This window comes from uncultured Nostoc sp., from assembly GCF_964245575.1.
Classification (GTDB): Bacteria; Cyanobacteriota; Cyanobacteriia; order Cyanobacteriales; family Nostocaceae; genus Nostoc.
On record NZ_CAXTNP010000019.1, the window covers coordinates 1 to 48,371 of the forward strand.

At 42.6% G+C, this 48,371-nt stretch carries 39 protein-coding genes and 3 pseudogenes; 23 read left to right on the forward strand and 19 right to left on the reverse strand.

Features of this window, described 5'->3' with window-relative positions; genetic code table 11:
• The first annotated feature begins 295 nt into the window (after positions 1-295).
• Positions 296-670: a hypothetical protein gene (locus ACFFAP_RS05050; protein ID WP_375510198.1), complete on the forward strand. Its 375-nt coding sequence runs from the start codon at positions 296-298 to the stop codon at positions 668-670.
• A gap of 383 nt (positions 671-1,053) precedes the next feature.
• Positions 1,054-2,184, forward strand: a complete 1,131-nt coding sequence (gene wecB, locus ACFFAP_RS05055; RefSeq protein ID WP_375510199.1) for a non-hydrolyzing UDP-N-acetylglucosamine 2-epimerase — start codon at positions 1,054-1,056, stop codon at positions 2,182-2,184.
• Between the two features lie 144 nt (positions 2,185-2,328).
• Here wecB and ACFFAP_RS05060 read toward each other — a convergent pair whose 3' ends face one another.
• The 8 genes and pseudogenes from ACFFAP_RS05060 to nrdJ (ACFFAP_RS05095) all read right to left on the reverse strand — a co-directional run.
• Positions 2,329-2,997 carry a peptidoglycan-binding protein gene (locus ACFFAP_RS05060; protein ID WP_375510200.1) on the reverse strand — a complete coding sequence of 223 codons (669 nt, stop codon included), beginning with the start codon at positions 2,995-2,997 and terminating at the stop codon, positions 2,329-2,331.
• A gap of 675 nt (positions 2,998-3,672) precedes the next feature.
• Complete coding sequence (locus ACFFAP_RS05065) at positions 3,673-4,083, reverse strand: response regulator (RefSeq protein ID WP_375510201.1); 411 nt, start codon at positions 4,081-4,083, stop codon at positions 3,673-3,675.
• Positions 4,084-4,245: 162 nt separating this feature from the next.
• A complete protein-coding gene (locus ACFFAP_RS05070) occupies positions 4,246-4,926 on the reverse strand; it encodes a Crp/Fnr family transcriptional regulator (RefSeq protein ID WP_375510202.1) in 681 nt (226 codons plus the stop codon).
• 134 nt (positions 4,927-5,060) lie between these two features.
• Positions 5,061-5,807 carry a Crp/Fnr family transcriptional regulator gene (locus tag ACFFAP_RS05075; protein WP_375510203.1) on the reverse strand — a complete coding sequence of 249 codons (747 nt, stop codon included), beginning with the start codon at positions 5,805-5,807 and terminating at the stop codon, positions 5,061-5,063.
• Positions 5,808-6,018: 211 nt separating this feature from the next.
• Positions 6,019-6,756, reverse strand: coding sequence for a Crp/Fnr family transcriptional regulator (locus ACFFAP_RS05080; RefSeq protein WP_375510204.1), 738 nt, complete (start codon positions 6,754-6,756; stop codon positions 6,019-6,021).
• A 540-nt stretch (positions 6,757-7,296) separates the two neighbouring features.
• Positions 7,297-8,307 carry an NAD(P)-dependent alcohol dehydrogenase gene (locus tag ACFFAP_RS05085; RefSeq protein ID WP_375510205.1) on the reverse strand — a complete coding sequence of 337 codons (1,011 nt, stop codon included), beginning with the start codon at positions 8,305-8,307 and terminating at the stop codon, positions 7,297-7,299.
• 576 nt (positions 8,308-8,883) lie between these two features.
• A pseudogene (gene nrdJ, locus ACFFAP_RS05090) lies at positions 8,884-9,957 on the reverse strand (ribonucleoside-triphosphate reductase, adenosylcobalamin-dependent); the annotation flags it as partial.
• A 285-nt stretch (positions 9,958-10,242) separates the two neighbouring features.
• Positions 10,243-11,472: pseudogene (gene nrdJ / locus ACFFAP_RS05095) on the reverse strand (ribonucleoside-triphosphate reductase, adenosylcobalamin-dependent); the annotation flags it as partial.
• A gap of 466 nt (positions 11,473-11,938) precedes the next feature.
• Here nrdJ (ACFFAP_RS05095) and ACFFAP_RS05100 point away from each other — a divergent pair.
• Positions 11,939-13,525, forward strand: a complete 1,587-nt coding sequence (locus tag ACFFAP_RS05100) for a GMC family oxidoreductase (protein ID WP_375510206.1) — start codon at positions 11,939-11,941, stop codon at positions 13,523-13,525.
• 349 nt (positions 13,526-13,874) lie between these two features.
• Here ACFFAP_RS05100 and ACFFAP_RS05105 read toward each other — a convergent pair whose 3' ends face one another.
• Positions 13,875-14,321, reverse strand: a complete 447-nt coding sequence (locus ACFFAP_RS05105) for a DUF4433 domain-containing protein (protein ID WP_375510207.1) — start codon at positions 14,319-14,321, stop codon at positions 13,875-13,877.
• A gap of 87 nt (positions 14,322-14,408) precedes the next feature.
• Positions 14,409-15,779 (reverse strand): AtzE family amidohydrolase, encoded by a 1,371-nt coding sequence (locus tag ACFFAP_RS05110; protein ID WP_375510208.1) that lies wholly within the window; start codon positions 15,777-15,779, stop codon positions 14,409-14,411.
• Between the two features lie 344 nt (positions 15,780-16,123).
• On the opposite strand from ACFFAP_RS05110, the gene ACFFAP_RS05115 reads away from it, so the two are divergent.
• A complete protein-coding gene (locus tag ACFFAP_RS05115) occupies positions 16,124-17,995 on the forward strand; it encodes an SUMF1/EgtB/PvdO family nonheme iron enzyme (protein ID WP_375510234.1) in 1,872 nt (623 codons plus the stop codon).
• A 51-nt stretch (positions 17,996-18,046) separates the two neighbouring features.
• Here the strand turns inward: ACFFAP_RS05115 and ACFFAP_RS05120 are convergent, their stop codons facing one another.
• Positions 18,047-18,235, reverse strand: a complete 189-nt coding sequence (locus ACFFAP_RS05120) for a DUF4089 domain-containing protein (RefSeq protein WP_375510209.1) — start codon at positions 18,233-18,235, stop codon at positions 18,047-18,049.
• A gap of 60 nt (positions 18,236-18,295) precedes the next feature.
• Complete coding sequence (locus ACFFAP_RS05125; RefSeq protein WP_375510210.1) at positions 18,296-18,643, reverse strand: DUF952 domain-containing protein; 348 nt, start codon at positions 18,641-18,643, stop codon at positions 18,296-18,298.
• A gap of 16 nt (positions 18,644-18,659) precedes the next feature.
• Here ACFFAP_RS05125 and ACFFAP_RS05130 point away from each other — a divergent pair, with 16 nt between their 5' ends.
• The 3 genes from ACFFAP_RS05130 to ACFFAP_RS05140 all read left to right on the forward strand — a co-directional run bounded on the left by ACFFAP_RS05130 (position 18,660) and on the right by ACFFAP_RS05140 (position 22,320).
• Complete coding sequence (locus ACFFAP_RS05130; protein ID WP_375510211.1) at positions 18,660-18,950, forward strand: glutaredoxin family protein; 291 nt, start codon at positions 18,660-18,662, stop codon at positions 18,948-18,950.
• A 151-nt stretch (positions 18,951-19,101) separates the two neighbouring features.
• Positions 19,102-20,601 carry a UDP-N-acetylmuramoyl-L-alanyl-D-glutamate--2,6-diaminopimelate ligase gene (locus ACFFAP_RS05135; protein ID WP_375510235.1) on the forward strand — a complete coding sequence of 500 codons (1,500 nt, stop codon included), beginning with the start codon at positions 19,102-19,104 and terminating at the stop codon, positions 20,599-20,601.
• A gap of 219 nt (positions 20,602-20,820) precedes the next feature.
• The gene (locus tag ACFFAP_RS05140) at positions 20,821-22,320 is read left to right on the forward strand and encodes a DICT sensory domain-containing protein (protein ID WP_375510212.1); all 1,500 of its coding nucleotides are present in this window, start codon (positions 20,821-20,823) and stop codon (positions 22,318-22,320) included.
• 702 nt (positions 22,321-23,022) lie between these two features.
• Here ACFFAP_RS05140 and ACFFAP_RS05145 read toward each other — a convergent pair.
• Both ACFFAP_RS05145 and ACFFAP_RS05150 read right to left on the reverse strand, forming a co-directional pair.
• Entirely contained in the window at positions 23,023-24,483 is a 1,461-nt protein-coding gene (locus ACFFAP_RS05145; protein WP_375510213.1) for a sensor histidine kinase, read from the reverse strand.
• A gap of 772 nt (positions 24,484-25,255) precedes the next feature.
• On the reverse strand, positions 25,256-25,525 hold the full coding sequence (locus ACFFAP_RS05150) for a sensor histidine kinase (RefSeq protein WP_375510214.1): 270 nt from the start codon (positions 25,523-25,525) through the stop codon (positions 25,256-25,258).
• Between the two features lie 94 nt (positions 25,526-25,619).
• Here ACFFAP_RS05150 and ACFFAP_RS05155 point away from each other — a divergent pair, with 94 nt between their 5' ends.
• The 4 genes from ACFFAP_RS05155 to ACFFAP_RS05170 all read left to right on the forward strand — a co-directional run bounded on the left by ACFFAP_RS05155 (position 25,620) and on the right by ACFFAP_RS05170 (position 30,278).
• A complete protein-coding gene (locus ACFFAP_RS05155) occupies positions 25,620-26,438 on the forward strand; it encodes an SDR family oxidoreductase (RefSeq protein WP_375510215.1) in 819 nt (272 codons plus the stop codon).
• A 498-nt stretch (positions 26,439-26,936) separates the two neighbouring features.
• Entirely contained in the window at positions 26,937-28,838 is a 1,902-nt protein-coding gene (dnaK, locus tag ACFFAP_RS05160; protein WP_375510216.1) for a molecular chaperone DnaK, read from the forward strand.
• Between the two features lie 317 nt (positions 28,839-29,155).
• Complete coding sequence (locus ACFFAP_RS05165) at positions 29,156-29,791, forward strand: acetoacetate decarboxylase family protein (protein WP_375510217.1); 636 nt, start codon at positions 29,156-29,158, stop codon at positions 29,789-29,791.
• Positions 29,792-29,843: 52 nt separating this feature from the next.
• Positions 29,844-30,278 carry a hypothetical protein gene (locus tag ACFFAP_RS05170; RefSeq protein ID WP_375510218.1) on the forward strand — a complete coding sequence of 145 codons (435 nt, stop codon included), beginning with the start codon at positions 29,844-29,846 and terminating at the stop codon, positions 30,276-30,278.
• 309 nt (positions 30,279-30,587) lie between these two features.
• Here the strand turns inward: ACFFAP_RS05170 and ACFFAP_RS05175 are convergent, their stop codons facing one another.
• The gene (locus tag ACFFAP_RS05175) at positions 30,588-30,962 is read right to left on the reverse strand and encodes a WD40 repeat domain-containing protein (protein ID WP_375510219.1); all 375 of its coding nucleotides are present in this window, start codon (positions 30,960-30,962) and stop codon (positions 30,588-30,590) included.
• Positions 30,963-30,996: 34 nt separating this feature from the next.
• On the reverse strand, positions 30,997-32,877 hold the full coding sequence (locus ACFFAP_RS05180) for an ABC transporter ATP-binding protein (protein WP_375510220.1): 1,881 nt from the start codon (positions 32,875-32,877) through the stop codon (positions 30,997-30,999).
• A 75-nt stretch (positions 32,878-32,952) separates the two neighbouring features.
• Here ACFFAP_RS05180 and ACFFAP_RS05185 point away from each other — a divergent pair, with 75 nt between their 5' ends.
• The 9 genes from ACFFAP_RS05185 to ACFFAP_RS05225 all read left to right on the forward strand — a co-directional run bounded on the left by ACFFAP_RS05185 (position 32,953) and on the right by ACFFAP_RS05225 (position 42,727).
• On the forward strand, positions 32,953-33,504 hold the full coding sequence (locus ACFFAP_RS05185) for a GNAT family N-acetyltransferase (RefSeq protein ID WP_375510221.1): 552 nt from the start codon (positions 32,953-32,955) through the stop codon (positions 33,502-33,504).
• A 308-nt stretch (positions 33,505-33,812) separates the two neighbouring features.
• Entirely contained in the window at positions 33,813-34,835 is a 1,023-nt protein-coding gene (locus tag ACFFAP_RS05190; protein ID WP_375510222.1) for a tetratricopeptide repeat protein, read from the forward strand.
• A gap of 173 nt (positions 34,836-35,008) precedes the next feature.
• Complete coding sequence (locus ACFFAP_RS05195; RefSeq protein ID WP_375510223.1) at positions 35,009-35,227, forward strand: hypothetical protein; 219 nt, start codon at positions 35,009-35,011, stop codon at positions 35,225-35,227.
• 217 nt (positions 35,228-35,444) lie between these two features.
• Positions 35,445-36,635, forward strand: coding sequence for a pyridoxal phosphate-dependent aminotransferase (locus ACFFAP_RS05200; RefSeq protein WP_375510224.1), 1,191 nt, complete (start codon positions 35,445-35,447; stop codon positions 36,633-36,635).
• A gap of 107 nt (positions 36,636-36,742) precedes the next feature.
• Positions 36,743-37,180, forward strand: a complete 438-nt coding sequence (locus ACFFAP_RS05205) for a secondary thiamine-phosphate synthase enzyme YjbQ (RefSeq protein ID WP_375510236.1) — start codon at positions 36,743-36,745, stop codon at positions 37,178-37,180.
• A 183-nt stretch (positions 37,181-37,363) separates the two neighbouring features.
• Entirely contained in the window at positions 37,364-38,416 is a 1,053-nt protein-coding gene (locus tag ACFFAP_RS05210) for a Rieske 2Fe-2S domain-containing protein (RefSeq protein ID WP_375510225.1), read from the forward strand.
• 497 nt (positions 38,417-38,913) lie between these two features.
• Positions 38,914-39,624, forward strand: a complete 711-nt coding sequence (locus ACFFAP_RS05215; RefSeq protein ID WP_375510226.1) for a 2Fe-2S iron-sulfur cluster-binding protein — start codon at positions 38,914-38,916, stop codon at positions 39,622-39,624.
• Positions 39,621-40,616, forward strand: coding sequence for an FAD binding domain-containing protein (locus tag ACFFAP_RS05220; protein ID WP_375510227.1), 996 nt, complete (start codon positions 39,621-39,623; stop codon positions 40,614-40,616). The genes ACFFAP_RS05215 and ACFFAP_RS05220 overlap by 4 nt, the downstream gene beginning before the upstream one ends.
• A complete protein-coding gene (locus tag ACFFAP_RS05225) occupies positions 40,613-42,727 on the forward strand; it encodes a xanthine dehydrogenase family protein molybdopterin-binding subunit (protein WP_375510228.1) in 2,115 nt (704 codons plus the stop codon). Before ACFFAP_RS05220 ends, ACFFAP_RS05225 begins: the two co-directional genes overlap by 4 nt.
• 35 nt (positions 42,728-42,762) lie before the next feature.
• Here ACFFAP_RS05225 and ACFFAP_RS05230 read toward each other — a convergent pair whose 3' ends face one another.
• Complete coding sequence (locus ACFFAP_RS05230) at positions 42,763-43,440, reverse strand: SDR family oxidoreductase (RefSeq protein WP_375510229.1); 678 nt, start codon at positions 43,438-43,440, stop codon at positions 42,763-42,765.
• Positions 43,441-43,650: 210 nt separating this feature from the next.
• Here ACFFAP_RS05230 and ACFFAP_RS05235 point away from each other — a divergent pair, with 210 nt between their 5' ends.
• Entirely contained in the window at positions 43,651-44,046 is a 396-nt protein-coding gene (locus ACFFAP_RS05235) for a hypothetical protein (protein ID WP_375510230.1), read from the forward strand.
• Between the two features lie 99 nt (positions 44,047-44,145).
• Here ACFFAP_RS05235 and ACFFAP_RS05240 read toward each other — a convergent pair.
• Positions 44,146-44,256 (reverse strand): annotated as a pseudogene (locus ACFFAP_RS05240) (SDR family NAD(P)-dependent oxidoreductase); the annotation flags it as partial.
• Positions 44,257-44,422: 166 nt separating this feature from the next.
• Here ACFFAP_RS05240 and ACFFAP_RS05245 point away from each other — a divergent pair.
• Entirely contained in the window at positions 44,423-45,952 is a 1,530-nt protein-coding gene (locus tag ACFFAP_RS05245; RefSeq protein WP_375510231.1) for an FAD-dependent oxidoreductase, read from the forward strand.
• A gap of 416 nt (positions 45,953-46,368) precedes the next feature.
• A complete protein-coding gene (locus tag ACFFAP_RS05250) occupies positions 46,369-48,132 on the forward strand; it encodes a WD40 repeat domain-containing protein (RefSeq protein WP_375510232.1) in 1,764 nt (587 codons plus the stop codon).
• Positions 48,133-48,163: 31 nt separating this feature from the next.
• Here ACFFAP_RS05250 and ACFFAP_RS05255 read toward each other — a convergent pair.
• The coding region (locus ACFFAP_RS05255) for a hypothetical protein (protein WP_375510233.1) at positions 48,164-48,371 on the reverse strand (208 nt) is incomplete at its 5' end.

Below are 48,371 nucleotides of genomic sequence, written 5' to 3' on the forward strand. Positions count from 1 at the left end.
AAGAAATGTTAAGTAAAATAGGAGTGATATGCTGGGGATCAAGGTTAAAAGCTCATACCTTTTAGTTTATATATCTGAAGGCAGATGCATAAAACAAGTTGTTTGACATAGATATAGTTGACTTTTAATTCATAATTACAAAAAATTAACTGTAAACTTTAGTAAACAAATGCTCATTTTCCTAATTAGTTTTTATATACTGAATTTCACGTAGAGAAACAAAATCAGTTTACTCGCCAAAAGCGAGATATGACTGAAAATTAAAATTCGTTGTGTATTTTTGGGAGGAAAAGTCATGGTTTCTGCTCAAAGCTCTAATCAAGGAAAGACCTACTCCTTGTTGATGATTAAAAGCTTTTTAATATGGACTTTTACATTAGCAGTATGTTTGTTGGTTGTCGGTTTTCCACTAGTTGTCTTGATGGCTACGGTCGGATGTCTGTTATCGATCATCTTACAATCTGTAATGCCTGTTAGTGCTGTTTTGCTTGTAGCAGGCGCTTTAATCATGTTTAATGTCATGGCAGTTGTCTTGGCTGCGGGTGTACTAACTCTTAAAGGAGTTCATCCAAGTGAAATTAAATGGTTAAGCTGGCTGCATGGAGAGGCAGACGAAATGCAGACTACTGTTTACGCTGCTTGCCCTTTAACTTGTGAGATTAAAATCTAGTCATTACAGGTGAATACGACAAACAGTGCGTCTGCCCGGTTAAGCCGGGTTTTTTCATGCTGTTTGTGATTTTACTTGTGAGATCAAAGTATAGTCATTACAGATAAATTTGATAAACAGTGCATCTACCCGATTCAGCCGGGTTTTTTCATGCTTATTGTGTGATTTATCCTTTTAAGTAAATCGGCACAATAAAAGTAAACTGTGTGAAGAAAAGTAAAGAAGGCTCAAACCCTTTTTTCCCCTGCTTTATCCCAACGATAATTATTTACGCCGACTTAGTTATATTTATAGTTTGTGTGATGATTGGATCGCTAACTATTGACTATTGACCATAGACCATTGATTATAACCATTGGCAAATGACAGATGACTAATGACTAATGACTAATCAAAAACGTGTTTGCATTATTTTGGGTACTCGTCCAGAAGCGATTAAACTAGCTCCTGTGATTCAGGTTTTCCAAAAGTCTTCAAGTTTTGAGTCACAAGTAATTCTAACTGGACAGCATCGAGAGATGGTTGAGCAAGTTATGCAGCTGTTCAACATTAAGGCAGATTATGACTTGGAAATTATGCAGGTTCAGCAATCTCTAAATGATATTACCTGCCGTAGTTTACAAGGGTTAGAAGCATTATTTAACGAGAAAAAACCAGATTTAATAGTGGTGCAGGGAGACACTACTACAGCTTTTGCCGCAGCTTTGGCAGCTTTTTATCAAAAAATCCCTATCGGTCATGTAGAAGCAGGTTTAAGAACTGATGATATCTTAAATCCTTACCCAGAAGAAGCTAATCGACGGTTGATTTCTCAAATTACTCAGTTGCACTTTGCACCGACTCCTTGGGCTGTGGAAAATTTGCACCGTTCTGGTGTTTTGGGTGAAATTCACATGACGGGTAACACGGTAATTGATGCGCTGTTGAATGTAGCTGCAACCCAAGCAGTTTGTAATGTACCAGGCTTAGACTGGGATTCATACCGCGTTCTGTTAGCAACAGTTCATCGTCGGGAGAATTGGGGAGAACCTCTGTTAGCGATCGCTCAAGGCTTTCTACAAATCTTAGACAAGTTTCCTGATACAGCAATGCTCTTACCATTACACCGCAATCCCACAGTGCGAGTTCCGTTACAAGAACTTTTAGGGAATCATCCCCGAATTTTCTTGACAGATCCTCTAGATTATGGTGAATTGGTGGGTGCAATTGGGCGATCGCATCTTTTGCTCACTGACTCTGGTGGTTTGCAAGAAGAAGCCCCCAGCTTGGGAAAACCAGTATTGGTTTTAAGAGATACCACCGAAAGACCAGAGGCTGTTGCAGCCGGTACAGCCAAACTTGTAGGCACTACAAGTGAGAACATTTTTGCAAATGCTGCTGAGTTACTTAGCGATCCAGATGCTTATGAAGCAATGGCAAATGCAATTAATCCCTTTGGGGATGGTCATGCAGCAGAGCGCATTTTGCAGATTGTACAAAATTACCTGGGTCTTTCATCAGAAACATCAACTTAGAAAGTTAGATTAAACAAAATGCAAAATTCCTGTTTTTTAGGGTGCATAAAATCGGCTTTTCTCCCGGTTTTGCATTTTTTTCAGTAGGGGCGTACAGATGTACACCTCTACCTGGAAAGGAGATTTTCAAAAAGTTGCTTATGGCTAAATACCCAAAGCTAATCTAGTTTCTGGCCCCACCGTACCATCTACAAGTAAACCTTTACTTGCCTGAAAGCTTCGGACTCGGCTAACAGTTTCTTGACCGTAAATTCCATCAACTCTGAGATTACCTAAAGCTGTTTGAACGTCTCTTACAAGCAGACCTCTAGAACCACGGGTAAGAATGACTGAACCGCCAACACCACCAGGTCTAATCACAGGAGCATAGTTAGGTCTATCACCAACCCATCGAGCAAAAACGTATCTACCTGTAGAAAGCCTAGCAAAACCATTTTCATACCTTTCAATGGCTGGAAGTGTTGCTCCATTTGGTACACAATCCACATAGGAGTAGTTGGTGCTTGGGCCTGTACGGATACGCAAACAACTGCCGTTAGTTCTGACAAATGCAGCCGAACTAATTTGAATTTGGGCAGCAGCAATAAGTAATACACCAACACCAGCTAAAGCTAACCAAGCTGAAGATTTAATAAGTTTTTTCCAATTGAATTTAGCTTTGGTGATTCCAGATGTCTCTTCTTTAGTAATAACTATATCAGAAGATGTAAGAGGTTTTTTGCTATCTAATTGAGATTTAGACGGATTATATTTGGTGTTTCGAGATGCCTCTTCTTGAGCAATAAACATCTGAGAATAAGCAAGATATTCCATAATGCACGCCTTTATATGAAAAAATGAGTAGTCACAGAGAACTATTTCAGTTTTCTCTGTATTTACTCTTAGTATATTTTATATCCTTGTATTTTCAAAAGTTTTTGCTGGTAGTGCAATTAAGAAAGAATAAAATTAACGTGAGTTCGACAAACCTCTTCCCGCCTTGAACTAAAGTTCAAAGCTGTCCCTCTCGCACGTCGGAGAGGAAAGATTTTGCGTAGTAAAATCTCTTAGAGGTGTTTTTGATTGAGCTAATTAAGCGGACACTATATAAGCTGTCGAATTCACGTTGAAATCAATTAAAAGATTCCTAAGAAAATGCGATGTCTACGACGGGCTACGCTAACGCGCTGATTTATAAGAAAAATCACTAGTAGTCTGTCAAGCTAGTAATGAAAAGTTTGTAGTAAGCACAAAGCGTGCTTAGAAAACAAGGACTAAAGTCCTTACTACGAAATTGTTTACCCCACAGGTCGGCGGAAATAAACCTACCATTTCATTACAGCTAGAAAGCCCAAAACTCAAGCATGGGTGACTTTTGACTTTTTTTGACTTCCGCCTTGCGGTACTAGGCGTTGGCATAATCCGTAGTAGACATCGCATTTTTAAAATAAATAAAATTTAGTTAAAACTTTCTTACTTACTAGCTCCTCTTTTATGCATCCAAATATTTCAAGCGTATTGTTCGAGTCTAGCTAAACTAGCAACCGTAGAAGCTAATTCGTCTAAATCTATCGGCTTGCATCGGAATATATCATAACCTGCTAATAAGGCACGATTACGGTCTTCGTCTAAAGCAGATGCTGTCATAGCAATAGCTGGAATCTTTCTCCCTCGCTTTGCTTCTAAATTTCTGACCTTCGTGAGCAGTGAGTAGCCGTTCTCATCTGGTAAATAAATGTCACTAATCAGGATGTCTGGTTTAAAAAATGACATTATTTCTAAAGCATCACCTGCCGAAGCAGCTGTAATAATCTCTGCTCCGTCTATTTCAAATAGAAAGGTAAGTAAGGTTCTCGTATCAGGATCGTCATCCACAACGAGCAATCGCAGACCTTTAAAAGACATCGACTGATTAGACATTATTCTCACCATCGTGTAGTTGGAACACTTTGATTAGCAAATGCAATGCATCCAATCGCATGTATTTGTAAATGCGATTTGATCCATACTTTACTAAATCTTAATGAAACTAACTGCCAAGTGTCTGTCCGGTTTCAGACATAGTTAACTTATAATTATTCACTAGCGATCGCACCTTGGCTGATTGTCCAGCAACCGAGCAAATTCGTTTTGGATCACCCGATAACACTCGCAGGAAGTTGCTGACAAATCCTCTCGGTTGAGGATGCTAATATGACCACGCTGGTAGCGAATCATTCCGGTTTTGCTCAGGTTATTAGCCGCCACTGTCACACCGGAGCGCCGTACACCTAGCATCTGGGCGATAAATTCTTGTGTGAGTGGAAAATCCTCTGATTGCAAGCGGTCAGAGACTGTCAGTAGCCAACGAGCCAGCCGCTGCTCTACGGTATGAAAACGGTTGCAGGCACATCCTTGCGCCAATTCAGTGTATGCAGCTTGTACATAGCGCAGCAGCAGGTTTTGAATAGCTCCACCCTGATTGAACTCGGTTTTAAGTACATCTGCATCCATCTGCATAGCAGTACCTGAAACCTGCACAAACGCTTTTGTGGTTGTTGTTTTGCTTCCTAAAATTATTGGGATACCGATCATGCCTTCATTGCTCACTATCCCGACTTCCATCATCGAGCCATCTTTCATATTAGCGACTAAAGAAACTACTCCATGTTGGGGAAAATAGACGTGTGCGATCGGTTCTTTTGGTTCGTAAATGACTTGCCGAGTCGAAAGCGAAACCAACTTCAGGTGTGGAACAAGACGCTGATAATCATTAGTTGACAAAGCCGCGAGTAACTTATTGACTTGCGGCTTAAAAGTGTTTTCCCTCACTGAACATTAAAAAAGATAGATAAATTTGCTCAAAATACTTTAAATCAAATTACTTTTGCGAGTCTGTTCGGTTTCGCACACATAACTCAAAAAAAATTTTTGGCTCGCTTACTGGGCTTCATGCCCAGTAAGCGAGCAAATTCATTTTGTATGACTCGATAACACTCGCAGGAAGTTGCTTCCAAATCTTCTCTGTTCAGGATGGTAATATGACCACGTTTGTAACTGATCATTCCGGCTTGGCTGAGAGTGCTAGCCGCAACTGTAACGCCAGAACGACGTACACCTAGCATCTGGGAGATAAATTCTTGCGTGAGCAAAAAATCTTCTGATTCCACACGATCAGAGACTGTCAGTAACCAGCGAGCCAGCCGTTCGTCCAGTGTATGCAGACGGTTGCAGGCAGCTGCTTGCGCCAGTTCCGAGTATATAGCTTGTACGTAGCACAGCAACAGGTTTTGAATAGCTCCGCCCCGATTGAACTCGGCTCTAAGTACATCTGCATTCATCTGCATAGCAGCGCCCGAAACCTGCACAAATGATGTTGTGGTTGTGATCCTGTTTCCTAAAATTACCGGGATACCAACCATGCCTTCACTGCTCACTATCCCAACTTCCGCCGTTGAGCCATCTTCCATAATGGTAACTATAGAAACCATTGACTTCTCAGGAAAATATACTTGTGCGATCGGTTCGCCTGCTTCGTAAAGGATTTGGTGAAGTTCGAGCGAAACTAGTTTTAGATGGGGGACAAGACGCTGATACTCACTAGCTGGCAAAGCTGCAAGCAGCTTATTTGATGGCTGCTGAAAAATATTTTTATCTAATGACATTAGAAGCCACTCTCTTTAAACTAGGTGACCTTAGAAAAGCCAACTCAGGGCACAAGGAAAGGATTTAAGGATCAAATCCTAATGACAAAAGGTGTATTCGCTAAAGAAACACGGGGACAATCTAAAAAAGCTTAGCGGACAATCTAAAAAAGCTTAAATGAACACACTTGTTTAAGTCTGTGCGCTTTCGCACATAGAAGCTTAAAAACAATTATTTTCGCCGTTTATTGGGCTTATTGCCCAATAAACGAACAAATTCATCTTTTAGAATCTGATAACATTCACAGGAGGTTTTTTCTAAAGCCTCTCGATTCCGGATCTGAATCTGACCACGGTGGTAGGCGATCATTCCAGCTTGCCTCAGGGTGCTAACTGCTTCGCTGACACCAGCGCTATGTACACCTAGTATCTGTGAGATAAATTCTTGGGTAAGCGGAAATTCGTTTGATTCTAGACGGTCAGAAACTGTCAGCAGCCAACGAGCCAGCCGCTCCTCTAGCTGATGAAGACGGTTGCAGGCAGATTCTTGTACTATTTGAGTGTATACACCTTGCATATAGCACAGCAGCAAGCTTTGAAGCACTGCACCCCGATTGAACTCGCTTCTGAGTATAGCTGCATCGATTTGCATGGCAGTGTCTGGAATCTGCACAACAGCATTTGTGATTGTGGTGGTGTCTCCTAAAATTACGGGCATACCCACCATACCTTCATTACTCACTAAACCAACTTCCACTGTCGAGCCATCTTTCATAGTGGTAACTATAGAAACCACTGCTTTATTAGGAAAATAGACCTGTGTAATCGGTTCGCCTGTTTGGTAAAGGACTTGCCGATTTGATAGTGGAACCAGCTTCAGGTGGGGAACAAGACGCTGATAATCACTGGCTGGCAGAGCTGCAAGCAACTTATTTGCTGGTTGCTCAAGGGCATTTTTGTCTAATGACATTGGGATTTTCCTGAATGTAGCCGTCTCTAGAAAAGGCAACTCCAGGCATAAGGAGAAAAATCAATAATTTGAATCCTATATGTCAAAAGGTGTATTTCCTACAAATTTTTAATAAAAGATTAGTTTTTTATTATTATATATAATTTAACATAATTAAATTAATGATTTATAGTAGCAAATAAATTCTAAATTTTAATGTAAATCAAAAAAATTGGTATAGTCGGCTAAAGCATCTATCTAAAAATTGAGAGCAAAATAATACAAATTGCATAGCAAAATAGGAAGTAGATACCACAATAAAAACCTATTTTTGCGCTGTTAAATCCTGGCTTTAGCAAAGTTAATAGTAAGTAGGAAATCAGTAATGTCGGCTCAAAGATAAATAATCCTAACAATTGGAATTGCTTAATTTCACTATAATTAGAGTTGCGATCGCATATAGCGGTTCTCAGTTGAGTAAGTACAGAACCACAACCCCCTCCCCGCTCTTCGAGAGCTTCCTCTAATGTATCTCATTTTATTAGGAAAAGCTATAATTAACTAATTACGAATTACGACTTTACCGAAGTGAGCCGCACTTTTGAGATAATGGTAAGCTTCTCGTGCTTCAGTGAATGGGAAAACTCGATCAATAATCGGTTTGATTTGATGCTGTTGCATCGCCTGATTCATCGCCTCAAACATTTCCCGACTGCCAACATAAATTCCCTGAACTGTTAAACTCTTAAAAAGTATTGGCATGGGGTCAATCTCACTTCCTCTACCTGATAATACGCCAATCAAGCTAATACGTCCCCCAATGCGGACTGCTTGTAGTGATTTTGGCAGAGTACCTGCACCGCCTACCTCAACTACATGATCTACACCCGTGCGATTAGTCAATTGGTAAACTTGCTTTTCCCAATTTGGTGTTGTTTTATAGTTGATTGTTTCGTCAGCACCAAGCTGTTTAGCTCGTGTCAATTTCTCATCACTGCTAGAAGTAATAATCGCTCTAGCACCATGTATTTTGGCGAACTGGAGAGCAAAAATCGAAACTCCTCCTGTACCGAGTAATAAAATACTATCACCTGCGCGAATATTACCTTTTGTCACCAGTCCATGCCAAGCTGTAACGGCTGCACAGGGTAAGGTTGCGCCTTCAATGTAGGATAGTTGGTCAGGTAATATTACTAAACCATCTTGGTGTAATACAACATACTCAGCTAGCATTCCATTGATACCGCCTCCTAAATCGGATTTCATTTTCTCTTTGGTTAAAGAGCCATAAATCCAGTCTTGAAAGAAAATACCAGCGACGCGATCGCCTATTTTAACCCGTGTCACACCTTCCCCTACCGCCACGACTTCCCCCGCACCGTCAGACAGGGGAATTAAGGGATATTTTTGTCCAGAACCATAAGCTCCTTCAATGACAAGCAGATCGCGGTAATTTAGAGATGTTGCTTTGACTTGAATGAGAACTTGTCTTGCAGTTGGTTTTGGTTCAGGGCGATCAACTAATGCGAGGGCATCAATTCCGGCGTTGCTTTGAATTTCGTAAGCTTTCATTGGCAGACTCCTTTTGCCAAAGATTATAGTGTAGAGAAATTTTGTGCTGCTTTTCTATACGAAAATAATTACTGGTAGCAATTCTGTATGAAGATGCGCTAAACCATATTTAAGTAGAAGAAGGAAGTAAGAAAAACGAACCGCATAGACGCAAAGCGGCTTCCCGCAGGGTAGGACGCATAGACACGTTCGCGGAGCGTCTCGAAGAGAAGTGGCTTCCCGTTCGCGTAGCGTCTCCGAAGGAGAAGGGTAGGACGCAAAGAAAGAAAGAAGTTAAAAGGGTTTGGTGCAGCCTCACAAAGAACTGACTTTTTACGGAATCTGGAAAACCTCTCTCTAAATCTCTCTCCTAAGAGGAGAGAGACTTTGAATTTTCCCCCTTCCCGCGTCGGGAAGGGGGTTAGGGGGTTAGGTGTTTCGTGGCTTTTCCACATAACGTGAAAAGTCAGCACAAAGAAATGCTATAAGGAGGGGAAAATAGATAATTAAAAAGCAGTAGTTTAATCTGAAGTTAAACCACTGCTGTTTATTGTAATAGATAAATAGTGACTACTCTAAATTGATAGTCATTTTACCTTATGAGCTTGGTTGCTGATCAGGAAACATACACTTATCAGAGTCACAACCACTAGGGCCAGCCTCTGCCATTTCGCCTAAATCGTAGCGGCTTAAGACTGCACAAAAATCATCTGTTTTGCGCCGTGCTTTCACCTCTTGATTCAAGCGGTCGTAGGTTGGTTTATCTATCGGTTCAAATGGCAAACGTGGGAATGATTGCAAATCGTCAAAACGAGCTAAAAGGGCTGCTGAAATATATCCCTCATCATTCTGGATAGTTTCGTAGATGCGCTGTCCTAAAGGTTCGATTTCATCAGAGCGAAGTTCTAAAGTTGCTGATGTGTTGTGAGTCACATACCAACGTTGAACCTGGAGGACAAAATCAAATTGGGCTAAGACTGAAAACTTAGAAACATCAATTTCATCAGCCCCTGGTAAATCAGCCCAAGATACAGAAACAGGAATTTCTACTAACCATTCACTCACCCGTGAATCAAAGGGATCGTTGAGTAAATTGCCCTGTTCATCTTTGTCTGATTGAGAGGGAATGACGTTATAACCATAGTCAATACAAGCTAAGGCTACTGGGTCATTTTTGCCGAAGGTGATGCGGCGAATAAATCTTTGCGCTTTCGGGGGATGCCATCCTGAACTAGCATTAGTTAATAAAGCTTTAGTGCCACTTGGTTGGACTGTAGTACAACGATTTGGACGTTTGAAATTGTGGCGATCGCAGTAATCCCAAACCACCCGATGTACAATATCTTTCCAAAAGCTTAGATATTTTTCTTCCTCACGCTTGAAAGCTAACCCTTGTGGAGTTGCAGGTCTTCCTTCTGACCACCAGCGCAGCCAATCAACACCAAACGCATGAACAAAGAAATCAAATAAACCTGTAAAAGAAACTCCTACAATCGGGTCTAATTCACGGCTGTATTGATAGCGTGGTTCCAGGAATTTGTGATTTAAAAGTGCTGCTACAGATAGCGCCCCAGCTGTGAAAGCTTCTTCTTGTTCTTTGTAGTTATATGGATCGATTTGATTAAGGTGAACCTCTGACAAATTACAGTGGAAATTACTGCCGATGATTTCCTTTCTTTGTTACCCTAGAGGCTTTTTATCCCCTAGTTCTACTGCTTGATTATTCGCAGTAGCTCCGCGTACCTTTTGCAGATGTGAATTCAGATAATAAAAGTGTTTTTCACATCCGCCCCCGCACTCTTGGAGAGATTATATTCTAGACAAAATTTTTGATGTAATCTAGTTTCACTCTCTACGCTGTACGGTGTCAAAGGCTTTTTAGTTCCTTTGATTACCACGGGATTAGCATCTCAGCTTTCCCCGTTTTTGCGAGGTTTTTAACGTGAGGCAAAATCACTTACCACACGGATTTAGCCCATAGCGAGCTAAACGATGTTCTAGCTCATTAGCATCCAGATTGGAATGGTGTTCTTCTAACCACTGTTTTGCTGTTCCTTGTTCATAAGCTTCTAAGAACTCAACTTTCAGAGCCTGTGTTGGTAGCAAATCAATATTCGATCGCGCTACGGCTTCACCAGCCCATTGAATCGCTCCCTCGCCACTATAATACTGTTTGCGGACAGCATTAAGACATTCTTCTAAGGTTGGCTTGCGGTGAAAAACTCTGGTATGGTTTGCCATCCTGAGTGCATCGCGCTCTGGATCGATTCGCCAGTTGCCATTTTCATCTTGCTGCCATAAATTATCTTTGGCGCTGGCTCCTTGTTGATCGCCAGAATCAAACTGACGCATTCCCGCGCTTCTTCGGATATTACCTGCAACAATTGTTACAGCACCTTGATCTATTAACAGACAGCATTCAACTGAATTTAATTGCCGTCCTACAGCTTTACTCAGGATAGAAGCACAACACTGATAAAGTCCGGGCAATTTTACAGGATTAGCAACTCCTCCAAAGCCGTTGAGAGTTTCTCCTGATGAGCGGACATCGCTGATATCAACTAATACTTCAACTTCTGCTGAAAATTGTTCATCAGTGGAAAGTTCTAATAGGGCTTGATATGATTCAACCCAACCTTCACGACTATCTCCAACGTGAATAGTGACGCTATTGCCTTCTATATGTGTTTCAGTATATTCACGTCGCTGTTGGACAGGAGTGCTGCCAATTTCGCCTTGTACAGTGACATTCAGTTGATTACGGATGGGGGGCAACTGGTTAATAAATTGTGGTTCTAGGACTGCTCCAGTGCCACAGCCCATCATTGCCAAATCCATCATTAAGCCAAAGGCACTCCAGTCTTCGAGATTGGTAGAGGTGCAATTATAAGCCCCAGAAAAATTCTTTGGTTTGGTTATCCAGTCTGTACCACCAACCCATAGCCAGCGCCCACTGGGCATAGCTTTCAAGTTGCGCTGCATCTTATTGAGTATGACAGCTTCTTCTTGAGTTAGCTTGCCCAACTCGACTAAGCCGAGTAGAGTGCGATCGCACACCTCATCCCATGTTTCCCTTAGTCCTGCCTTTGTGCGGCGGCTATAGGTTCTAAAAAATACGGGATTAGCAGCCGGTGCAGTTTCGGGAAACTTTGCACTCTGGCGTTTTCTTTCGAGTTCTCGAACCATATATCAAGTGTGTTGCGTGCGGACAGATTATGACTATACGCCAAGTAGTTTGAGTATTAAAGATTGTCAAATTGTCCACTTTACGCTAGCTATAGGTCGTACTATTTGCAACATAAATTTATGATGTATAATGTCCCTCGCCCTTGAGTATGATCTCGATATTGAGTTTTAATTAGTACATATATTTTTATAAGTAAAATCTCTTTATACCGATTCTTATTTAATTACTTAGCGGAGGCATAAAGTTTGCTTGAAATTATGCAGGTAGAGACTGAGGAACATAAATCTCATATAAACGAACTGTTTTGGGAATATTTTAAAGGCAAGAAAACGAAGCTAAACTTGTTTGATTCAGCATAAATCTTTCTGTTGGTCGTAATGCAACAGTCAGATTCGTAAACTTTAAGCTTTAACTAGTCTTCAAGTTACAGTTTTTAAAGTAGTTGAATTTAGAAGCGAGGATGTCATGACTCAATATGACTATATTGTGATTGGTGCGGGTTCGGCAGGCTGCGTTGTAGCCAACCGGATGACACAAGATAGTGAAACAACGGTGTTATTACTCGAAGCTGGCAATCCAGATACTAAACCTGAGATTCAAATCCCGTTGTCATCCCCCAACCTACCTCGCTCGGAACTGGACTGGAAATATTTCTCTGAACCAGAACCATACCTGAATAACCGCAAAATCTTTTGTCCCCGTGGCAAAGTCTTGGGTGGCAGCAGTTCGATTAATTCTATGATTTATATCCGGGGGAATCATCACGATTATGACCACTGGCAGTCATTGGGAAATCCTGGTTGGAGTTACCAAGATGTATTGCCCTATTTCAAGAAATCTGAGAACCAGCAACGCGGTGCCGACGCATACCACGGGGTTGATGGTGAGTTGAGCGTCACCGATATTCAACCCCCGACTGTGGCATCCCAACGATTTGTAGAAGCAGCCGTGGCAATCGGATATAACCACAATCCTGATTTCAATGGAATACAGCAATCAGGTGCGGGAATTTATCAGTTGACGGTCAAGGATGGTAAACGTCACAGTGCTGCTGCTGCATTCCTGATGCCAATTCTCAAGCGTCCTAATTTAACAATAACAACAGGAGCGTTAGTGACTCGGTTATTGTTTGAGGGAACCCGCACCGTTGGGGTGGAATATATGCACGAGGGAACGCTGCACCAAGCCAGGGTTAACAAAGAAGTGATTTTAAGTGCTGGTACATTCGATTCGCCCAAGCTGCTGATGCTTTCCGGCATTGGTGATGCAGAACAACTGCAAGCAATGGGGATTCCTGTCGTCGTTGATTTGCCAGGTGTCGGTCAAAACCTCCAAGACCACTCTCTCGTTCCTGTGGCACACCAGATAATTACCAGTCCTGTGGCACATGAGGTAATTGCTGGGTTAGACCCGGTAATTAGCAGTAATGGTAACGCTGAAGCCGGATTATTTTTGCATACCGAAGGTAATCTGGATGCCACGCCAGATTTACAGTTTTTCTTCGGTCCCATTTTGTGGATATCTCCTGGCGAAACCCTCTCTGGTTTGGGATTCACTGTTACAGTCAGTTTGACTCATCCTCAAAACATTGGCAGTGTCAGTTTGCCCTCGCCTGACCCCAAAGACCCACCGATTATTCGGATCAACTTTCTACAAAGTCAATCCGATGTGCAAAAGCTAGTTGCTGGGATTAAAATAATGCGTAAATTATTTCATACAAGTGCCTTTGATCAGTTTCGAGGTGAGGAAATCAGTCCCGGTGCTGAGGTGATTAGCGATGAAGCTCTCGTTGCTTACATCCGGGAATTTTGCGTTACGGGGTATCATCCTGTCGGCACTTGCAAAATGGGAACTGACCCAATGGCGGTTGTTGATCCCGAACTCCGGGTACGCGGTGTTACGGGGTTGCGGGTTGTTGATGCATCGATCATGCCAACTCTGGTCGGGGGCAATACGAACGCGCCCACGATTATGATCGGCGAGAAAGGAGCCGATTTAATTAAAGCCGCAGGTGGCGTTTCATCGCAAGTAGCTTCAGCAATGGCAAACTAACTCGCTGGGGCGATCGCCTGGAGATAACATGAGACTGTATTAACTACAGCTTCAACATTCATAACCACAACTGAAGCTGTATTAACTACAGCTTCAACATTTATAACCACAGCTTAAGCTGTATTAACTCCCGCTTGAACTTTACTTATAAAAAGTTGAGTATTTATAAATAATGCTTAAGCTGTATTAACTACAGCTTCAAGTTTACTTATAACATCATGAGCATTTGTAACCACAGCTTAAGTTGCATTAACTACAGCTTGAACTTTACTTATAAAACGTTGAGGGTTCCTAATGTATTGTCTTAAAACTGGTAAGCCGATACAGCGAAGTAGGGGGTATAGGACTCCTATTTGATTTTTGAACAAGACTCGGTACAATTCAAAGAGCCTTTTATTTCAACGATAATTTCTTTCTCTTTCCAGCTACTTGCTGGTAGAATTTGTGATAAGTGGCTAGCCGCATTTCCAGTTGTTATAAAAGCGTCTTTCCGATTGAGTATACTTGGTTGTATTGACAAAACAACAATCCCATTATCTTTATTTTCATTTATCACTCTGTATAACATCGGGTTTCTTGGCTGAAAATAAAAATTAGCATATTCCCATAAACTTTTGCCATCTGGTGTGTTTTTGTTACTACGGTTAGCAACTATTTGTTGGTCATATACAGGTGTACGTTGGGTATTCTCTTGTTCAACAATTGCATGAGATAAAACTCCTTTTTTTAGGATAGATGGTACATTATTAATATGTGTAATATAATACAAAGTATCGATTGTCTTTTTGCGTTTCATTATTATTTCATCAAATATTCTTGGTAGTATTAGTGTACTAATTAGATTCAAAAAGAACAATATTTATGTATTATATAAGACATTTATCTAAACTACACCCTTTACCTCTAACGCAGCCGCAACCCGTAAAATTAACGCTTCATTATATGGTGCTGCTATCAATTGCACACCTAAAGGTAAGGCATTTTGGCGCAAAATTGGTACTGATAAAACTGGTAAACCAATAAAAGATAATGGTTGAGTAAATAGCCCTAAATGAGGACGGACAAGAATTTCTTCACCATCTAAAATCATCGTTTGTTGACCGATTAGCGGTGCGGAAATTGGTGTAGTTGGCGCAAGAATTACATCAACATTTTGAAAGACTTCCTGAACGCGATCGCGATACCATTTTCTAAACCGTTGGGCTTGGAGATACCAGTTACTTGGAATTAACGCCCCGGCTAAAAAGCGATCGCGTGTCGCTGGATCAAAATCTTGAGGACGACATCGCAATTTTTCCAAATGCAGATTTGCGCCTTCACTAGCTGTAATCACAAAAGCTGCTGCACGGGCGCGGTGTGCTTCTGGTATTGTTACGTATTCAGTGACTTTTATTGCATCAGCTACCTTTTGGACTGCTGCTAAAGCTTCCGCTTCTGCACCTTTGGTGAAATAATCAGCAGCGATCGCAATTCTGATATCAGAAATATCTTGTTTGAGTTGTGATAAAACCAATTCAGGCGGGCGCTTTGTGCAAATTGGATCGCGATCGTCTTCTCCCTGAAGCACATCAAACACCGTAGCGATATCCTGTACCGAACGCGCAAAAGGGCCAATGTGGTCAAAACTGCTAGAAAATAAAGCTACTCCAGCCCGAGATAACCTTCCATAAGTCGGCTTAAAACCAAAAACGCCACACAACGCCGCCGGAACGCGAATTGAACCATTAGTATCAGAACCCAGCGTCAACGGTACTAACCCAGCAGCAACCGCCGCCGCCGAACCACCCGATGAACCACCAGCAGATCGTTGTAAATCATGGGGGTTGTGGGTAGCACCGTAATGGGAATTTTCCGTCACAAACCCATAGGCGTACTCATCCATATTCAAAGCGCCAACCAGCACAGCACCAGCTTGTTTCAGCTTCGCTACTGCGGTTGCATCTTGGCTAGCTGGTGGGTTTTCTGCATTGATTTTCGATCCCGCCAGAGTCGTTCGCCCTGCGATATCGAAGAGATTTTTCACCGCAAAAGGGACACCAGCAAGCATTCCAGGATTATTACCTTGGGCAATTTCCCTGTCAATGCGGGCTGCATCCGTTAAAGCTATCTCAGCAGTCACAGCCGTAAAACAGTTGAGTTGATTATCCCGCGCTGCTATTCGTGCTAACGCAGCCTTGGTAACTTCCACAGCGCTTACTTTAGCTTCGCGTACAGCAGCAGCTATTGTTATAGCATCGGCTGAATCAAAATTCATGCTGGAATATTAAGAGATGTGCATTTAGTTGATTACATCTAAAGAAGGGTATTATACAGAAAAATTGGTATAATACGTCAAGTTGATATGTTCAGATGCAGTTAGTGGGACTTAGACAAAAAACACCTATAAAAGAGCCTCAAATCTATATATAGAAAAACTTTGACATCGTTTTGCTTAGTTTATTGATATATCTGGGTTTGGGGCATTTTTGAGTATTTGGCGCATTTCCCTTACCCTGTATGGATTTGAGGCTTGTTTGTTCCTCAAAAATGTTTAAGTCCCATTAGTAACAATTATGCTCAAATTCATCAGATTTCTAGGAGTCTAAGATTGTTGTGGGCATGCTGGTTGGACGCTACGAAATTATTCGGGAATTGGGTGGCGGCGGCTTTGCGATTACCTTTCTCGCAAAGGATTATCTACAACCCAGTCAGCCGTTATGTGTTGTCAAGCAATTGCGTCCTCAACATACTGAACCTCGGATTGTGGAGTCCTTTGAAACAGAAGCGACTGTTCTGGAAAAGTTGGGTAAATATTCCCAAATTCCTCAATTATTAGCGCATTTTAGAGAAAATAAGAACCTTTATATTGTTCAAGAATTTATCGAAGGACATGACCTAAAGCAAGAAATCATTCCAGGTAAGCAGTTAAGTGAAGCTTATGTCACTAACCTATTACAAGATGTTTTGGAAGTTTTGTCCTTTGTACATAATCAGCAGGTAATTCACCGCGACATCAAGCCGGAGAATTTGATGCGACGGGATCAGGATGGGAAGATTTTTCTGATTGACTTTGGGGCAGTCAAGGAACTTGGCGCTCTGATAGTAAATGTAGAAGGTAAAGTCACTTCTAGTGTGATCATAGGTACTCCTGGCTATATGCCTAATGAGCAAAAGAATGCTAAACCCATATTTGCTAGTGATATATATGCCTTGGGAGTGACGATGATTCAAGCATTGACGGGTGTTTCGGCAGTGGACTTTGAAGAAGATGCCAAAACAGGTGAAATTCTCTGGCGTCATCAAGCACAGGTAAGCAAGCGTTTAGCTAATGTGTTAACTAAGATGGTGCGTCGTCATTACACTTTACGCTACGCCAACGCAACCGAAGTGCTACAAGACCTTTCACAAAAACTGCCTCCACCGCCAACACGACCACAACAACCAGTTAACTGGTCGCGGCGCAGAGTTATTCAAACCGTGGGGTTAATGGGAGCTAGTTTTAGCTTTGCAATTGTGGTTGAGAAACTCTTGCTCAACAACTCTGCCCAGAAAAAAGCTTTGCCATCAACCTCATCTATTCCCGCAAATAATATTCCAGTACCGTCCCCGAAGGAGACTCCAGCATTACCGAAGATAAGTGTAAATCCTAAGGAATTTGCTTTAAAAACCTTCCAGTTTGAAGTCATGAAGGTAGATCAGCAAGGAAACAGCACTACAATCAGTCCTGGTCAGGCAAATTTTTTTATAGAAGACCTTGGTAACGGTAACACACTGGAGATGGTAGAAATTCCTGGCGGTCAGTTTCTCATGGGTTCACCACTAACAGAAAAAGAGCGAAACCCAAATGAGGGCCCGCAGCATCCTATGACCGTTAAACCTTTTTTCATGGGTAAATTTACGGTCACTCAAGAACAGTATCAAGCAGTTATGGACATCAACCCTTCTTACTTCCAAGGGGCTAAACGACCTGTCGAACAAGTAAGTTGGAATGATGCAGTCAATTTTTGTCAAAAGCTGTCGCTCATGACTAGCAAGAGTTATCGTTTACCCACCGAGGCAGAGTGGGAGTATGCAGCTCGTGCTGGAACGACTACCCCGTTCTATTTTGGTGAGACGATTACGACTAAGATAGCTAACTATAATGGCGAGTATACTTATGGGTCTGCTCCCCAAGGTGAAAATCGTCAGGAAACTGTGGATGTTGGTAGTTTACCTGCGAATGCTTTTGGTTTGTATGAGATGCATGGCAATGTTTGGGAATGGTGCCAAGACAAATACCACAATAATTACCGTGGAATGCCTGCTGATGGAAGTGCTTGGGTAAGTGGAAATAATAATCCTTACCTACTGCGGGGTGGTTCATGGTTCAGTCAGTCAAGCGTTTGCCGTTCATCTGCCCGTTTAGACGGAAGTAATTCGGATGTAGCGGTTTACGACTTCGGTTTTCGCGTGGTTTGCACACTAGAAAAGGTTTTGATTGCACCCAATTAGCAAAGGAACCTCAAACCCTTTACAGACTGGCATTTCAACTAAAGTTAGCTATTATGGTTCAAATATAGGTGCAGCTTCAATTTCTTCAGCCAAAGGAAACTCATTAACAAGATTAGCGATCGCACTAATTCTCTCAAAATTTGCCACCACACCATCTCGATACTCATTTCTTAGCTGCAAATCCAACAACAGCGCCATTTGATCAACATACTCACCCACATCAAACCCTTCTGTTCTCATTTCCTCTGTGCCCTCTGCGCCTCTGCGGTAGCCTGCGGCAAGCCGAAGCGTCTACGTTAATTATAAATCTGTAACCTCTGGCGGCAACACAAAAAACCCATCTTCTCCAGCCTCCAAATCAACCACCTGAAACACAGCATCAATATTTAACTCACCATAAATATGAGGAAATAAATTATCTACCTCCGCAGCTTCATAACGAATTTCAGCTTTAACTCGATCAGAATCAATGCAAAGAATTACCAAACCCTTTTGATTGACAAAAAAACGATTCGCAACCCAGATAACCTGTGCTGCTGTCGAACAGTGGATAAATCCTTCCGAGTCTAACGTATCACCCCGATAGGTTCCGAGGATTTTTGCTTGTTCCCATTGTTCGCTTTTGGTGATGTGTAGAATAGTGTTCATGATAATTATTTAACAAATGCGATTAATTTTATACAGTAAACCCGGCTGTCATTTATGTGAAGGCTTGCAAGAAAAGCTAGAACAAATCCAAAATCTTAGTTTCGAGTTGGAAATTAGGGATATTACGACTCGTGAAGATTGGTTCGCTGCGTATGAGTATGAGGTGCCGGTACTTTATTTATCGAACCACCAAGTCGCCAAGGAGGCAAAGGAAAAAGAGGGGAGTGAGAGACCATTGCCGCGTCCTTCTCCTCGTGCTAGTGTGCAGCAGTTGGAGCAAATGTTGCGTAAGTATTTAGCCAATTAGAAAAAAATAATGCACAATAAGCGCAAGATAAGCATGTTACCTAAAAAGAAAAGGATACAGAGCAACTAAATTTATTGATGGGCTTGTTAATTTTGAATTTTGAATTTTGAATTTTGAATTCGGAGCGAAGCGACGTGACGAGGTTCACAAGATGAAATTGCGGGAATTACTAACGGCGGTAGATAGTGTTGAACAATTGCCTAGCCATCCGATAGAGGATGTGGAAGTTAAGGGTTTGAAGACGAATTCCCATGCTTGTAGTGTGGGAGATTTGTTTATTGGGATGCCAGGAGGGCGGGTTGATGGTGGGGAATTTTGGCAAAGTGCGATCGCATCGGGGGCTGTAGCTGCGATCGTCTCTCCTGAAGCAGCACAGAAAAATCCTCCCACAAATCAAGCTGTGGTGATCAGTGCAAGTAACATAACTCAAGCTTGTGCCCAAATAGCCAGTGCTTTTTACGGTTATCCGGGGCAAAAACTCAAGCTGGTGGGTGTAACTGGTACAAATGGCAAAACGACAACTACTCATCTAATTGAATTTCTGCTGATCAAAGCTAATCTATCTACAGCTTTGATGGGAACTCTCTACACTCGTTGGGCAGGTTTTGAGCAAACTGCTGCCTACACTACGCCCTTTGCTGTGGAACTGCAACAGCAGCTAGCAGAGGCTGTAAATGCTGGTAGTGAGTTCGGGGTGATGGAAGTAAGTTCCCACGCTTTAGCCCAAGGTAGAGTGTTGGGTTGTGAATTTGAGGTGGCGGTGTTCAGTAATCTTACTCAAGACCATCTCGATTATCACAGCGACATGGAAGATTACTTTGCTGCCAAAGCGTTGTTGTTTAGCCCTGATTATCTCAAAGGACGGGCAATAATTAATGCTGATGATTCTTACGGGAAGCGGTTAATTGCCTCGTTAGATTCTGAGCGCGTTTGGAGTTACAGTGTCAACGACAACAGCGCTGATTTATGGATGAGTGATTTAAGTTACCAGCCCTTTGGTGTCAGTGGTAGATTACATACACCAAAGGGAGATGTAGCTTTTCGATCGCCTCTAGTCGGACAATATAATTTAGAAAATCTTCTCGCAGCCGTAGGAGCAGTTTTACATTTAGGGCTAGATTTGCAGTTAGTAGCGGATGTGATACCTGAGTTTCCCGGAGTTCCCGGACGGATGGAACGGGTAGAGATTAGTCCTGACCAAGATATTAGCGTGATTGTGGATTATGCCCACACACCCGATAGTTTAGAAAATCTGTTGAAAGCTGCACGCCCGTTTATACCTGGTAAAGTGATTTGCGTGTTTGGTTGTGGCGGCGATCGCGATCGCACTAAGCGCCCAAAAATGGGTAAAATTGCGGCTGAATTAGCTGATGTGGCAGTAGTGACATCAGATAATCCCCGGACTGAAGACCCAGAACGGATTTTGCAAGATATTTTAGCGGGAATTCCTGATCCAGTACAGCCAACTGTAATTTGCGATCGGGCTACTGCAATTCGTACCGCTATTTTAGAAGCACAACCCGGTGATGGAGTGTTGCTTGCTGGTAAAGGTCACGAAGACTACCAAATTCTCGGCACTGAAAAAATCCATTTTGATGACCGAGAACACGCACGCGACGCTTTACACCAAAGACTGAACATACAAGCCTAATTTGGGCATTGGGTATAAGAGGCACAGAGGTGCAAAGGGGCAGAGGGGCAGAGGGAAAAGCACTTACTGCTCCCCTGCTTTCCCACTCCCCACTCCCTTCTAGTTGTAGTTTTTTATAGTTAATGTTTATTTCCGTAGGAATTTTGTAAAAAATGCACACATAAAGGTGAAAATCGAAGACAGAGTTATTTCTTGCTTCATCCAACTTGTGCTTGACTCATGAATATTTCTCTGGCAAAGGATCTGTCTGTTTATCAACTAGTTATGGGAGTGCAAGCGCCTCCTAAACCATTGTCCCTCAGTCCTGCTACTCTGCTATCACTAGTGAGAGCGCAAATTGACTTACTAATTGAGCAGCAAATTGCAGCCACTTTATGGGTGAAGCTACCACCAGAAAAAATTTGGCAATCAGAACTAGCGCGTTATCAATCCTCGGTAAGTGCATCTAGTCTCATTTATACTTGCCAGATTGACGAGAGTGCGAAAGCGGGAGATGGGGGAGCAGGGGAAGATGAGGGAGCTGGCGTTACAGGGGAAGAAAATATCCCCTTATCTTCCTCATCTCCCTCATCTTCTTCATCCCCCTCATTTCCTGATCATGTCCCCGTTCACCTATCACCAGATAGCCAAATGCGACGGGAAAACTTTTTGATGGTGTTATCGCCCCAGTTTTGCAGTTTAATTTTGGCTCATCGACCACTTAAAAACCGCAAAAATAAGACGACATCGGGGAAGGTAAATACTAATAAAAACCAGCCGTTGCTGATTATAAATACTCTTGAGGGGAGAGTAATTCAGCAAGTATTAGATGGTATAGAACAAGCGATTACGCCAGAATCATCTCCAATACCTGTTGATTTTATTTGTCCAACTGCGCCCCAAGGCGCACTGATGAATCAACTGTTTGCAAAACAACTCCTGCGACAAGATGAAATTAATCGTCAAATCATCACAGTACGCACCACCAAGTTGCAGCAGCAAAATCAAGAGTTGCAAAACAAAGAGCAACTCAAAGATGAATACTTAAAAAATGTGTGTCAGGAATTGCGTACACCCTTGACGCACATGAAGACAGCACTTTCGTTATTAAATTCCCCTAATCTTAAACCCCCCCAGCGACAACGTTATTTACAGATGTTAAATACCCAGTGCGATCAGCAAAATTCCCTGATTACTGGTTTGTTGGAACTGGTGCAGCTGGAACGTAATTTAGAAGCAATAGCTTTAGAGTCGGTGCGGCTCTCAGATATTGTACCTGGAGTAGTTAGTACCTACCAACCTCTAGCCCAAGAAAAAGGGATTATGCTAGCCTACACCGTACCCACTGAACTTCCATCTATTTGGTGTGTCAGTGGTGGGCTGAGGCAGATTGTGATTAATCTGCTGCATAACAGCATTAAGTTTACTGCTAATGGTGGGCAAGTATGGGTGCGTGCCCGAATTCAAGGCGATTATGTCCAATTAGAATTCCGCGACACAGGTATCGGTATTGCCGAAAGCGAGATTTCCAAAATCTTTGACCGATTTTATCGTGTGCGTACAGCAGCAAATGAAAATTATGGTGGTGCTGGGTTGGGGTTAACAATTGTACAGCAATTGCTGGTGCGCTGTGGCGGTTCTATTTCTGTGAAAAGTAAATTATATGAAGGTTCCACTTTTACAGTGCAACTGCCAAGCGTTGGCGATACCCCAAAAGCGATCGCAATAGAAAATGAGTGATGAGTTACAATTATCCTCTGAGTTAACTTTCTGGTGCTATAGCAATCCTATTTGAGTTAGAAAAATTTTAGTCATTAGTCATTAATACCAATGACCAATGACTAATGACTAATAACTAGATTTCCCCACGCAAATTTAAGAAAATTACATTTTTGGCATCTATTTTTACAGATGATAAGTCGGAAAAATTTAATTAGATTGTTAAACAAAGTCTATTTGATGAAAAGAAATTATCTCTGTTCATAAAAAATAGGTCAACCTAATTAAACATAAAATTTTTAGTAAATAGATCCCCAACTTTTCAGAGAAGTCGGGGATCTATTATTGTGTTTTATTTCTACTCACCTACTGTTTAATTTAACGTGAGTTATACGGTTTATATTGTGTCCGCATAAATTAGTCGAATAAAAAGACCTCTCCCTGGCTTTATAGCAACAGCCTTGGTGATTAGGACATCAACAGATGATAAAACTTAGACACAAAAAGACTTTCCACCAAGTATTGAGCGATGCACTGAGCGCAGTCGAAGTGTCCCCAGTTCCCAGTCCCTTGCTATACTACGTAAAATCTCTCCCTCTCCCTCTCTGAGTCGGAGAGGGATAGACTTGAACTAAAGTTCAAGGCAGGGAGAGGTTTATCAAACTCAGGTTAATTTAAAGTGAATATTTATAATTTTTAAAAATAGTTAATAAATCTTCACTCCTAAATTTTAGCTCCTAATTTATGTTTATTGCTAACTTCTAAGGGGAGGAAAATCGTCAAAACTTCCCCATAATGTGGACGCTGGCGCACAATCAGTTTGCCGCCGATCGCCTGAAACAAATGCTTGGTTGCGGCGATATTCAAACTAATCGTACCCGTTTCTGGTTGGAACATCAGCAATTGCCCTAAAGCTTTGCGAATCGGTGGTGTTGCAGGTATGGCGGCTTTACTTGAATCTTTGCACCTGAATTGGGGCGATAATTGTAACTTAAGTTGATCTCCCGCCGGGATAACTTGTACTTGAATATGGCTACCAGCAGGTAAGCTGCGAGTGAAATTCTCTATCAAACCAGTGAGTACCTGATCCAACATCATGGGATTACTTACCACAGTTGGTAGTTGCTGGGGTAAAACAACATTTAAAGTTAAGCTCCGCCGATGCGCTGCTTGTTCCCAACGGGGAATGCTCTGCTGCAACACTTGATCTAAAGACATCGGCGTGAGTTGAGTTTTTGGCGATTTTGCTGAAGCAGTAGTTTCCAATTCTGCTGCCTTAAATAGTAACTCCATGCGGTCAATTTGCTCGGTACACTCGTGATCAATAATTTTTAAGCGATTGATCACGCTGGCATCTAAATCTCGCCGTTTCAGCAGTAGGCGAGTCATGGTGCGAATAGTTGTTAAAGGTGTACGGACTTCGTGAGCGAAAGCTTGGAGCAATTCCACATCAGGATTTGGGGATTTGGCTTCGAGGATTGGGCATGGATTATTTTCTTTATCCTCCTTGTCTCCAGTTGCTAGTAAAGAGTCCTTAGTCTCTTCTGCTTCTGTTAATTCCTGAAGCAACAACTGGCTAAACTGAATCATGATGCGGCAATCTGGCGCTACCGGAGAATACTCCTGTACTAATGTATCCAGACGGGCAAAAAATTCTGGATTAGCCAGCATTACCCTTGCTCCTAGCGATCGCCAAGCCTGCTGCACTACCTCTGGCTCAAAAGAAAATGAAAAGGTTTTTTTACCGTTTTTGTGAGTTGCTAAAACCAGCACTAATCTAAATTTTTCTGTAAAAACCAAGCAAAACTGTTCTGCACCTAGTGGATCGGCAGGTAATAGCGGAAGTACCGACTCATGGGGAGCGATTTCTTCATTTACAGACGCGATTGCATCTGGCATCTGAAATGGCATCAGCGCCAAGGGGTTAAATGGTTTTGCCGTAAAGGTTACTGTTTGTAAGCTTTGAGTCAGTTTTGGCTGACTAAATAAGGGTGCTGGTGCAGCTAAAACTAATCCTTGGGTTGTGTCAACTGAAGCAGCTGCTAAAGTATTTAATAGCAAATGTTCTGTCGCTGCTAGGCTGACACGCCACTGCTGCTCTGCTTTAGCAGGTGAGCATTCAGCCACACTTGATTGATTTTCAGCCAAGATTTCGCTCAGACTTGGCAATATCCATTTGTACACAGGCTTTCACTCCTTAATTCAAGAGCGACTAACAGTGTCTAGGGTAGACATTTCACTACTACTTAAGAGGTTATAGCTATTTGTGTAGTGACGACAGTGGTAGAACCGAACAATTCGGGCGCAATTTCCCCTATAAATTAGTTACCTAGTACTTGAGGTACTCGACTAACTCAAAATTGCTAAATAAGAGTGGGGAGTGGGGAAAGGTATAGCAGTTAACGAAAAAAGCAGAGGGTAAAAAATGATCTTTTCTTCTTCTTGGGCAATTTCCGCAGGCTAAAATAATACCAAGTTGCAATCAAACCTAGTATCTGTCATTGCCAGCAAAACGCTGTGACAATAAGCTCACTGATAATTTATTTTTTGATATTCCCAAAGCGGTTTTTCTATATTTTTCATCTAATTTCAGTCTGATCATTATTTTGTGGCTTTTCAACCTCCTCGAACTCACATTAAATTCATGAAAATTTTGGTAATCACGCTATAGCCGTGCTTAAGCGTAATTTGTCATGATGTATTTAATAAATATTTAAGCAAATTTAATTGCATATAAGCTTTCTTATCGCTTTTCTATTTTGTTATGTCGGGCGATCGCCAATGTATAGCAATCCGATTTTATTTTTGAAAAACTCTAAGTATAAGTAGGGTGGAATAGTACTTTACTTAAGCAAAAGCTGCTGTGCAATTTCCCCTCTAAGTGCGATCGCAGTTACGGGTTGAAAACTACTCACGCTGATTTTTACCGATAGGTATTGCGATCGCAGGTTGATGATTATGCTAATTTAATTGCTCGAATCGGGATTGCAATTACAAACTCTGCACCTTGTCCCGGCGATGAAATACATTGCAAAGATCCACTATGCTTTTCAGTAATTATTTGGTAGCTGATCGATAATCCCATACCAGTCCCCTTACCAACTAGTTTCGTAGTGAAAAAAGGATCAAATAAACGCGACTGGATTTTTTCTGAAATTCCTAATCCATTATCAGCAATCCGAATGACGGCATTTTCATTTACCTGTTCTGAAGAAATGCGAATCAAGGGATTTGAACAAAGTTATTTTTGGAAAGCCTTATCTAAAGCATCAATCGCATTTTTTGAGTAGATTAACAATAGATTATCTCAAAGGCAGTTTATGAATTCTTTTGATTCAGTTGAAGATTTGGTACTAGTTGCTGGTGCTACTGGTGGAGTGGGGCAACTGGTAGTAGGCAAGTTACTGGAAAAGAACTTAAAAGTTCGCGTTCTGACACGCAATGCCGCAAAAGCCGAAGAAATGTTTAACCAGAGAGTGGAAATTGCCGTTGGTGACATCCGCCAGCCAGCTACACTGCCAGCCGCAACGCAAGATGTCTCCCACATTATAAGTTGTACCGGAACCACTGCCTTTCCCTCTACGCGATGGGAATTTGACCAATCCCCAAACTTGATTGAATGGGGAATCACTTTCCTTAACCCTAAATCTAGTGAAGCAAAAGCAAAGAATAGTCCAGCAAAGGTCGATGCCCAAGGTGTGAGCAATTTAGTGGCAGCAGCACCCCGGAATTTGAAGCGGTTCGTTTTCGTTTCTTCTTGCGGAATTCTGCGTAAAAATCAGTTTCCTTTTAGTATTCTTAATGCTTTTGGCGTGTTGGATGCCAAACAGAAGGGCGAAGAGTCCATTATTAACTCAGGATTACCCTACACCATTATCCGCCCAGGACGCCTGATTGACGGCCCATATACCTCATACGACCTCAACACCCTCCTGAAGGCAAAAACTGGGGGTAAATACGGTGTTGTCGTAGGCACTGGGGATACACTTTCGGGTGATACCAGCCGGATTGATGTAGCAAACGCTTGTGTAGAATGCCTTTTACACCCAAGTAGTTCCAGGAAAATTTTTGAAATAGTCAACCAGGGAGAAAGGCCGCCTGCAATTAACTGGGAAACTCTTTTCTCTAGGCTTAAGTGATGGCTGAGTAGTATTTTATCCAACGCCCAATGGCCAATACCCAATACCAAAATATTGCTGATTATACGGAATACGGAAGCAATGCCTGCGGCGGGCTATTCGGCGTCGTGCACTTTAATTTTGTTCTATTTTCGGTATTTTTGTAATTTATTACCTTTAAAGACGGCAAACACCACTCTAGCTTTACGGTTCACCCTAATTACCGAAAGTATTAATTCTCATACATTAGACAAAGTGAAGGCAATCAATCCATGAATAACTAAAAAAACTATTTAGTTAGTTTAACCGTCCTAAGTAAGGTTCGGGAAACCACCCTTCATGGACTGGCTACCACTAAGCTTCAGTATATATATCAGCATATCTGGAGTTTTAACCCCAGGAAAGCCAAATCAAAGGTATTCATGCTGAACTGGCTGATTTATTGACCATGTTGGTTCAAAATTTAGTCCTTTATATTCTCATTCATTCATTTGTAGTTATACGGAGCCAGCACCTAAAATGGCAAAAGTAGTTGGAATTGACTTAGGAACAACGAACTCCTGCGTGGCAGTGATGGAAGGTGGTAAACCCACAGTAATTGCTAATGCTGAAGGTTTTCGGACAACGCCATCAGTAGTCGCATTTGCGAAAAATGGCGACAACTTGGTTGGCCAAATCGCCAAACGCCAAGCGGTGATGAACCCCGAAAATACGTTTTACTCAGTCAAACGCTTTATCGGACGCCGCTACGATGAAGTAAGTAATGAAGCTACGGAAGTTTCTTACAAAGTCCTCAGCAGCAACGGCAATGTCAAATTAGATTGTCCGATAGCTGGTAAACCGTTTGCTCCTGAAGAAATTTCTGCAAAAGTTCTTCGCAAACTAGTTGAAGATGCCAGCAAATACCTGGGTGAAACTGTAACCCAAGCTGTAATCACTGTTCCGGCATACTTCAACGACTCGCAACGGCAAGCGACAAAAGACGCTGGTAAAATTGCCGGGATTGAAGTTCTACGGATTATCAACGAGCCTACAGCTGCTTCTTTGGCTTATGGATTTGACAAGAAGAGTAACGAAACCATCCTCGTGTTTGACCTTGGTGGTGGTACCTTCGACGTATCCGTGCTGGAAGTAGGAGATGGAGTTTTTGAAGTACTAGCCACATCTGGTGATACTCACCTTGGCGGTGACGACTTCGATAAAAAAATAGTTGACTTCTTAGCTGAGAAGTTCAAGAAAGCCGAAGGCATTGAGCTACGCAAAGACAAGCAGGCTTTACAACGTCTGACTGAAGCCGCAGAAAAAGCCAAAATTGAGCTTTCTAGCGTTAGCCAAGCAGAAATCAACTTGCCATTTATCACAGCTACCCAGGATGGGCCCAAGCACCTGGATACAACCCTGACTCGCGCCCAGTTTGAAGAACTTTGCTCTGACTTAATCGACCGTTGCCGTATTCCTGTGGAAAACGCCCTTCGGGATGCGAAGTTAAACAAAGGCGATATTGATGAAGTGGTGTTAGTTGGTGGTTCTACCCGCATTCCTGCTGTGCAGCAGATTGTGAAGCAGGTATTGGGTAAAGACCCTAACCAAAGTGTGAACCCTGATGAAGTTGTAGCAGTTGGTGCAGCCATTCAAGCTGGGGTACTGGCTGGTGATGTAACTGGCATCTTGCTGTTAGACGTGACACCGCTATCTTTGGGTGTTGAAACATTGGGCGGCGTGATGACCAAAATTATCCCGCGCAACACAACAATTCCCACCAAGAAATCGGAAGTTTTCTCCACTGCTGTGGATGGTCAAACCAACGTAGAAATTCACGTCCTCCAAGGTGAACGCGAATTTTCTAACGATAACAAGAGCTTGGGAACCTTCCGCCTTGATGGTATTCCTCCTGCACCACGCGGCGTTCCTCAAATTGAAGTGGTGTTCGATATTGACGCCAACGGTATCCTTAACGTCACCGCTAAGGACAAAGGTACTGGTAAAGAACAGTCCATCAGCATAACCGGCGCTTCCACCCTGGATAAAAATGACGTTGACCGGATGGTGAGAGAAGCTGAACAAAACGCTTCATCTGACAAAGAACGGCGTGAGAAGATTGAACGCAAGAACCAAGCCGACTCCTTGGCATACCAAGCTGAGAAGCAGTTACAAGAATTGGGCGATAAAGTTCCGGCTGCTGACAAGACTAAAGTTGAAGGTTTGGTGAAAGAACTGCGGGAAGCAGTTGCTAAAGAAGACGATGAGCAAATCAAAAAGCTCACCCCAGAATTGCAACAAGCGTTATTTGCTGTTGGTAGCAATATTTATCAACAAGCTGGTGGCGGTGCTACACCTGGTGCTGAACCCCAAGATGGTGGCTCCACATCTAGTGGTAGTGGCGACGATGTAATTGACGCTGATTTTACAGAGAGCAAATAATTCCCCTACTTATTTTGGGAAGATTATTTAGTCCCACCTCATATCACCCACTCAGGCATTTGTCTGAGTGGGGATTTTTTTTAGGAGAGACGCGATTAATCGCGTCTGTACAGGAGTTAAGAGGAGAGACGCGATTAATCGCGTCTGTACAGGAGTTAAGAGGAGAGACGCGATTAATCGCGTCTGTACAGGAGTTAAGAGAAGAGACGCGATTAATCGCGTCTGTACAGGAGTTAGAGTAGAACTAATATTGGTAACTCTTGATCTTAATTCTTAACTTTATTCCTAACTCCTCACTCTCAACTCCTAACTCCCTTATGCCATATCCACAAGCACCTTGGACACTTCAGGGCTATAGTATCCAAACTCTGCATTTGGTAAATATTGACCGAGTGCGCCCTTTGATTCCCTTAGAGTTAGAAATTATTTCTGTATGGCCTGGTAAAACTCTCGCTAGCGTGTATTTATCTCATTATGGGTCAGGCTCGGTACTGGAGTACAGTGAGTTAATTGTTGTCCCAGCTGTAGTTAATTTCCAAAGGAAAATCGGTGGCTGGGTTTCCCATATTTATGTAGATAATGCTGATTCGGTGGCTGGTGGTCGAGAAATTTGGGGACTACCAAAGGAACTAGCTGAGTTTACCTGGGAACAAGGAAAGCATGTTACTGTGCATCAGGGAAACCAGAAATTGTGTAGTCTTAACTATAATCAACAAAGCTTGGCATGGAGACAGTGGTTAAGTGTCTCTTGTTTCAGCGCCAAGGGTGCTGATTTGCTGATATTCCCTGCTGAATTTGAGTCTGTGTTGGGTTTGATTAGTTCTAAGTTAGAAATACCCGCCGAAAGTCCTTTTTCTGGAATCGGTTTAGGTCAACCTTGGTTAACTGTACGTTGTGAGCAGATGAATTTGCGGGTTGATGCACCAAAAGCCGTGGATCAGATGCGCGTTTAGGCATTTCCTTCTTTGAGAACAATAGCGCGGCGGTGTCTGATGACAAGGCACTTTGCGTCCATACTTATCGCATATTTACTTAGTCAAATTGCTTGCTAGCTCTCAGGTTGGTGCAAGATGTGATGTAAAGTTATTTATGGCGCGATCGCTTCACGCTATCAGCTCACCAGTTATCACCACTTCATTGGCCCTCACCCTGAATGTAGAAGTTGTTCTTACCAATATTGCAACATTTCTCCTTAACATCGTAATATTCATCATCAACATTACGATATTCATCATCAACATTACAATATTCATCATCAACATTACAACTTTCATTATCAATCATGTAATATTCATCATCAACATTACGATATTCATCATCAACATTACAATATTCATCATCAACATTACAACTTTCATTATCAATCCCGTAATATTCATCATCAACATTACGATATTTCGGTATAACCTATTTCCCAGTCCCCCAATACGCTTGGGTTAAGCCCAAAAAATTAAATTATGTAGGTTGGGTTGAGGAACGAAACCCAACGTTTTCAAGCCTTTGTTGGGTTTCACTAAAGTTCAACCTAACCTACAATTATTCTTAACCCAAACGTATTGATATAGCAATCCTTGCAGGAGTCGTGAAAAATATAGATAAGGAAACGAACCGCCAACTCTTGGAGAGGCTCCGCCAACGCGCAGCGTCTCCAAGAGTTGGACGCAAAGAGAAGAAAGAAAACAAATGATTTAGGACTGCTATATCTATGCCAGTTGCGTAAGTCCTGTATTATATTTGAAAATTGCTCTTTCACTTTTTGTAGATGTCGTCACACAGAGAGCGATCGCTCTCTGCTTTTGAATTATTCTTGAGATAATCATGTGCTACGTCACAACCGCGCTTGACAAGTTCATTGAGGTCAAAATTCCAAACTGAAACTTTATCACCACCGCTTGCAATACTCTTATCATCGGGACTAAAACTCACATTCTGACTACCAAAACGCTCAAAAGTTGTTAACAAACTGCCATCCAGACTCCAGAGTTTCACTTTTTGTTCGCTAGCTGAGGCTATTATTTTGCCATCGGGGCTGAAGCTGACACTAGTAACAGGCTCGTCGCCAGTTATTGCATTGAGATGCATTAACAAGGCGGCCGACGCATTGTCATTGCAGGGTATTGCCAAATTTAATTCGCTACGAATTAATAAAATGCTGTACTTAGGTTCCCAACATCTGCAAGTTATGCAAAGTGGCATAAAGCCCTCCTTGTTCCAGTAGTTGTTCGTGACTTCCCTGTTCGATTAATTCGCCGCGCTTTAGAACAAAAATCCGGTCTACATTGCGAATCGTAGACAAGCGGTGAGCAATAATAATCGCGGTACGTCTGAGCAAAAGCTGGTTTAATGCCTCTTGAACTAAAGCTTCTGTGCCAACATCTAAACTCGCGGTAGCTTCATCTAGTACCAATATTTGGGGATTGCGAATGGCAGCCCGCGCAAAGGCTAAAAGTTGCTTTTGACCACTAGAAATATTTGTGCCCCGTTCTCGCAGTTGAGTATCATACCCTTGGGGTAGTTCTTCTATAAACTGGGCAATGTTGGTTTGCTCTGCTGCTTGTTGAATCTGTTCAACGGTATAGCCATCTCCTAAAGAAATGTTGCTTTTAACATCGCCAGCAAACAAAAAGCCTTCTTGGAAAATTACTGCCATGTAGCGCCGCAGTTCTGCTTGTGGTACTTCCCGAATATCTATACCATCTATGAGAATGCGTCCTTGGGTGGGTTCGTAGAGGCGGCACAAAAGACGGATGATCGAAGTTTTACCCGCACCTGTAGGGCCGACTAATGCCACTTTTTCACCAGGATGAATGGTGAAATCTAAGTCTTTAATGACGTAATCATCATTTTTGTAAGCAAACCAGACGTGATCAAAACGGATTTCTCCCAATTCAGGTAAGGAAGTGAGGTCTGGGGATTCTAGATTGGCAACGATCTCGTCTATGTAGCCAAATTTCGCATCAAATATTGAGAAACGGACATTGGCGCGATCGCGAATTTCTATCGGTTCATCTAATATATCGCCTACGCGTTCTATTGCAGTAAAACCTGCTTGAATGACCGTAAATTTTTCCGCAAAATCCCTTAAAGGATCAAATAATCGCTGGGCATACAAAATAAATGCAGATAAAGTCCCAAAAGCTAAACTTTTTCCTAACAGTAACGAACCACCCAGACACAAAACAGCTGCGATCGCAATCAGACCAATCCATTCCAAGGTGGCTGAAATAAATGAATCATAAAAGATGGTTTGATCCATTTGCTGAGTGTAGCGGCTATTTGCGGCGCGAAACAATTCGGCATTAAATTTTTCCCGGCGGAACAACTGCACTACGTTAATGCCAAGCACATTTTCTTGTAACTGTGAGTTTAAGATAGAAAGTTCTTCTCGCCCTTTGTAATTGGCTTTGCGGTACTGTTGCTGAATGTAAACAATTAACCAGGTAATTGGTAACAACATCAATACCAGCAAACAAGTGAGTTGCCATTCGATGGAAAACATTAAACCCAAAATTACCAGCATGGAAAACAAATTGGATACAATGCCAATTGCCCCAGTAGAAAAGACATCGCCTAACACTTCCACATCGCTGGTGATTCTGGTGATTAATTTACCTACGGGTGTGCGGTCAAAAAAGCGTACTGCTAATGATGTCACATGCTGGAATAAGTCTTGGCGAATTGCTGCGGTGATTTGTTGCCCTAGGTTCTGTACTAAATAACCCTGATAGCCTGTCAAAATCAGTCGGCTTGCGATCGCAACTAACAATAATCCCTCCAGGATATTTAGCCCTTCGGACAAGGGGCGATTCCTGAGAAATTCGTAAGTGCTTGGTTCATTGCGAATTAGGGAGATAGCTTGGCCAATCAACAGTGGTTGTACGGCATTAGCTAGTGCGATCGGTACGAGTAAGCCCATTGATAGCGCCAACAGCCGTCCGCTACGACGGGCATAAGGCACTAAACGCAAAAACAACCGCCAGTCATTTTCACTGCGACGATTTTGCGTATAAGATTTTTTGAGAGATTGATAGATGCTCATAGTAAGAGCATTATATTAATGTTTATAAAAAAATACGCATGTTTAAAGTAGCGTTTGTTCTCCTACTCTGATACCATGCCTGAGATAGAAACTGCAAGACTCCTACTAAGACTTTATACACCTCAAGACCTGGATGAACTTGCTCCTATTTTGAGCAACCCAGCAGTTATGAGGTATTCACCCAGAGGGCCTATACCTAAAGATCAAGTAAAAGAAGTAACGCCGGAAATATTACAATTTTTTATTACACACTGGCAACAGCACGGTTTTGGTGTATGGGCTGTAGTGGAAAAAGCCAGCGCGAAATTAATTGGTCATTGTGGGCTGAATTTTTTACCCAATAGCCCGGAAGTCGAAGTTCTTTATCGGTTAGAGGAAGCTTATTGGAATCAAGGAATTGCCAGCGAAGCCGCAAAAGCAAGTTTAAGGTACGGCTTTGAGGAAGTCAAGCTAGATTGGATTATCGCCATCACTCTACCAGAACATACTGCTTCACGTCGTGTGATGGAAAAATGCGGGTTGAAATACCAGAAAAATGCTCAATTTTACAACTTAGATGTAGTGTATTATGCTCTGGCTCGTTCAGAATGGCGCTCGGATGATTCTCTTTACATTTTGCAAATTTGAATCGGGGTCATTATGCCTGAGATAGAAACTGCACAATTGCGACTAAGGCAGGAAATAAACATACCACTTCAAATGGCGCAAGAAGCTCGGAATAGAATTCTTTTAACTTTTGACTTCTGCCTTGCAGTACTAGCTTATTTGTATTAATTACTTTGTATATATGCCTGTAAGTATGAAACACTACCATACTTGTTTTTTTAAGTCTTATATCTAAAGATAGATGATTAAGGTTAAAATTTGGGAAACCTAAGAGAGGTTCATTCCTAAAAGATGTCCTGCCATTTATCGCAGAATGCTACTGAGGCCAGATGACGCAACCTTTAAATCAAATCAAAGAGTGGGAACAACGTCGTGATGAAGCAAGCCGCTACTACCAGCGGGGGGAATTCCAAGAATCTCTCGATCTGGTAACCAAGAATTTACACTTGGCTAGATCAATTCCAGACAGAGCCAGAGAAGGTTATACATTAAATGACCTTGGTTTAGCTCACCTCAGTTGCTGGCAACCTCAAAAAGCATTAGAGCGTTTTCATCAGGCGCTTTCGGTTGCTGTTGAAATTGGCAACGCGCTAGCACAAGCAACTGCACTTAGCAATCTAGGTTCTACCTACAGCCGTCTTGGACGCCTTTGGCAAGCATTGGAATATTTTGAGCAAGCACTACCAATATGCAGGCGATCGCAAGATACTCAAAGTGAAGTTTCTACTCTTAATGATGTAGCAATAATTTATACCCAGTTAGGAGAACCGAAACGGGCACTGTTGCTACAACACCAAATTTTGAGGATGCGGCGATTGTTAGGTGATTTTTCTGGTGAGGCAACAACTCTAAATGGTATTGGGTTTGCATACTACGTCTTAGGCAAGTTTGAGCAAGCTCTAGAATTTTTTCAAGCAGCGCTTCCAATTCAACGAGCTGTCAAGAATTTGGTTGGTGAAGCAATCACTTTAAATAATATTGCCTCAGTCTATTGTGATTTAGGAAAACCGAAACAAGCGCTATTGCTTTACTATCAAGTTCTTTTGACACGTCGAGCAATCGGCGATCGCTCTGGTGAGGCAACAACGCTTCATAACATTGGTTTTACCTATAGCACTCTGGCAGAGCATCGGCAAGCAATGAAGTTCTATAAGCAAGCCATTGCGATTTATGAACAACTGGGCGATGGCCTGGGAGAAATTTCAACTTTGCTGAATATGGGAAACCTTTACGCCACAACGAAACGCAAAAAAATGGCGCGATCGTGCTACCAAAACGCCCAAGAGTTAGCAGAGCAAATCGAACATCAGCCACTCCTGGAAAAAGTACAGCAGTTTATAGATTCTCTGTAGTTTGATGCAACAGGCTCAGATTTCCCACTTCTTCTTAAAGAAGTGGGGAATTTTGTTGTTCGAGTTGAAGCTCAAAAAGTTTGCAACTTCGTTACAGCCAACCATATATTGCTCAACAGGTTACGATCAATTAAGAACTAATAATTTTTTACGGCACCGCCAGGAGTCTCTAAATGTTCATTAATGAATTGTCACCTATATTCAGAGAATTTATCCAGCATCCAGTCTCATTTGTTGGTGGGTTATTCTCTGGTGTGCTTCGGCTCAATCTTGCAGAAGATCCTGTAAAAAGCTGGCTGGATCAACAGATCCGCTCCAATAGCTACACCAGAACCACAACAGATGCACATAATGGCAAAGCAAGTGGGCCTCAACAGATTTCGATTGATTGACATACTCTTACTACAATGTCTAAGTTAGTAATGAAAAGTTTGTAGTAAGGACTAAAGTCTTGACTACGAACTTGTTGAGCCATCAATTTAAACTTGACATATTCCCACATTGTTACAAACATACAATGTGGGAAAAGTTTATTTCCACCAAGCTGTACTAGTCGGTTGTCCCTTATTAAGGGATACTAAAGCCAGGTAAGTAGGTAGGCAAGGAAATATGGAATCCCTAACCTCTCGTATGCAGGCGGTACAGTCGCCAATTATTCCTATGGTTGGGGAACTTATTAAAAACTCTCCTGGAACAATCTCTCTAGGACAGGGAGTTGTTTATTACAATCCACCACCGGAAGCGATAGAACTTTTACCCAAATTCTTAGCCGAACCCGCTAATAATTTATACAAATCAGTTGAAGGAATTCCCCCGTTGCTGACAGCACTTGCAGAAAAATTGCAAACCTTCAACGGCATTGAAATCAATGGGGAAAACTGCATCGTCGTGACAGCCGGGAGCAATATGGGATTTATGAATGCCATTCTTGCAATAACTAACCCAGGCGATGAAATTATTCTGAATACGCCCTACTATTTCAATCACGAAATGGCGATCGCAATGGCTGGTTGTCGTGCAGTGTTAGTAGCGACAGATGAAAATTACCAACTGCGCCCAGATGCGATCGCTCAAGCAATTACTCCCAAAACGCGGGCTGTGGTTACAATTTCACCAAATAACCCGACTGGAGTTGTCTATTCTGAAGCTGCATTGCAGCAAGTAAATCAAATTTGTGCCACTCGCGGCATTTACCATATTAGCGATGAAGCCTATGAATACTTTACCTATAACGGGGTAAAACATGTTTCCCCTGGTGCATTTGAGAGTAGTAGCGAGTACACCATTTCTCTTTTTAGCCTTTCCAAAGCATACGGTTTTGCCAGTTGGCGCATTGGCTACATGGTGATTCCCAAACACTTATTTGTCGCCGTCAAACAAGTCCAGGATACGATTTTGATTTGTCCACCAGTAATTTCCCAATATGCAGCTTTAGGGGCATTGCAAGCAAAAGCGGAGTATTTGGAGAGTAATATAGGTGCATTGGCGCAGCCCGCCGTCGGCATCGCTCAAGTGCGGCAACTAGTACTCGACTCCCTTAACCGTCTACAAGGTTTATGTAGTATTACACCTGCTAATGGCGCTTTCTATTTTTTTCTCAAAGTTAATACTCAGATGGATGCTTTTGAGTTAGTTAAAAGGCTAGTACAGGAACATAAAGTAGCAGTCATTCCAGGTACAACCTTTGGCATGGATGACGGATGCTACTTACGCGTTGCCTATGGTGCGTTGCAAAAAGAGACAGCAAAAGAAGGTATAGAAAGATTAGTGCAAGGTTTGGAAACTATAGTTAGAAGTTAGGAGTCATTCAATTCCTGCCCCCTGCCCCCTGCCCTCTGCCTCCTTCAAGAAGGCGTTAGACTGTGTTGACGTACCTCCTTTACAATCCCAAATATAAAATTGAAAAGATGCCAATTATTAATAAGTTAATTGAAATTGAAACTGAACCAAAAATTAATATTTATAATATAACGCCACAAATCAAAGATTTTCTTGCTTCAACATCAATTAAAAATGGACAAGTTTTAGTATTTTCTCAACACACAACAACAGCTTTAGCTATCAACGAAGATGAAGTTAGATTATTAGAAGATATAAAAGTGTTCTTGCAAAAATTAGCACCTGAATCAGACAGCTATTTGCATAATGACTTGCATTTAAGAGATGTCCCCGAAGATGAACCGATTAATGCTCACTCTCATTTAATGGCAATGATGCTGACAACTAGTGAGATAATTCCCATTGTGGATGGTAAATTAGCTCTGGGAACCTGGCAATCTCTATTGTTTTTTGAGTTGGATGGGCCGCGCAAAAGAACGGTATTTTTCCAAATTTCTGGTGAATAATGCAACTTCACACCTGTAATATTCTCAGAGCAACCTAAATCTGAGAGAATTACGAACGCGACCAACAAGTGTATCAGTTGAATTTACCTAAAGCAGTTAAAAACCTGAAAGAATGTTTCTAAGCATAACCTTCCTTTCCACAAACCACAACTTTCATTGTGACAAAGGCAGAGGCAATTAGTGATGAAAAATAACGATAACTTTGTATTACGTAATACTTGGTACTATGCTCTGCCTAGTAATCAGATTAAGCCAGGTATGATGATCAGCCGCATTTTCTTGGGAGAACCGGTGCTATTAGTTCGTAGCCAGGATGGCAAAGTGTCTGCGATGACGGATATTTGTCCGCATCGGGGTGTGCCCTTGAGTTGTGGGAGATTCAATGGGGAGGAAGTTGAATGCTGTTATCACGGTTGGCGCTTTAACTCTGCTGGGCGCTGTACTGCGATACCTTCTCTTGTAGAGGAGCAGCAAATGGATTTGAGTCGCTTTGACGTACATTCATATACAGTCCGGGAAGCACAAGGAAATATCTGGATATATATTGCTGATCCCGATAACCCTCAACCTGCTTCTGAGATGGAAATTCCGGTAATTCCAGGATTTGGTGAATGTTCGCACCAGTTCGTAGAGGTGGTAAAATTCCCTTGTTTTATAGATCATGCAGTGGTAGGTCTGATGGATCCTGCTCATTCACCTTATGTTCATCGCGCTTGGTGGTGGCGAAATGAGCAATTGCATGAGGAAGTAAAGCAATTCGATGCTTCGCCCTACGGCTTTACGATGCGACGACACCGATTACCAGCAAATGGGGGTCGATTATACTGGCTGATTGGCGGTGGTGTCCCGGAAACGGAGATTTCTTTTCGTTTGCCTGGAGTCAGAATAGAAGAAACTACAATTGGTAATAATCGAGTCGTTAATTTAACGGCAGTTACACCGATTTCAGATACAGAAACTGAGGTAACTTTTGCTCTTTACTGGACACTCCCTTGGGTGGGATTTTTCAAGCCACTGCTACATCTGCTGGCGCGGACTTTCATTGGTCAAGACCGAACGGTAGTAGAAAAGCAGCAGATTGGTCTAAAATATAATCCTGTGCTGCGACTGATTAAAGACTCAGATATGCAGGCGCAGTGGTATTACCAGTTAAAGCGAGAGTATGCTCGGTCTGTCGCTGAAGGACGAGAATTTGTCAATCCTGTCAAAGGTCAAATACTCCGGTGGCGTGCTTAAAATTGAGATTTACAGCGTTGCTCCCTTTGCGGGATGATTTAGCAACTAAGGCTCATCTCTCCTGCTTGCCAAATTCATCCCACTGTTCTGCAACGCCAGATTTACTTCTCTTGCCACGTCAAGAATACTGATGAATGACGCTCCCTAGTGGGTACTGCGTATTGATTGGGAATATTTTTTCCTAAAGAGGCAGTCCAGCAGAAGTGATTGACGCAAAAAACAAAGGTATTGTTTTAATCAAGCTTTTAGACTGAAGTTCTAATGCGATCTGTCTAAAAAGTAAAACTGAGAATTTAGCCTCAAACAGCAATATCATGCTAAATCCACGGCTGAGAAGATGATCCAGCTATTTGGGAAAGCATACTTTGTCTGATTTTTTCCTTATTTCCCCATACTCTTACCTGCACTCAACCTTAATTATGTACACAATACTAAATAGCTATGCATATCCCTAAGTTCTCAGAATTACCGGATTATTCAATCTAGAAGTACGAATTATGGAACACAAAAAAAGGGCAGAAATAACATCCCAACCCGGTTTTTCGGGACAGACACTAACTGCTGCCGGAACAGCTATAGCGGCTCCTTCATTACTCAATCAGACAACTATAGCAAAGGAGGCTAGCCAAAGTAACCCAGGTGAGATGAACGTGAAACTTACTGTTAACGGTGAGCAGCAAACCCTTGAGGTTGAGCCGCGTGTCACACTCTTAGATGCGCTGCGCGATCGCTTGGGGCTAGTGGGCAGCAAAAAGGGATGCGATCACGGACAGTGTGGGGCTTGTACTGTTTTGATCGATGGTGAGCGAGTTTATTCCTGTCTGACTCTGGCAGTGATGCAGGAAGACAAGGCGATCGTCACCATTGAAGGGCTGGCCAAGGGCGATACTCTCCATCCAGTGCAAGCAGCATTCATTGATAACGATGGCTTCCAGTGCGGCTATTGTACCCCAGGACAGATTTGTGCTTCTGTTGCCTTACTTGATGAAGTCAAACGCGGCTGTGCCAGCGTTGTCACACCAGATTTGACTCGTCCCCCACAGTTGGCTGAACTCTCTGAAGCTGAAATTCAGGAGCGACTGAGTGGTAATCTCTGTCGATGTAGCGCTTACAACGGCATTGTGGCAGCAGTCCAGCAGGTAACGGGACAAAAACCGCCCTCTCCTGCCGCAGTGATGGTCAATGAACCCCAGGAGATGCTCAGATGAACAACTTCACTTACACCCGTGCTACCTCTGTGAAAGATGCGGTTGAACGGGCAACGAATGACCAAAATGCGATATTGATTGCAGGCGGTACGAATTTGGTTGACCGTCTCAAAGTCTTCCTAGATGAGCCATCGCAACTTATCGATATCTCTCGATTAGAGATGAAGCGCATTGAACGCACAAGTGAGGGTGGTCTGAGCCTTGGAGCGCTGGTAACTAACACAGCAGTGGCAGACCATCCTGATGTTCGCCGCGATTATCCAATACTGTCCCGGGCGATTCTTTCTGGTGCGTCTCAGCAAATCCGCAATATGGCAACCGTAGGGGGCAACCTACTGCAACGCACTCGCTGTCCTTACTACTACGATACCGCCTTCCCTTGCAACAAACGGCAACCGGGAAGCGGCTGTCCGGCAGCAACGGGGATCAACCGGATGCACGCTATCCTTGGGGCCAGTGACCAATGCGTGGCAGTTCAACCCTCAGATATGTGTGTCCCTCTTGCGGCTCTGGATGCTGTTGTTGTTGTGGAAGGCCCCAAAGGTAAGCGGCAGATATCATTGACAGACTTTCACCGACTACCAGGGAACACACCCCAGCGAGATACAAACTTAGAGCCAGGTGAGTTGATTACCTCTGTGGTTCTGCCCCCAGTGCCGTTTGCCAAATCAGGGGTTTACCTAAAGTTACGCGATCGCACTTCCTATGCCTTTGCGTTAGTCTCTGTGGCAGCTGCGGTTGACTTGGCGGGTGAGCAGATTCAGAATGTGCGCTTGGCAATGGGTGGTGTAGCCCATAAACCTTGGCGCTCAAAGGAAGCAGAAAAGTTTTTGATCGGCAAGAGTGCCAATACTGCAACGTTTCAACAGGCGGCAGAAATTGCACTTCAAGAAGCTAAACCATTAACTCATAACAGTTTCAAAGTTGACTTGGCAAAGCGGGCAATTCGTCGCGCACTCACGGTGTCAGCTAAAGGAGGAGGCGTAGTATGAACAAAGTAATTGGGACTGCCGTCAACCGCAAGGATGGACGGGCAAAGGTTACGGGCACGGCAACCTATGCCGCAGAACATCAAATTCCAGGTCTGGTTCACGGTTATCTTGTCACCGCCAGCATTGCCAATGGGCAAATTAAAAGCATCGACACCAGTGTGGCAGAAAAGGCAATAGGTGTGATAGATGTTTTCACGCATAAAAACTCGCCTAAAGTGTTTATGCCAGCCAACGACTTTATGACCTCGAAAATCTACGAGGCTCGTCTGCCGTTGTCGGATGACAAAATTCACTATGCAGGGCAAATTATCGGTTTGGTAGTAGCAGACACCTTCGAGCGGGCGCGTGATGCAGCGCATTTGGTCAAGGTGGAATACACAAGCCAAAAGCCAGTCGTGGAAGCTGCAAAAGCCACCTTCAAGGAGGCACCACCGCTGATGGGTCAAGAGCTAAAGTTTGAAAAGGGGAATTTTGCGGCAGGGGTAGCGAGTGCAACAACGAAACTTACAGCCACTTACAAAACAGCCATCGAACTGCACGCGGCGATGGAACCTCATGCGATCATTGCTCACTGGCAAGATACAAATTCTCTCACTGTTTACGAACCGTCTCAGTGGGTGTTGGGAACTCAGCGCACCTATGCACAACTCTTTGAACTCCCAACTGAACAGGTTCATGTCGTCACACCTTTTTTGGGTGGAGCTTTCGGCTCTAAAGCCTTTCCCTGGCCCCACGGTATTCTCTGTGCTGCGGCTGCCCGTGAACTTCAGCGTCCTCTCAGAGTCGTCCTCAGCCGACGGCAAATGACAGCGAACGCCGGACACCGCTCCGAAACCGAGCAAACTATGCGCTTGGGAGCAACTGCTGATGGTAGTTTAACTGCGATCGCCCATGAGGTTAAATCCTGTACCTCACCAGTGGATGTCTTTACAGAACCCTGTACCTCGGTCACGCCAGTTATGTACACAGCGCCGAATTTGCAACTGAAGCAGGAACTTGGAGTGCTGAACATCGGTACACCAACATTCATGCGCGGGCCAGGAGAGAATCCTGGGATGTGGGCGATGGAGTCAGCGATGGACGAACTGGCCTGGATGCTAAAGATTGACCCGGTAGAACTGCGCCTGAAAAATGAAACTAAAGAACACCAACGCGAAGGTAAGCCATTCTCAGCCAAACATTTTGCTGACTGTTTGCTCTTGGGTGCGGAACAATTTGGCTGGAAAGACCGACCAAAACAGCCCCGTTCTTTGACATCCGATGGTAAACTCGTTGGTTGGGGGATGGCGGCAGCAACCTACCCTGGCAGGCGAGGTGCAGCATCAGTCAAGGTACGGCTGCTACCAGATGGTACTGCCCATGTTCTCACCGCCGGGAATGATATGGGCACTGGCGCATATACCGTTGTTGCGGCCACAGCAGCAGATGCATTGGGGCTACCCGTCGAACAGATACAAGTAGAGTTGGGCGACTCCTTACTACCAGATGGAGGCATGGCGGCTGGTTCCATGATGACAGCATCTCTCCTCCCGGCGGTCATGTCAGCTTGTGAGCAAGTTCTGAAAACTGCTAATGCTAAGACCGCACAGGACGCGTTTGCAAATCTGAGTCAGTCCGGCCAAGCAGCAATTGAGGCCACAGCATCCTCTGCTCCTGGCGATGAAACCAAGGAATGGGCGTTCCAGTCTTGGGGCGCACATTTTTGCGAAGTCAGCGTGGATGAAGAAATCGGGCGTTTGCGGGTGACGCGCTGGGTGTCAGTGATGGATATCGGGCGAATCATCAACTCTAAAACAGTAGCGAGTCAAGTCCGTGGTGGCGTGATCATGGGTATTGGGCAAGCCTTAATGGAGGAGTGCCAAGTTGATCCAAACATCGGCTACCCCGTGGTTTATGACCTTGCAACCTATCACTTCCCAGCCCATGCAGATATTCCTCGCATTCAGGTGAGCTTCGTCGGCGAACCTGATTTCAACTTCAACCCAGCAGGTGTAAGAGGTGTAGGCGAAATTGGGATCACAGGTGTTTCAGCTGCGATCGCCAATGCAGTTTACCATGCCACAGGTAAGCGCATCCGTGATTTACCTATTACACCTGACAAGTTGATCTAAAAGGCATTGGGCATTGAAAAGAAGCTCTAGGGGCACTAACCCAAACTAAATTCTGCAAATTCTCTTTGCCCAAACAGCATGTTTCGGTCTACGGCTGACAAAATTTTATTATTGGCGCGATCGCTATTTAAACAGCGACCAACTAACTGCGCTACATCTGCACGATTGATGCTACCAATAATGTGCGGATCTTCAGTCAAAACGCCATTACCCGTTGCTGGTTCTGACTTTAGTCCACCAGGACGGATGATTGTATAGGTGAGTCCACTGGCAATTAAGTGTTGTTCAGCTTTGTCTTTCTCAGCTAAAACTTTTCCCAGTACCGCTAAAACTTGGGGTGAAGCAGCAACAACACTATTGCCAGTACCTATGGAAGACACAAGAATAAACTTTTGTACCCCAGCTTTAACTGCTGCGTCGATCAGATTTCTATTACCAGGGTAATCCGGCTTTTCTACATCTGATGGTAAACCGCCAATTGTACTGATAACGGTGTGAATAGGTGCATCTGTAAGCATGGCGCGTTCTACATCACCAAGATTCAAGGCATCTCCTTGAACTACCTCAATACCGATTCTTTCTAGTTCACTAGCAACTGCTGCTGTTCTCAGGAGGGCTTTTACCTTTAGCTGTTGCGCTGTGAGATATTGAGCAATTTCTCGACCAACACCGCGACTTGCCCCAGCCAGAAAAATATAAGATGCACTTGTCATAATAAATTTAACTACTTACGCTCAAAGGATTTTATCAGAGGATTGTCACGAAAAACATGACATGAGCGCCTAACACACCCCTATATAACATGGTGCGTTAGGCTAAAGCCGTAACACACCCTAACTTTTGATTTACTTAATCCAATTGTAGGAAGTATTTTAATAAACAATTGTGCCAATCTAGCAAATAACTTTTCTTTGGATTTACTTATGGCTAAAAAATCTCAACCCAATCTAGAACAATACCAGGATGTCAGATTATCTGCTACCACACGAATTTGGCTAATTACAGTCGCCATTCTCGGAGTTTGCGTTCCACTGTCAGCAGTTACTAAAAGCGGTGCTATTCTTCCTTTAGTTGCAATTGGTGGCGCAGCTGTTGGTACAGTTGCTGTTTGGCGTTCTGATGAGCAAAAATCAAAAACTAACTATTTGCAACAGCAGCAAATAGAACTGTTAGAGCAAAGATTAGCCAATTTAGAAATAATTGTTAGCAGTGATGATTTGAATTTGCAAATGAAAATTAAACAGATTGAGGCAAGGGATACTTTTGGCGACTCCTCTGATGTCAGTAATACACCCAGACAACCAAAACGCAAAGGTTAAAATAATTCGTAATTATTATACTGCAAGGGTTTCATTGATTTAGGATGGGTGGTTTACTTTTGCCGTGCTGGACTAGGTGATTTTTTTGTAGGGATTTGTTGTTCTCAGGAGGGCTTTTACCTTTAGCTGTTGCCCTTTCAGATATTGAGCAATTTCTCGACCAACACCGCGACTTGCCCTAGCCAAAAAAATATAAGATGCACTTGTCATCATAAATTTAACTACTTACGCTCAAAAGATTTTACTAGAGGATTGGCAGTATTCAATAATTGCTCAAGCAACTGAGATGCTTCTGGTTGGAGGCGAACATACCCAAGCTATTTCCTGGTTTTTAAGTAGCTTATTAGTAAGATACACTACCCCATTTTTGTAGCTTATGGTGACTGAAGAATTGTTTACACAAAAGGAAAGTAATAATTTTCGCCAAAATGTATTAATTGTTGGTGGGGGGCCTACTGGACTTGCCACCGCATTAATGCTGGCTAAACGTGGTTGGATAAATATTACAGTTTTGGAACAACGTGCCACTGCTGATTACTATGAACCTGACAAGTCATTCAATTATCAAATTGATGGTCGAGGTCAAAAATTCACGGACTTTCTCGGACTTACGGATAAGCTATCAAAAATTAGTGTTCCAAGTACGGAATTTTACTTAACGCAGATTAAACCAAACGGCAGTAGCAAAACATCTAAATTACCTACTGTAAATCCAAACAGGAAAACTGCCTATTGGCTGCCACGCAGAGCATTTGTTCTTTTGTTATACCAGGAAATTGAACAAAATTGGCAAGACCGCATCACTGTCTTGTTTAGTACAAAATGTGTGCAAATCAACAAAAAAGGTATAAATAACTCAAAACAGGAAAATTTAGAAGTTTTTGTCCATACAGAAAACGGCAGTGTTGTCACATTTGAACCTTATCTTTTGGTTGGTTGTGATGGTCTTTACTCCATTGTCCGCAACACCTTAAAAGAGTGGGATAAACCTACATCAGACAAATTTGAGATGAAGCTTTTTCCCTCGCCCAGTTCGTGCCTGAGATATAAAGTATTAACCCTGCCACCAAATTTTCCTCTGGTTCTTAGTGGCAACGAACACGCCGTGAGTACTATAGCATACGCAATTCGTGGGGCTTTGCGAGGTCGCAAGCGTTCTGTTTCTCTTGGCATATTGCCGCTTAAAAACCCAGATGAACCCCGTTCTGCAAATATTATTAAATACCCAGACCACCAAATATGGGAATTGAAAAACTCTGAGGAACTGTACAATTTTTTTGAAAAAGCCTTCCCACAATTGCCTATACGTCAAATGGTATCACCTGAAGAAGCTGAGAGATTTGTTAAAAGTGAAGGCGGTTACTTCCCTATTCCTCAATACTGTTCTGGATTGCAGTTGTTGTTAATCCAGGAACAAGCATGTCTTGAGATACCCCAGTCTTCATCTGCTGGAATTATACTTTTAGGAGATGCCATTCACTGCTTTCCTCCAGATATTGGACAAGGGGTGAATTCAGCATTGGAGGATGTGTACATTCTGAATGAGGCACTTTCTCAAAGTAACGACGAACTCTCGCGTACTTTGCCTTTATACGAATCTTTGCGCTTACCTGATACAAAAGCTTTGGTATACCTTGCCCAAACTGCTTATCCCTGGCAGTATAACCAAAACTCGCTTGGCAGGTTGGTGTGGTATGTCAACTTTTTTCTGCGACTTTTACTTAGTCGGTTACTGCCCTTCATATTTAATCCTCCAGCATTCTTTCTCATCCAGAATCATCAACTTTCCTACCAGCAAATCTGGGTTATGGTTCAACGTACCACCAACACCCTTTATATACTCAGTATGATACTCCTTTGTGGGTTGTTGGCTTTAGTATTGAAGGATTTAGTCGGTATTTATTGATTTTAAATGGTGCAAGAAGCTCGGAATACAATTATGGGTGAATGCGTGACTTTTGCCTTGCGGTACTAGGTTGTTTTTGTGTAGGTATTTGTTGACTTAACGTTACCGCAACCTTTGAAATGCGTGTTACTTTAAACTTTCCTTTGCGGCTATAACTGTCTCTAAGGAAACAGTATCTCTTTCTTCATATCCGTTAGAATTGATTGACATCATTTAATTCTATATACTTCAACTGCATCAGTTTATGAAATGTCTAAGTGCTATCTATCTTTATCTTTCTCGGAAACATCTGCCAATGGCTGTGTTTTTTTAGACTGCTAATATTACTGAATTTTTAATTATTAAGGTTATAAACTTGAGTAATTGCATTGGTATAGCTTACCGTAGGTATGCAATAGTTTGCCGCAGGAATGCAGATGGATTGGATTAGCTTACTTAAAGCTCAACAAGCTGACTTCCTTCAACGTGTGAAAAAACCTAAAACTTATGACTTATCTTTGCTGGAAAGTCAAGTCAAAGGTTGTCACACGGAAATTATGGCTTTTTGGGGTGAGCCATTGGCTAGACTCCAAGAACTTTCTCGCCAACAAGCAGAAGTTCTTGCCAAAAATCCGCCGCCGACGCCGCCTGAATATCCTGAACCTCCCGACTGGACGATACCTTTTCCCAAATACTTCCAACAACAAGCCCAAGATTATCTTTTGCGGGAGCATATTGTTGACGGGGTGATAACTGAACGCTTGGGGAAATTGGTAAAAAAGGTATCACAAGATACCTTGCAAAACATGATTTTAGATGATGAGGGAAATTTGTGTGGCGAAAGCAAATTTTCTTATATACTCAAAGATAATCCTCAGCTAAGTGTTCAAGTTTATGTTGCTGATGGAGAAAGTTTTAATGGTATTAAGAAAGACAAAATTAGGTGGTCGGTTACTCAAGAAGATTTAAAAAATCACCAAGTATTAATTTTTCTGTGTTTGTTTTATCCATCTACAGGTAAGCTAGGAGATGAAAAACAAAGCATAATTACAGGCTTTTTACCTGCAAATCAAATTGAACTTCCTGAACCAAAACTGTACATAAGTCCGAGTAACTTGTTGTATGCGGGGGGGTTGAGTTGGTATTTAGAATCACTTATTGGCAAAAAAGATGCGTCGCCAGTAATTAATGAGAAAGCGATCGCAGATACAATACAGACTCTACCATCAGAGCATTGTCTTAAGGGTATAATCGGTGACTGGGAATGCTGGCAGACTTTGCAAGGGCACAACAGAGGCATTAATTGCCTAGCTTTCAGTTTAGCGTGTAAGAATGGCAAAGCCTTACCGATTTTGGCAAGTGGTAGTCGGGGTGAGACGAAACTCTGGGATTTAAGCAAGGGTGAATTAATAGATACATTGTCAGAGTATCCTTGGGTGATATCTGGGCTGGTGGATGAAGTGAATTCCCTCGCCTTTAGTTCAGATGGACAGACTTTAGTAAGTTGCGGTGCAGACTCCACAATAAAGCTTTGGCATGTAGGGGCACTAGACTTGATAGATATTTTGCACAAACATAATGGAGTAGTGCGGTGTGCTGCATTTACCCCAGATGGCAGAATGTTAGCTACAGGCGGAGATGACAGAAAAATTCTGTTTTGGGATTTGATGCAACGTCAGGTAGCGATCGCACTTTCTTTAGATGATACAGCTGCTCATTCTCTGGTTTTGAGTCGAGATGGAGAAACTCTAGTTACAGGTAGCTACCGCAAAATTAAAGTCTGGCGCACCTTACCCCAGACGGGGGTAAAAAGTTTAAAGGATGCACAACCACTGCATACTCTCATGGGTCATTCTCATATCGTGCGTTCCTTAGCAATTAGTGCAGATGGTAAAATGCTCGTGAGTGGTAGCTGGGATCAAACGATTAAAGTTTGGCAATTGGAGACTGGGGAATTACTTCATACCCTTAAAGGACATAGAGATAGAGTATATGCGATCGCTTTAAGTCCCGATGGACAAATTATCGCCAGTGGTAGTGCTGATAAAACCATCAAATTGTGGCATTTACAAACCGGGGAATTGCTGGGTACGTTTACAGGTCATACTCATATAGTCACAGCATTAGCTTTCACAGCTTCCGGCGAGATGTTGGTTAGCGGGAGTTTGGATAAGACTATTAAAATTTGGCAACGGAGTTAAGACTAATTCGTAATTCGTAATTGTGGAGTCTTTAATACTCGTTAATGAAGCTCAGAACTCCTTTAATGAGTGTTTGAGCTTCATTAATGAGTATTGGAACTCCTTTAATGAGTATTGGAACTCCTTTAATGAGTATTGGAACTCCTTTAATGAGTGTTTGAGCTTCATTAATGAGTATTGGAACTCCTTTAATGAGTATTGGAACTCCTTTAATGAGTATTGGAACTCCTTTAATGAGT

What these genes read in the sequence shown, in the direction of transcription:
- ACFFAP_RS05210 (WP_375510225.1), top strand. Translation starts at nt 37,364, where the DNA reads ATGAAAAATAACGATAACTTTGTATTACGTAATACTTGGTACTATGCT.
- ACFFAP_RS05245 (WP_375510231.1), top strand. Translation starts at nt 44,423, where the DNA reads ATGGTGACTGAAGAATTGTTTACACAAAAGGAAAGTAATAATTTTCGC.
- ACFFAP_RS05185 (WP_375510221.1), top strand. Translation starts at nt 32,953, where the DNA reads ATGCCTGAGATAGAAACTGCAAGACTCCTACTAAGACTTTATACACCT.
- ACFFAP_RS05205 (WP_375510236.1), top strand. Translation starts at nt 36,743, where the DNA reads ATGCCAATTATTAATAAGTTAATTGAAATTGAAACTGAACCAAAAATT.
- ACFFAP_RS05120 (WP_375510209.1), bottom strand. Translation starts at nt 18,235, where the DNA reads ATGAGAACAGAAGGGTTTGATGTGGGTGAGTATGTTGATCAAATGGCG.
- wecB (WP_375510199.1), top strand. Translation starts at nt 1,054, where the DNA reads ATGACTAATCAAAAACGTGTTTGCATTATTTTGGGTACTCGTCCAGAA.
- ACFFAP_RS05230 (WP_375510229.1), bottom strand. Translation starts at nt 43,440, where the DNA reads ATGACAAGTGCATCTTATATTTTTCTGGCTGGGGCAAGTCGCGGTGTT.
- ACFFAP_RS05235 (WP_375510230.1), top strand. Translation starts at nt 43,651, where the DNA reads ATGGCTAAAAAATCTCAACCCAATCTAGAACAATACCAGGATGTCAGA.
- ACFFAP_RS05200 (WP_375510224.1), top strand. Translation starts at nt 35,445, where the DNA reads ATGGAATCCCTAACCTCTCGTATGCAGGCGGTACAGTCGCCAATTATT.
- ACFFAP_RS05080 (WP_375510204.1), bottom strand. Translation starts at nt 6,756, where the DNA reads ATGTCATTAGACAAAAATGCCCTTGAGCAACCAGCAAATAAGTTGCTT.
- ACFFAP_RS05215 (WP_375510226.1), top strand. Translation starts at nt 38,914, where the DNA reads ATGGAACACAAAAAAAGGGCAGAAATAACATCCCAACCCGGTTTTTCG.
- ACFFAP_RS05225 (WP_375510228.1), top strand. Translation starts at nt 40,613, where the DNA reads ATGAACAAAGTAATTGGGACTGCCGTCAACCGCAAGGATGGACGGGCA.
- ACFFAP_RS05130 (WP_375510211.1), top strand. Translation starts at nt 18,660, where the DNA reads ATGCGATTAATTTTATACAGTAAACCCGGCTGTCATTTATGTGAAGGC.
- ACFFAP_RS05065 (WP_375510201.1), bottom strand. Translation starts at nt 4,083, where the DNA reads ATGTCTAATCAGTCGATGTCTTTTAAAGGTCTGCGATTGCTCGTTGTG.
- ACFFAP_RS05140 (WP_375510212.1), top strand. Translation starts at nt 20,821, where the DNA reads ATGAATATTTCTCTGGCAAAGGATCTGTCTGTTTATCAACTAGTTATG.
- ACFFAP_RS05110 (WP_375510208.1), bottom strand. Translation starts at nt 15,779, where the DNA reads ATGAATTTTGATTCAGCCGATGCTATAACAATAGCTGCTGCTGTACGC.
- ACFFAP_RS05100 (WP_375510206.1), top strand. Translation starts at nt 11,939, where the DNA reads ATGACTCAATATGACTATATTGTGATTGGTGCGGGTTCGGCAGGCTGC.
- ACFFAP_RS05060 (WP_375510200.1), bottom strand. Translation starts at nt 2,997, where the DNA reads ATGGAATATCTTGCTTATTCTCAGATGTTTATTGCTCAAGAAGAGGCA.
- ACFFAP_RS05085 (WP_375510205.1), bottom strand. Translation starts at nt 8,307, where the DNA reads ATGAAAGCTTACGAAATTCAAAGCAACGCCGGAATTGATGCCCTCGCA.
- ACFFAP_RS05220 (WP_375510227.1), top strand. Translation starts at nt 39,621, where the DNA reads ATGAACAACTTCACTTACACCCGTGCTACCTCTGTGAAAGATGCGGTT.
- ACFFAP_RS05195 (WP_375510223.1), top strand. Translation starts at nt 35,009, where the DNA reads ATGTTCATTAATGAATTGTCACCTATATTCAGAGAATTTATCCAGCAT.
- ACFFAP_RS05115 (WP_375510234.1), top strand. Translation starts at nt 16,124, where the DNA reads ATGCTGGTTGGACGCTACGAAATTATTCGGGAATTGGGTGGCGGCGGC.
- ACFFAP_RS05180 (WP_375510220.1), bottom strand. Translation starts at nt 32,877, where the DNA reads ATGAGCATCTATCAATCTCTCAAAAAATCTTATACGCAAAATCGTCGC.
- ACFFAP_RS05105 (WP_375510207.1), bottom strand. Translation starts at nt 14,321, where the DNA reads ATGAAACGCAAAAAGACAATCGATACTTTGTATTATATTACACATATT.
- ACFFAP_RS05125 (WP_375510210.1), bottom strand. Translation starts at nt 18,643, where the DNA reads ATGAACACTATTCTACACATCACCAAAAGCGAACAATGGGAACAAGCA.
- ACFFAP_RS05135 (WP_375510235.1), top strand. Translation starts at nt 19,102, where the DNA reads ATGAAATTGCGGGAATTACTAACGGCGGTAGATAGTGTTGAACAATTG.
- ACFFAP_RS05050 (WP_375510198.1), top strand. Translation starts at nt 296, where the DNA reads ATGGTTTCTGCTCAAAGCTCTAATCAAGGAAAGACCTACTCCTTGTTG.
- ACFFAP_RS05155 (WP_375510215.1), top strand. Translation starts at nt 25,620, where the DNA reads ATGAATTCTTTTGATTCAGTTGAAGATTTGGTACTAGTTGCTGGTGCT.
- ACFFAP_RS05165 (WP_375510217.1), top strand. Translation starts at nt 29,156, where the DNA reads ATGCCATATCCACAAGCACCTTGGACACTTCAGGGCTATAGTATCCAA.
- ACFFAP_RS05190 (WP_375510222.1), top strand. Translation starts at nt 33,813, where the DNA reads ATGACGCAACCTTTAAATCAAATCAAAGAGTGGGAACAACGTCGTGAT.
- ACFFAP_RS05075 (WP_375510203.1), bottom strand. Translation starts at nt 5,807, where the DNA reads ATGTCATTAGATAAAAATATTTTTCAGCAGCCATCAAATAAGCTGCTT.
- ACFFAP_RS05250 (WP_375510232.1), top strand. Translation starts at nt 46,369, where the DNA reads ATGGATTGGATTAGCTTACTTAAAGCTCAACAAGCTGACTTCCTTCAA.
- dnaK (WP_375510216.1), top strand. Translation starts at nt 26,937, where the DNA reads ATGGCAAAAGTAGTTGGAATTGACTTAGGAACAACGAACTCCTGCGTG.